This is a genomic window from Microbispora sitophila, from assembly GCF_014892245.1.
GTDB classification, from domain to species: Bacteria; Actinomycetota; Actinomycetes; order Streptosporangiales; family Streptosporangiaceae; genus Microbispora; species Microbispora siamensis.
The window spans coordinates 57,672-113,281 of record NZ_JADBGC010000028.1; the positions used below are offsets into that span (position 1 = coordinate 57,672).

General features: G+C 71.7%; 54 protein-coding genes, 1 tRNA gene and 3 pseudogenes (2 of these 58 cut by a window edge). 33 read left to right on the forward strand and 25 right to left on the reverse strand.

Features of this window, described 5'->3' with window-relative positions:
- The 4 genes and pseudogenes from IL992_RS37495 to IL992_RS37510 all read left to right on the forward strand — a co-directional run.
- Positions 1-131: the 3' portion of a hypothetical protein gene (locus IL992_RS37495; protein WP_183541381.1), read on the forward strand. 256 nt of this gene lie to the left of the window's left edge; 131 of the gene's 387 nt are visible here — the last part of the coding sequence; its start codon lies off the left edge, out of view; the stop codon is at positions 129-131.
- The gene (locus tag IL992_RS47025; RefSeq protein WP_226874524.1) at positions 128-514 is read left to right on the forward strand and encodes a transposase; all 387 of its coding nucleotides are present in this window, start codon (positions 128-130) and stop codon (positions 512-514) included. Before IL992_RS37495 ends, IL992_RS47025 begins: the two co-directional genes overlap by 4 nt.
- A 224-nt stretch (positions 515-738) precedes the next feature.
- The gene (locus IL992_RS37505; protein ID WP_193208057.1) at positions 739-1,305 is read left to right on the forward strand and encodes an RICIN domain-containing protein; all 567 of its coding nucleotides are present in this window, start codon (positions 739-741) and stop codon (positions 1,303-1,305) included.
- Between the two features lie 54 nt (positions 1,306-1,359).
- A pseudogene (locus IL992_RS37510) lies at positions 1,360-1,542 on the forward strand (dsRBD fold-containing protein); the annotation flags it as partial.
- A 1,448-nt stretch (positions 1,543-2,990) separates the two neighbouring features.
- Here IL992_RS37510 and IL992_RS47995 read toward each other — a convergent pair.
- The 3 genes and pseudogenes from IL992_RS47995 to IL992_RS37520 form a co-directional block, all read right to left on the reverse strand.
- Entirely contained in the window at positions 2,991-3,530 is a 540-nt protein-coding gene (locus tag IL992_RS47995) for a substrate-binding domain-containing protein (RefSeq protein WP_319019082.1), read from the reverse strand.
- A gap of 12 nt (positions 3,531-3,542) precedes the next feature.
- Positions 3,543-4,682: pseudogene (locus IL992_RS37515) on the reverse strand (IS256 family transposase); the annotation flags it as partial.
- Between the two features lie 551 nt (positions 4,683-5,233).
- A tRNA-Pro gene (locus tag IL992_RS37520) sits at positions 5,234-5,307 on the reverse strand.
- 92 nt (positions 5,308-5,399) lie between these two features.
- On the opposite strand from IL992_RS37520, the gene IL992_RS37525 reads away from it, so the two are divergent.
- Positions 5,400-5,834, forward strand: a complete 435-nt coding sequence (locus IL992_RS37525) for a hypothetical protein (RefSeq protein WP_193208060.1) — start codon at positions 5,400-5,402, stop codon at positions 5,832-5,834.
- A 12-nt stretch (positions 5,835-5,846) separates the two neighbouring features.
- On the opposite strand, the gene IL992_RS37530 is transcribed toward IL992_RS37525, so the two are convergent.
- Positions 5,847-6,182: a DUF6458 family protein gene (locus tag IL992_RS37530; protein WP_079319766.1), complete on the reverse strand. Its 336-nt coding sequence runs from the start codon at positions 6,180-6,182 to the stop codon at positions 5,847-5,849.
- Between the two features lie 118 nt (positions 6,183-6,300).
- Here IL992_RS37530 and IL992_RS37535 point away from each other — a divergent pair, with 118 nt between their 5' ends.
- The 6 genes and pseudogenes from IL992_RS37535 to IL992_RS37560 form a co-directional block, all read left to right on the forward strand.
- Positions 6,301-6,942, forward strand: coding sequence for a hypothetical protein (locus IL992_RS37535; protein ID WP_226874525.1), 642 nt, complete (start codon positions 6,301-6,303; stop codon positions 6,940-6,942).
- Entirely contained in the window at positions 6,939-7,784 is an 846-nt protein-coding gene (locus IL992_RS37540; protein ID WP_193208061.1) for a hypothetical protein, read from the forward strand. Before IL992_RS37535 ends, IL992_RS37540 begins: the two co-directional genes overlap by 4 nt.
- Before the next feature lie 7 nt (positions 7,785-7,791).
- Positions 7,792-7,986, forward strand: coding sequence for a hypothetical protein (locus IL992_RS37545; RefSeq protein WP_030509495.1), 195 nt, complete (start codon positions 7,792-7,794; stop codon positions 7,984-7,986).
- A 138-nt stretch (positions 7,987-8,124) separates the two neighbouring features.
- Positions 8,125-8,511 (forward strand): CBS domain-containing protein, encoded by a 387-nt coding sequence (locus IL992_RS37550; protein ID WP_193208063.1) that lies wholly within the window; start codon positions 8,125-8,127, stop codon positions 8,509-8,511.
- Positions 8,512-8,663: 152 nt separating this feature from the next.
- On the forward strand, positions 8,664-10,397 hold the full coding sequence (locus IL992_RS37555) for an ABC transporter ATP-binding protein (protein ID WP_193208064.1): 1,734 nt from the start codon (positions 8,664-8,666) through the stop codon (positions 10,395-10,397).
- 104 nt (positions 10,398-10,501) lie between these two features.
- A pseudogene (locus IL992_RS37560) lies at positions 10,502-12,121 on the forward strand (ABC transporter ATP-binding protein); the annotation flags it as partial.
- A 124-nt stretch (positions 12,122-12,245) separates the two neighbouring features.
- Here IL992_RS37560 and IL992_RS37565 read toward each other — a convergent pair.
- The 3 genes from IL992_RS37565 to IL992_RS37575 all read right to left on the reverse strand — a co-directional run bounded on the left by IL992_RS37565 (position 12,246) and on the right by IL992_RS37575 (position 15,068).
- A complete protein-coding gene (locus tag IL992_RS37565) occupies positions 12,246-13,736 on the reverse strand; it encodes an NAD(P)/FAD-dependent oxidoreductase (protein WP_226874526.1) in 1,491 nt (496 codons plus the stop codon).
- 15 nt (positions 13,737-13,751) lie between these two features.
- Positions 13,752-14,168 carry an ATP-binding protein gene (locus tag IL992_RS37570; protein WP_179155480.1) on the reverse strand — a complete coding sequence of 139 codons (417 nt, stop codon included), beginning with the start codon at positions 14,166-14,168 and terminating at the stop codon, positions 13,752-13,754.
- Between the two features lie 120 nt (positions 14,169-14,288).
- Entirely contained in the window at positions 14,289-15,068 is a 780-nt protein-coding gene (locus IL992_RS37575) for a SigB/SigF/SigG family RNA polymerase sigma factor (protein WP_193208067.1), read from the reverse strand.
- Between the two features lie 188 nt (positions 15,069-15,256).
- Here IL992_RS37575 and IL992_RS37580 point away from each other — a divergent pair, with 188 nt between their 5' ends.
- Positions 15,257-15,613, forward strand: a complete 357-nt coding sequence (locus IL992_RS37580; protein ID WP_239107979.1) for an STAS domain-containing protein — start codon at positions 15,257-15,259, stop codon at positions 15,611-15,613.
- Between the two features lie 49 nt (positions 15,614-15,662).
- Here IL992_RS37580 and IL992_RS37585 read toward each other — a convergent pair whose 3' ends face one another.
- Positions 15,663-16,373 (reverse strand): GAF and ANTAR domain-containing protein, encoded by a 711-nt coding sequence (locus IL992_RS37585; RefSeq protein WP_193208069.1) that lies wholly within the window; start codon positions 16,371-16,373, stop codon positions 15,663-15,665.
- A 97-nt stretch (positions 16,374-16,470) separates the two neighbouring features.
- On the opposite strand from IL992_RS37585, the gene IL992_RS37590 reads away from it, so the two are divergent.
- From IL992_RS37590 to IL992_RS37615, 6 genes are all read left to right on the forward strand, one after another.
- Positions 16,471-18,276, forward strand: a complete 1,806-nt coding sequence (locus IL992_RS37590; RefSeq protein WP_226874527.1) for a SpoIIE family protein phosphatase — start codon at positions 16,471-16,473, stop codon at positions 18,274-18,276.
- Positions 18,277-18,335: 59 nt separating this feature from the next.
- Positions 18,336-18,557, forward strand: coding sequence for a hypothetical protein (locus IL992_RS37595; RefSeq protein WP_193208070.1), 222 nt, complete (start codon positions 18,336-18,338; stop codon positions 18,555-18,557).
- A gap of 114 nt (positions 18,558-18,671) precedes the next feature.
- Positions 18,672-19,724, forward strand: a complete 1,053-nt coding sequence (locus tag IL992_RS37600) for a glycosyltransferase (protein ID WP_193208071.1) — start codon at positions 18,672-18,674, stop codon at positions 19,722-19,724.
- Positions 19,725-19,814: 90 nt separating this feature from the next.
- The gene (locus IL992_RS37605) at positions 19,815-21,023 is read left to right on the forward strand and encodes a hypothetical protein (RefSeq protein ID WP_193208072.1); all 1,209 of its coding nucleotides are present in this window, start codon (positions 19,815-19,817) and stop codon (positions 21,021-21,023) included.
- A gap of 44 nt (positions 21,024-21,067) precedes the next feature.
- Positions 21,068-22,129, forward strand: coding sequence for an RNA polymerase subunit sigma-70 (locus tag IL992_RS37610; protein ID WP_193208073.1), 1,062 nt, complete (start codon positions 21,068-21,070; stop codon positions 22,127-22,129).
- Between the two features lie 93 nt (positions 22,130-22,222).
- Positions 22,223-22,663, forward strand: coding sequence for a hypothetical protein (locus IL992_RS37615; RefSeq protein ID WP_193208074.1), 441 nt, complete (start codon positions 22,223-22,225; stop codon positions 22,661-22,663).
- A gap of 5 nt (positions 22,664-22,668) precedes the next feature.
- On the opposite strand, the gene IL992_RS37620 is transcribed toward IL992_RS37615, so the two are convergent.
- On the reverse strand, positions 22,669-23,724 hold the full coding sequence (locus IL992_RS37620; protein ID WP_226874528.1) for a PucR family transcriptional regulator: 1,056 nt from the start codon (positions 23,722-23,724) through the stop codon (positions 22,669-22,671).
- A gap of 83 nt (positions 23,725-23,807) precedes the next feature.
- Here IL992_RS37620 and IL992_RS37625 point away from each other — a divergent pair, with 83 nt between their 5' ends.
- Positions 23,808-24,719: a proline dehydrogenase family protein gene (locus IL992_RS37625; RefSeq protein ID WP_193208076.1), complete on the forward strand. Its 912-nt coding sequence runs from the start codon at positions 23,808-23,810 to the stop codon at positions 24,717-24,719.
- Complete coding sequence (gene pruA / locus IL992_RS37630) at positions 24,719-26,392, forward strand: L-glutamate gamma-semialdehyde dehydrogenase (protein WP_193208123.1); 1,674 nt, start codon at positions 24,719-24,721, stop codon at positions 26,390-26,392. The genes IL992_RS37625 and pruA overlap by 1 nt, the downstream gene beginning before the upstream one ends.
- 48 nt (positions 26,393-26,440) lie before the next feature.
- Here the strand turns inward: pruA and IL992_RS37635 are convergent, their stop codons facing one another.
- Positions 26,441-27,664, reverse strand: coding sequence for an MFS transporter (locus tag IL992_RS37635; protein ID WP_193208077.1), 1,224 nt, complete (start codon positions 27,662-27,664; stop codon positions 26,441-26,443).
- A gap of 95 nt (positions 27,665-27,759) precedes the next feature.
- Here IL992_RS37635 and IL992_RS37640 point away from each other — a divergent pair, with 95 nt between their 5' ends.
- Positions 27,760-28,212: a winged helix-turn-helix transcriptional regulator gene (locus IL992_RS37640; protein WP_319019081.1), complete on the forward strand. Its 453-nt coding sequence runs from the start codon at positions 27,760-27,762 to the stop codon at positions 28,210-28,212.
- 225 nt (positions 28,213-28,437) lie between these two features.
- On the opposite strand, the gene IL992_RS37645 is transcribed toward IL992_RS37640, so the two are convergent.
- Positions 28,438-29,478, reverse strand: a complete 1,041-nt coding sequence (locus IL992_RS37645; RefSeq protein WP_193208079.1) for an NAD(P)-dependent alcohol dehydrogenase — start codon at positions 29,476-29,478, stop codon at positions 28,438-28,440.
- A gap of 164 nt (positions 29,479-29,642) precedes the next feature.
- On the opposite strand from IL992_RS37645, the gene IL992_RS37650 reads away from it, so the two are divergent.
- On the forward strand, positions 29,643-30,566 hold the full coding sequence (locus tag IL992_RS37650; protein WP_193208080.1) for a helix-turn-helix transcriptional regulator: 924 nt from the start codon (positions 29,643-29,645) through the stop codon (positions 30,564-30,566).
- A 7-nt stretch (positions 30,567-30,573) separates the two neighbouring features.
- Here the strand turns inward: IL992_RS37650 and IL992_RS37655 are convergent, their stop codons facing one another.
- Complete coding sequence (locus tag IL992_RS37655) at positions 30,574-30,906, reverse strand: putative quinol monooxygenase (protein ID WP_193208081.1); 333 nt, start codon at positions 30,904-30,906, stop codon at positions 30,574-30,576.
- A gap of 11 nt (positions 30,907-30,917) precedes the next feature.
- The gene (locus IL992_RS37660) at positions 30,918-31,904 is read right to left on the reverse strand and encodes a serine hydrolase domain-containing protein (RefSeq protein WP_193208082.1); all 987 of its coding nucleotides are present in this window, start codon (positions 31,902-31,904) and stop codon (positions 30,918-30,920) included.
- Between the two features lie 121 nt (positions 31,905-32,025).
- On the opposite strand from IL992_RS37660, the gene IL992_RS37665 reads away from it, so the two are divergent.
- Complete coding sequence (locus tag IL992_RS37665) at positions 32,026-32,595, forward strand: copper chaperone PCu(A)C (RefSeq protein ID WP_193208083.1); 570 nt, start codon at positions 32,026-32,028, stop codon at positions 32,593-32,595.
- On the opposite strand, the gene IL992_RS37670 is transcribed toward IL992_RS37665, so the two are convergent.
- The 4 genes from IL992_RS37670 to IL992_RS37685 all read right to left on the reverse strand — a co-directional run bounded on the left by IL992_RS37670 (position 32,578) and on the right by IL992_RS37685 (position 37,838).
- A complete protein-coding gene (locus IL992_RS37670) occupies positions 32,578-33,639 on the reverse strand; it encodes a hypothetical protein (protein ID WP_193208084.1) in 1,062 nt (353 codons plus the stop codon). The two genes, IL992_RS37665 and IL992_RS37670, sit on opposite strands and share 18 nt — an antisense overlap.
- Before the next feature lie 34 nt (positions 33,640-33,673).
- Positions 33,674-35,734, reverse strand: a complete 2,061-nt coding sequence (locus tag IL992_RS37675) for a sensor histidine kinase (protein WP_193208085.1) — start codon at positions 35,732-35,734, stop codon at positions 33,674-33,676.
- 158 nt (positions 35,735-35,892) lie between these two features.
- Entirely contained in the window at positions 35,893-36,558 is a 666-nt protein-coding gene (locus tag IL992_RS37680) for an esterase/lipase family protein (protein WP_193208086.1), read from the reverse strand.
- 470 nt (positions 36,559-37,028) lie between these two features.
- Positions 37,029-37,838, reverse strand: coding sequence for an alpha/beta fold hydrolase (locus tag IL992_RS37685; RefSeq protein WP_226874529.1), 810 nt, complete (start codon positions 37,836-37,838; stop codon positions 37,029-37,031).
- Positions 37,839-37,973: 135 nt separating this feature from the next.
- Here IL992_RS37685 and IL992_RS37690 point away from each other — a divergent pair, with 135 nt between their 5' ends.
- From IL992_RS37690 to IL992_RS37705, 4 genes are all read left to right on the forward strand, one after another.
- Positions 37,974-38,390, forward strand: coding sequence for a CBS domain-containing protein (locus IL992_RS37690; protein WP_193208088.1), 417 nt, complete (start codon positions 37,974-37,976; stop codon positions 38,388-38,390).
- Positions 38,391-38,614: 224 nt separating this feature from the next.
- A complete protein-coding gene (locus IL992_RS37695; protein ID WP_193208089.1) occupies positions 38,615-39,025 on the forward strand; it encodes a hypothetical protein in 411 nt (136 codons plus the stop codon).
- 20 nt (positions 39,026-39,045) lie between these two features.
- Positions 39,046-39,519: a DUF6789 family protein gene (locus IL992_RS37700; RefSeq protein ID WP_193208090.1), complete on the forward strand. Its 474-nt coding sequence runs from the start codon at positions 39,046-39,048 to the stop codon at positions 39,517-39,519.
- Positions 39,516-40,331, forward strand: coding sequence for an SDR family NAD(P)-dependent oxidoreductase (locus tag IL992_RS37705; RefSeq protein WP_193208091.1), 816 nt, complete (start codon positions 39,516-39,518; stop codon positions 40,329-40,331). Before IL992_RS37700 ends, IL992_RS37705 begins: the two co-directional genes overlap by 4 nt.
- A 105-nt stretch (positions 40,332-40,436) precedes the next feature.
- Here IL992_RS37705 and IL992_RS37710 read toward each other — a convergent pair whose 3' ends face one another.
- On the reverse strand, positions 40,437-41,309 hold the full coding sequence (locus IL992_RS37710) for an LLM class F420-dependent oxidoreductase (protein ID WP_193208092.1): 873 nt from the start codon (positions 41,307-41,309) through the stop codon (positions 40,437-40,439).
- Between the two features lie 202 nt (positions 41,310-41,511).
- Complete coding sequence (locus IL992_RS37715) at positions 41,512-41,937, reverse strand: PPOX class F420-dependent oxidoreductase (protein ID WP_193208093.1); 426 nt, start codon at positions 41,935-41,937, stop codon at positions 41,512-41,514.
- Positions 41,938-42,418: 481 nt separating this feature from the next.
- Between IL992_RS37715 and IL992_RS37720 the strand changes: the two genes are divergently transcribed.
- Positions 42,419-44,650, forward strand: coding sequence for a M4 family metallopeptidase (locus IL992_RS37720; RefSeq protein ID WP_193208094.1), 2,232 nt, complete (start codon positions 42,419-42,421; stop codon positions 44,648-44,650).
- 64 nt (positions 44,651-44,714) lie between these two features.
- On the opposite strand, the gene IL992_RS37725 is transcribed toward IL992_RS37720, so the two are convergent.
- The 4 genes from IL992_RS37725 to IL992_RS37740 form a co-directional block, all read right to left on the reverse strand.
- Positions 44,715-47,639 (reverse strand): ATP-binding protein, encoded by a 2,925-nt coding sequence (locus tag IL992_RS37725; RefSeq protein WP_193208095.1) that lies wholly within the window; start codon positions 47,637-47,639, stop codon positions 44,715-44,717.
- Positions 47,640-47,757: 118 nt separating this feature from the next.
- Positions 47,758-48,510: a lysophospholipid acyltransferase family protein gene (locus tag IL992_RS37730; RefSeq protein ID WP_193208096.1), complete on the reverse strand. Its 753-nt coding sequence runs from the start codon at positions 48,508-48,510 to the stop codon at positions 47,758-47,760.
- 75 nt (positions 48,511-48,585) lie between these two features.
- On the reverse strand, positions 48,586-50,334 hold the full coding sequence (locus tag IL992_RS48705; RefSeq protein WP_193208097.1) for a thiamine pyrophosphate-binding protein: 1,749 nt from the start codon (positions 50,332-50,334) through the stop codon (positions 48,586-48,588).
- Positions 50,331-51,104 carry a cyclase family protein gene (locus IL992_RS37740; protein ID WP_193208098.1) on the reverse strand — a complete coding sequence of 258 codons (774 nt, stop codon included), beginning with the start codon at positions 51,102-51,104 and terminating at the stop codon, positions 50,331-50,333. Before IL992_RS37740 ends, IL992_RS48705 begins: the two co-directional genes overlap by 4 nt.
- Positions 51,105-51,388: 284 nt before the next feature.
- On the opposite strand from IL992_RS37740, the gene IL992_RS37745 reads away from it, so the two are divergent.
- Genes IL992_RS37745 through dhaL form a run of 3 tightly spaced genes read left to right on the forward strand, consistent with a single transcriptional unit; the run spans position 51,389 to position 53,803 of the window.
- Complete coding sequence (locus tag IL992_RS37745; RefSeq protein WP_193208099.1) at positions 51,389-52,159, forward strand: MIP/aquaporin family protein; 771 nt, start codon at positions 51,389-51,391, stop codon at positions 52,157-52,159.
- Positions 52,156-53,148 (forward strand): dihydroxyacetone kinase subunit DhaK, encoded by a 993-nt coding sequence (gene dhaK / locus IL992_RS37750; protein WP_193208100.1) that lies wholly within the window; start codon positions 52,156-52,158, stop codon positions 53,146-53,148. The genes IL992_RS37745 and dhaK overlap by 4 nt, the downstream gene beginning before the upstream one ends.
- 28 nt (positions 53,149-53,176) lie before the next feature.
- Complete coding sequence (gene dhaL / locus IL992_RS37755) at positions 53,177-53,803, forward strand: dihydroxyacetone kinase subunit DhaL (protein ID WP_193208101.1); 627 nt, start codon at positions 53,177-53,179, stop codon at positions 53,801-53,803.
- 38 nt (positions 53,804-53,841) lie between these two features.
- Here the strand turns inward: dhaL and IL992_RS37760 are convergent, their stop codons facing one another.
- On the reverse strand, positions 53,842-54,615 hold the full coding sequence (locus IL992_RS37760) for an IclR family transcriptional regulator (RefSeq protein WP_193208102.1): 774 nt from the start codon (positions 54,613-54,615) through the stop codon (positions 53,842-53,844).
- A 36-nt stretch (positions 54,616-54,651) separates the two neighbouring features.
- Between IL992_RS37760 and dhaM the strand changes: the two genes are divergently transcribed.
- Both dhaM and IL992_RS37770 read left to right on the forward strand, forming a co-directional pair.
- Positions 54,652-55,026: a dihydroxyacetone kinase phosphoryl donor subunit DhaM gene (gene dhaM, locus IL992_RS37765; RefSeq protein WP_193208103.1), complete on the forward strand. Its 375-nt coding sequence runs from the start codon at positions 54,652-54,654 to the stop codon at positions 55,024-55,026.
- Positions 55,010-55,312 (forward strand): HPr family phosphocarrier protein, encoded by a 303-nt coding sequence (locus IL992_RS37770; RefSeq protein ID WP_193208104.1) that lies wholly within the window; start codon positions 55,010-55,012, stop codon positions 55,310-55,312. Before dhaM ends, IL992_RS37770 begins: the two co-directional genes overlap by 17 nt.
- A 4-nt stretch (positions 55,313-55,316) precedes the next feature.
- Here the strand turns inward: IL992_RS37770 and IL992_RS37775 are convergent, their stop codons facing one another.
- Positions 55,317-55,610 carry the 3' end of an AfsR/SARP family transcriptional regulator gene (locus IL992_RS37775; protein WP_226874530.1) on the reverse strand. Its footprint extends 2,535 nt past the window's final position, so only the last 294 of its 2,829 coding nucleotides appear in the window; its start codon lies beyond the right edge, outside the window — the gene reads right to left on this strand; it ends in the stop codon at positions 55,317-55,319.

Consider the following 55,610-nt stretch of genomic DNA (forward strand, 5'->3'; position numbering starts at 1 on the left):
AGTGGGTGCCGCTGCACGACGGAGGGCCGTGCAACTCCGGGGGCGAACTGACCGTCACCGGCTGGCACATGGGCGTCAAGGTGACGGTGCGAGCGTGGCTGCCCGCCGCCCCGGAAGGCGGCCCCCGGTGACCGCGCCGGTGACCGCGCCCCGCGCGGGGGACGACTGGCTGCAGTCGGTGCGGCGGGAGCGCGCCCTGGCCGGTGTCGCCGCCGCCCGCCGCCCGGGAAGCCGGCGCTACGTGGGACGAGGTCGCGCAGCGGCTCGGCATCAAGCAGCCGAACGCGGTTCAGTACGCGAGGAGTGCACCGACCGCCTACTGATCTTCGACCGCGGCCATGCCGAGAAGATCCTCCACGACTACGCCCGCCACTTCAACGGGCATCGACCGCATCAGGGCCGGAACCAGCTCGCGCCTCTGGACGACCCGAACGTCGTACCCTTCCCGGCAACCCGGATCGAACGCCGACAAGCCGTCGCAGGCCTCCTGAACGAGTACCACCGTGCAAGTTGATCACTGAGCGAACCCCAGCTCACAGGCTGTGCAGCCATTCTGAAGCGGTACGGGCGTCACGGGCGCCCGCGGTGCCCGACGTGAGCAAGCGCCCGGTATGGCCGGCGCCGCCGAAAGATCTGATCAAGCGGCTCTTAAGCCGCCGTCAAGGTTCGTCAGTCCGGATGAAAGTGCCCTGCCGTACATAAGAGGTGCCTCACTACACGACTGTGAAAGGACACCCGATGCGCCGCGCAACACTCACCGCTCTGACCGGCGTCACGATTCTGGCGGCGGGGCTCGTTCCTCTCACGGCGACACCCGCCAATGCCATGCCCGCCGGATGGTTCCATCTCCGGGGCACCACGAAGGACAAGACCGCCCCCTTCGCCCTTCGCTCAATGGACGTGCAATGGGCCCCAGACGGCAAGATCAATGGATTCGTTCGGTTGAACGCGAGCGGGTTCGCCAAAGATTCGCAGCTCTGGAAGGTGAGGTTTCCCAGAACTGGCAAAATAGGCGAGGTCAAACTGGAGAACAAACTGACGGGACAATGCATCGCATTTGGCGCCGCGTCCTCGCCGGACGGCGGTAATGCAGTGGTTCTCGGGCCGTGCAGTGGCAACACCGTTTGGATGGCCGTCCCGATGGGTGTCAACAAGTACGTCTTCCGCTCCCGCGCCTACTACCCCGATCACCCGTTCTGCCTGAGTAAAAGCACGGTGGGCAGCCCGGAGTTCCTCAGAATCAAGATCTGCAGCGACAACCGCTTCACTCCTGAGATGGTCTGGGAAGCGTACAGCGGGGGGTAGAAACGACACGGCACGGAATACCGCTCGCAGCGGCCCGCCGTCGCATCGTCCGAGGCCGGGCGCCTGGCCGGTGCGGGACACGCACGCCGCAACCCCGCCGACCCCTCGGTCCCCGAAATCGGCGACGAACTCGCCACGGCCCGCGCGCTTGCCGACTTGACGGACAAGCTCCTGGTCATCACGTCCAAGGACATCGCCCAGGTCGCCCCGCCCGCTGAGCGGAACAGTCTGTGGTAGCCGGCAGCCGCGCCATTGTCCGGGAGCGCGGGTCCGGCCTGCCTGGATCACGGGCCCATGGTGCACTCCGCCAGTGATCACGTTGTGTACCTCCCTTAAGGGCCACGCCTCCGGCGTACACCTTCCGCTGCGGAGACTGACGCTCTTGTCGATCTTGCGACCACGCTGGGACTGTACCGAGCCGACCTGGACCGGCTGCACCGTCACTATCTCACCGCGATCGCCCGGGCCGCCCTGGCCGACGGCGTGGTGGCTGAGGCCGAGCGCCAGGAGCTCAACCTCGTCGCCACCCTGCTCCATCTGCCGCTCGAAGCCGTCGAGGACGCCCGGACTGATGCGGCCAGAACTCCCAGCGCCCGACGAGCCGGTTCGAACTGCCGCCGGGCGCTCTCGTCGTCTTCACCGGCGACGGAAAGGCCCGTAAGGCTCGCGCATACGGGATTCCTATCGTGACTCCTGACGCCTTACGCCCGGATGCTTGGGTGAGCACGAAAGCGAACGCCTTTACGTCGTAGATCAAAATGACCCCTGGTTGTGAGCTACCCGTTGAACATTCGCGTCCCGGACTGACGTCGGTGAGCCGGAACACGCGACAGCCTGCGGCAATGACGGGCAGCGGGGTGTCGGCAACTGACGGCTCGTCCGAGCAACCAACGAGCAACGAGAGACAGATAAGCCGTGATCACTCTTTCATGATCACGGCTCTGACCTGCTACAACAGTGTCGGGACGGCGGGATTTGAACCCACGACCCCTTGACCCCCAGGACGTTGGAGTAGGCGTTTTCGCAGCCCAACGGCGTTCAGGTAACTCCGGACGGCGTCTAGTGACGTGCGGATTGTTCGACTGCGCGCAAGACGTGTGGTCCCCACCTGGTCCCCGGGCGGGACTGTCCCGCCAGCAGTCTGCTTGACGTACGACGAAACGACCCTCGTCTCGGGCCGAGGTCAGCGAAGGGATGCGAAGAACGCGCGGATATCGTCGGCCACGAGGGCGGGGCGTTCCAGCGAGGCGAAGTGGCCGCCCTCGTCTGGTACGGCTCGAACCTGTGGACGCGATCCTCCACGCCGACCACCCGCTGGCGGACGCCCCCGCGATCCGTCCGGCACAGTTGCGCGACGGCGTGCTGTGGACCCCCGGCCCGATCCACCGGCTGGACTTCCTGCACCGCTTCGCCACGGCCTTCGGCATCCACCAGCACGCCGAAGGCACGAATCTCGGACTGGACCACTTCCTGGCAGACCTGGCAGCCGACACGCAGCACTTCAGCCTGCTGCCCGCGGACATACCCCTCCCGCCGCACCCGACGATCCGCTCGGTCCCGCTGATTCACCCCACACCGCTGTACGCCTGGTCACATTGCGCTGGTAGGCGAGTGGGGAACGACCGTGGGCAGCGCAGTCGGGGCTGGACTGCTTGGCGGGAGCGCCGAGCTGCCGGGGTACGGGATCAGGCCTTCTGGCGCTCGCCGCACGAGGTGCGGGCGACCAACGTAGGCGCGAAGACCAACTCGACCGGCCCGCTGGGGCGGTCGACGACGAGTTCGCCCGCCTTCAGGCCCATCTGGTAGGAGGGCTGGGCGATCACGGTGATCCCGAGCGCGGTGGCCCACGGAAAATCGTCCATCGTCACGAACGCGATGTCGCCGGGGATGGCGATGCCGCGAGCGGTGAGGGCCGCGTGGACCGCGACGGTGAGTCGGCCGGTGGTGCAGACGATCGCGTCCAATGGCTCGCCGCGATCACGGCCACGGACGAGCAGCGTGTCGACGGCACCGCTCACCTCGTCTTCGGTTTCCGCGACCATCACCGCGTCCTCGGGCAAGGGCAGCCCCAGGTCCGCGAGGGCCCGCCTCAGCCCCGCCGTGCGCTCGATCTGAGACGTGCGGCGTCCCGAGGACACGACGCCTATGGACGACCGCCCGCACCCGGCCAGATGGACGGCCATCAGCCGCCCGGCCTCGACGTTGTCCAAGCTGATCGAGTGCATGCCGGGCGGCGCGTCGCTGACCTGCCATTCGTCGTGGTGTTCGGCCAGCACGGCTCCGGCCAGGCGGCCCAGGGCGGTGGGGTTGGGGAAGACGCCCACGACGTCGGAGCGGCGTTTGATCTCCCGGTTCAGCCGTTCCAGTGGGTTGGTCGACCAGATCTTCTTCCAATGCTGGGCGGGGAAGTCGGCGAACCCGGTGATGTCGTCGGCTGCCTCGAGGAGCATCTGTTCCACGACCGGGAATTGACGGCCGAGCATGGTGGCGATGGTGGTCAGTTGGGCGCGGACGGTTTGCGCGGTGGGCTGGGCGAAGATGGTGCGAATCGCTGCGGCGACCATTTCCGCTGAGCCCTTGGGGACGCGGGACAAGACGTTGCGCATGAAGTGGACGCGACACCTCTGCCAGGATGCGCCGAGGAAGACCGCCCGCAGCGCGCCGACCAGGCCGGCGTGGGCGTCGGAGATGGCCAGTTGCACCCCGGTCAGTCCGCGGGCCTTCAGCGAGCGCAGGAACGCCGTCCAGAACGCGCCGTCTTCGCTGTCGCCGACGGCGAAGCCGAGGATCTCACGCCGGCCGTCGATGCTGACGCCGGTGGCGATGACGACAGCTTGGGAGACGACCCGGTGGTTCAGGCGGGCCTTGCAGTAGGTGGCGTCGAGGAACACGTAGGGGAAGGTGGTGTGGGACAGCGGCCGGTCGCGGAAGGCGGCCACCTCGCTGTCCAGGTCCGCGCAGATGCGCGAGACCTCGCTTTTGGAGATCCCGGTCTCGGCGCCGAGTGCTTTGACCAGATCATCGACGCTGCGGGTGGACACTCCGTGCAGGTAGGCCTCCATGACCACGGCGAACAGCGCCTGGTCGATGCGGCGGCGGTGTTCCAGCAGCGAGGGGAAGAACGACCCCGATCGCAGCTTGGGAATCTTCAGTTCCAGGTCACCGGCGGCGGTGGTCAGCAGCCGGTCGCGGTAGCCGTTGCGCTGAGCGGTCCGGGTCTCGGTGCGCTGGTGCGGGGCGGCGCCGATGACCGCGGTCGCCTCCGCCTCGATGAGCGCTTGCAGGACGGCTTGCAGCGCTTGGCGGATGACGTCGTCGGTGTCGGCGGCTTTCAAAGACTCCAGCAGGTTGAGCAGGGCAGACTGGTCCAGAGCCATCGTGTGGTGTCCTCCGCGAGAACCTTTGGTCGGGAACTCGCTGACCGTCACACGATGGCTCGCCCCATGTCCGGGGCTTGCATCAACAGCTTGGAGTTACACCACCCGAGGGGACGTCACCTGCGCGCGGCGACCGCGAAGATCGTCAGTATCGCCAGGGCGAGGCCGGTCAACTTCCTTGCCATCGGTCTGGTCGGGTCTGGATGATCCTCTCCGTTCTGAGGTCTCATGCAGTTGGACCCGGTCTGGCCCCGCCCGGTTGGCCACATTGCCATATCAGGCCCGTGAACCGCTGCGTCCCCGATCGCCCATCGCGACGCTCCGCGCCGCCGGCGAAAACGGGCAACCCTGGCGGCCGGGTGGGGCGGTTCATTTGAACACATCGGGCTGGAGCAGTCTCGTTGACCGTGGATCCCCTGGTCAGCTCCGGTATTGAGGGGTACCGGTCGGGAGCGGTCGGCACGTTCAGCTTCACGGTCAAACGACGGTCAGACATCAAAAAAGCCTGATCACTTGGAGAGTGATCAGGCCTCTGACCTGCTACAACAGTGTCGGGACGGCGGGATTTGAACCCACGACCCCTTGACCCCCAGTCAAGTGCGCTGCCAAACTGCGCTACGTCCCGTTGCCCTGGTCTCCCCGGGCACACCCAAACCTTAGCGCAGTTTCCGTCCTCGTGCGTACACGAACCGCGCCAGTGGCCCTAGGCTGGCGATCATGGGGAGGAAGGCGCGCATCGACCAGGAAGAACTCGTCCGGCTGGCCGCCGAAGGGTGGACCAACGCCCGTCTCGCCGAGCACTTCGGTGTCACGGAGTCAGGCATCCTGCAGGCGAAGCGATCAGCCGGCCTGTCCAAGCCGATGACGGACCACAGCCGTGCCCTGCCGTGGAAGCTCCGGCGCGAGCACAGCCAGAGCGGCCCCGCCACCAACCTGCGGAACCTCTCCGCCGTGGCCCAGGGCCGCCCGGTCCCCAAGGACAAGCTCAACACCGCCCTGCGGTGGGCGAGCCGGCTGGTCGGCAACGGGCTCGACATCGCCTACGACCCCGAGCGGGGCTTCCACGAGGTGCCCGCCGGGGACGACTCACACGTCGCCCGGATCCTCGCCGAGGCCCGCGAAGCCGCGGACGCGGCGGGCACCACTCCCTGACCGTACGGCTGCTCACACACCGTCGCGCGGCAGGGGCGTGGTCTCCTCGCGTACGTGCACGTGGCGCTCGCCCGGGTGGACGGCGGTGTGCGACTCGGTCTCCTGGACGTGGACGTGCGGCTCGGCCGCCGGGTCCACGGTGTACATCGTGTCCGGCTCGATGGTCTCCACCGTCTCCTCCGTCCGCGGACGGCGGGTGTAGCGACCGGTCAGCACCATGCCGACGACTCCCACGGCCATGAGAATCCAGCCGATCATCTGAAGGTCGATTCCAGGAACGTCCCATTTGACGGCGAACGCGAGAACCGCGCCGACCGCGATGAAGGCGAGACTGGCCCCGAAGCCCATGGCTACCTCCTCTGCTGGTCAACGGCCCTTTACCCGCAGAATCCGCGATTACGCAAGGCGTGAAGGTCGCATTCCCGGGCAGTGCGGATGAACAACGCATTCACCCCTGGAGGCAGATATGACCGCCGTAGCATGGGTGGCCGTCGTGATCGTCGCCGTGCTGGTGATCCTGGCAGTCGGCTACCTTGTGTCGGCACGCAACCGCCGGCGCCACCTGCAGGACCGTTTCGGGCCCGAGTACGAACGGACGGTGCGGGAGAGCGACAGCCGCAAGGAAGCCGAGCAGGAACTGCTCGCCCGCGAGGAGCGCCACGCCAAGCTGGACATCCGCTCGCTCGACCCGCAGACCCGGGAGCGGTACGCGAGGAAGTGGGCCGAGGTGCAGGAGCGGTTCGTCGACGCTCCCGGCTTCGCCGTGACGGAGGCCGACGCGCTGGTCACCGCGGTGATGGCAGAGCGCGGCTATCCCACGGACGAGTTCGAGCAGCGTCTGAGCGACCTGTCGGTGGCCCACGCCGCCACGCTCGACCACTACCGCAAGGCCCACGACATCAGCAGCCGCGCCGCCCGGCAGGACGCCACCACGGAAGAGCTCCGTCAGGCGATGGTCCACTACCGCGCGCTGTTCCAGGAGCTTCTCGGCGACGGCGCCGACGTTCCTCTCAACGACCACGTCAACGGCGCCGCGTACGCCACCGACGGGTACGACGGCGCTTCGATGAACGGCCATCACGCGGACGTACGGAAGGCGGGGCGATGACAATGCGGACGAACAGGTACGACGAGCGCGACAACGTCGCCGAGCAGCCGACTCCCGAGACCCCTGAGCCTCTCGAAGAGGAGGCTCGCAGAGAGAGGGCGCTCGCGGACACCGGGCGGGACGAGCACGAGGGTCCCGGCCCGGTCTACTCCCCCAGCGACGCGTACACCGCCGGCTACGCGGACGGCACGGCGCTCGACGCCGGCGACCGCGCGTACCGCGACGGCACGGCCCGGGAAACCGCCGGTGACGCGGAGACGGACGGAACAACCGGCGCGGACGGCGACGGCCCCCGCTTCCGTGAGCCGTACGGCCAGGCGGGCGACGACGTCCTCACGTCGCCCCGGACCGGCGGCAGGCACACGGCCGAGGGCGACCGCCTCGTCGCGGGCGGCCGTACGGACGGCCACACCGAGTCCCGCTCCCCGGCGGAGCGATCCGGCGACACCGCGACCGGCGCGTACGCCGCCTACGGCGACGACACGGACCGCACCCCTGAGACGGACGGCACCGAGTACGCCGGTGACGCCACTACCGGCGCCACCGTCGACGGCCCGGTGGCCTACCCCGTCACGGCCACCACCGCCGCCTCCGGCGCGGCGTCCGTCCTGGACGAGGCGCTGGAGAGCCGGTGGCGCGAGATCAAGACCGGCTTCGTCGACGATCCCCGCCGCTCCGTTGAGCAGGCGGACGCGCTGGTGGAGGAGGCACTGTCGGCCCTCACCAGCCGCCGGCAGGCGCTGCTCGACCAGTGGAAGGACAACGAGCGGGGCGACACCGAGGCGCTGCGCCTGGCCCTGCACGAGTACCACGCGTTACTTGCCCATCTGAACCGGAAGTGAGGTAACAATGCTCGCCATCGCCGCGGCGGTCGTCTTCGGGATCGCCTTCCTCCTCGACCTTCTCAACGCGAGCATCGGCATCGGCCTGACCGCGCTGCTCGCCCTCGGCCTGTGCCTGCTGTCCCTGCACCAGGCCGGCGTCGGCACCGCCGGAGTGAACTCCTGGCGCGGCGGCTGGCGCGGCGGACGCGTCCGTCGCTGACCCCCGCGCACCTGACGTCACCCCCGGAGAACCACCATTGAAAACGCGAAGCGGTCTCGCGGGAGCCTTCCTTCCGCGAGACCGCAGAACCGTATAACCGTGAGAAATACACCCCAGCGGCCCCCTCAGGAGACCGAGATGCCCCACAAGGTGGAAGAGGTCATGACGCGCGATCCGGTCACGCTGCCGGAGGAGGCCCCGGTGGTGAAGGCCGCCAAGCTGATGCGCGACCGCGGGATCGGCGACGTGCTGGTGGTCGGGGACGGCCGGCTGCGGGGGCTGGTGACCGACCGGGACATCGTCGTACGCGCGGTCGCGGAGGGCAGGGACCTCGCCACCACTCCCCTGGCGACGCTGTGCACCTCCGACGTGGTGACCGTCGGCCCGGACCAGGACGTGGCGGAGGCGGCGCGGCTGATGCGTGACAAGGACGTGCACCAGCTTCCGGTGGTCGTGGACGGCCGCCCGGTCGGCGTCGTCGCCCTGGCCGATTTCTCCCTCGGACTCGATCCCGCCCCCGCCTGACGGCCTCCGTACGGCCCTGTCCCCTGAGTGGGGAAGCAGACGCCGGCACCCTGTTCGCTCCTGCCGAAAACCACGCGTGAATGAGCTAGCTGCTCATATACCGTGTTCGGCATGATTCTGCCCTCCCCGCGACGCTCTCCTGGACCACGACCGTGCTGAGCCGGCTGCTCCGCACGTATCTGCGGCCCTACTCGCCCGCGCTCACGGCGGTGGTGCTGTTCCAGCTCGTCGGCACCATCGCCTCCCTGTACCTGCCGAGCCTGAACGCCGACATCATCGACCAGGGGGTGGCCACCGGCGACACCCGCTACATCCTGGGCACCGGCGGCTGGATGCTGACCGTGTCCCTCGTGCAGATCGCCTGCTCGATCGCGGCGGTCTATCACGGTGCCCGGGTGGCGGCGGGGTTCGGCCGGGATGTCCGATCGGCGGTCTTCCACCGGGTGAGCGGCTTCTCGCAACGGGAGGTCGCCGAGTTCGGGGCTCCGTCGCTGATCACCCGCAACACCAATGACGTGCAGCAGATCCAGATGCTCGTGGTGATGACCTGCACGATGCTGGTCGCCGCGCCCATCATGGGGGTCGGCGGCATCATCATGGCGCTGCGTCAGGACGTCGGGTTGTCGTGGCTCATGCTGGTCTGCGTCCCGGTGCTGCTGGTCTCGATCGGGCTGATCGTCTTCCGCATGGTCCCGCAGTTCCGCGCCATGCAGACCCGCATCGACGTGGTGAACCAGGTGCTCCGCGAGCAGCTTTCCGGCATCCGCGTGGTGCGGGCCTTCGTCCGGGAGCGCGAGGAGATCCGCCGGTTCGCCAAGGCGAACGACGAGCTGACCGGGACGGCGCTGCGCGTCGGGCGGCTGACCGCGCTCATCTTCCCCACCGTGATGCTGATCCTCAACGCCTCCAGCGTCGCCGTGCTGTGGTTCGGCGCCGCCCGGGTGGACAGCGGCGAGATGCAGGTGGGCGCCCTCACCGCGTTCCTCATGTACCTGATGCAGATCCTCATGTCGATGATGATGGCCACCTTCATCTCGATCATGATCCCGCGCGCCGCGGTCTGCGCGGAGCGCATCGCCGAGGTGCTGGACACCGAGTCGTCGGTGCGTCCGTCCGAGAGTCCCGTACGGCAGGTGGACCGCCGGGCCGAGCTGGAGCTGCGTGACGTCGAGTTCCGCTATCCGGGCGCGGAGTCGCCGGTGTTGTCCGGCATCTCCTTCCGCGTGGCCGCGGGACAGACCACCGCCGTCATCGGCAGCACCGGGTCGGGGAAGACGACCCTGGTCTCCCTGGTGCCCCGGCTGTTCGACGCGACGTCCGGCGCCGTGCTGATCGACGGTGTCGACGTACGCGACCTCGACCCCCAGATGCTCTGGACGCGCATCGGCCTCGTGCCGCAGAAGCCGTACCTGTTCACCGGCACCGTCGCGAGCAACCTGCGGTACGGCAACCCCGACGCCACCGACGAGGAGCTGTGGGAGGCGCTGGAGGTCGCCCAGGCCCGCGATTTCGTCGAGGCGATGCCCGAGGGCCTGCAGGCGCCGATCTCCCAGGGCGGCACGAACGTGTCCGGCGGGCAGCGCCAGCGCCTGTCCATCGCCCGCGCGCTGGTCGCCAAACCCGAGATCTATCTGTTCGACGACTCGTTCTCGGCGCTCGACCTGACCACCGACGCCAGGCTGCGCGCCGCGCTGCGCCCGTACACGGCCGACGCCGCCGTGGTGATCGTCGCCCAGCGGGTCTCCACCATCGCCGACGCCGACCAGATCGTCGTCCTGGACGACGGTGTCGTCGCCGGCATCGGCACCCATGACGAACTGCTCGATACCTGCCCGACGTACGTCGAGATCGTCGAGTCCCAACTGACCGCGGGGAGTGCGGTATGAGCGACCGGCCCACGGCACGGCCCACAGCACCGGTGCGACCGCGGCCCGCCGGAGGCGGCGGGTTCGGGCCCTTCGGCGGCGGGCAGATGCCGGCGGAGAAGTCGATGAACTTCGGCCCCTCCGTCCGGCGGCTGCTGCGCCGGTTGAGCCCCGAACGGCCGAAGCTCCTGGCCGTGATCGGCCTCGCCGTGATCAGCGTGGTGTTCTCCGTCATCGGGCCGAAGCTGCTCGGCCGCGCGACTGACGTGATCTTCAGCGGTGTGATCGGCGCCCAGTTACCCGCGGGAAGGACCAAGGAGCAGGCCGTGCAGGCGCTGCGTGCCTCGGGCCACGGCGACTTCGCCGACATGCTCTCGGGGATGGACGTCGTCCCCGGTCACGGCATCGACTTCGGCGCGCTGGCCACGGTCCTGGCCTGGGTGCTGGGGCTCTACGTCGCGGCGTCGCTGTTCATGTGGCTGCAGGGCCGGCTGCTCAACGACGTGACGCAGCGTACGGTCTTCCGCCTCCGGGCCGACGTCGAGGACAAACTGCACCGCCTCCCGCTGAAGTTCTTCGACGGCCAGCCGCGCGGCGAGCTGCTCAGCCGGGTCACCAACGACATCGACAACGTGTCCCAGACGCTGCAGCAGACGCTCAGCCAGCTGCTGAGCTCGCTGCTCACCGTGATCGGCGTGCTGGTCATGATGTTCGTGATCTCGCCGCTGCTCGCGGCGATCGCGCTGGTGACGATCCCGGTCACGATGATCGTCACCGGGCAGATCGCCAAGCGCTCGCAGAAGCAGTTCGTCGCCCAGTGGGCCCACACCGGCACGCTGAACGCCCACATCGAGGAGGCGTTCACCGGTCACGAGCTGGTGAAGGTCTTCGGGCGGGGCCCGGAGGTCGAGCAGGTGTTCCGGGAGCGGAACGAGGCCCTGTACAAGGCGAGCTTCGGCGCCCAGTTCATCTCCGGGATCATCATGCCGGCGATGATGTTCATCGGGAACCTCAACTACGTCGCCATCGCGGTCGTCGGCGCCGTACGGGTGGCCAGTGGGTCGATGAGCCTGGGCGACGTCCAGGCGTTCATCCAGTACTCCCGGCAGTTCACCCAGCCGCTGACCCAGGTCGCCTCGATGGCCAACCTGCTGCAGTCGGGGGTGGCCTCCGCCGAGCGGGTCTTCGAGCTGCTGGACGCCGCGGAGCAGGAGCCCGACCCCGCCGACCCGGTGCTGCCCGCGACCCGGCGGGGACGCGTCGAGTTCGAGCACGTGTCCTTCAGGTACGACCCCGAGCAGCCCCTCATCGAGGACCTGTCACTGGTGGCCGAACCCGGGCACACGATCGCGATCGTCGGCCCGACCGGCGCGGGGAAGACCACCCTGGTCAACCTGATCATGCGCTTCTACGAGCTGGACGCGGGCCGCATCACCCTCGATGGCGTCGACATCACGGCGATGCGCCGCGAGGACCTGCGCTCCCAGATCGGCATGGTGCTCCAGGACACCTGGCTGTTCGGCGGGACGATCCGCGACAACATCGCCTACGGCAACCCCCGCGCCACCGACGAGGAGATCCAGGCGGCGGCACGGGCGACGTACGTCGACCGGTTCGTCCGCACCCTACCCGACGGGTACGAGACCGTGATCGACGAGGAGGGCGGCAACATCAGCGCCGGCGAGAAGCAGCTGCTGACCATCGCCCGCGCGTTCCTCGCCAACCCGTCCCTGCTCATCCTGGACGAGGCGACCAGCTCGGTCGACACCCGCACCGAGGTCCTGGTGCAGCACGCGATGGCCGCGCTGCGCAGCGACAGGACCAGCTTCGTCATCGCCCACCGGCTGTCCACGATCCGCGACGCCGACCTCATCCTGGTGATGGAGGCGGGGAGCATCGTCGAGCACGGCACCCACGACGAGCTGCTCGCCGCCCGGGGCGCCTACCATCGGCTCTACTCCGCGCAGTTCGCCGGCGCCCTGGCCGGCGACGACACCCCGACAGAAGTGGGCTGAGAAGTGCCGCGTGGCCGCGGGGCACGCGGGGCTCCCCCACCCCGGGGCACGAGCCGGCGGACAGGGTGAACTCCTTGCGCGGCTCCTCGATGGCCCCCAGCGAGATGATCTCCCGGGGGAAGAACAGCCCGAGCGTCCAGTCCATGAGGATCCGGGTCTTCTTGTTGAAGGTCGGCATCCGCGTCAGGTGATAGGTGCGGTGCATCAACCAGGCGGGGAAGCCGCGAAGCTCCCGCCCGTAGATCTGCGCGACCCCCTTGTAGAGTCCCAGGCTCGCCACCGACCCCGCGTACTTGTGCCGGTACGGCCGCTGGGCCTCCCCGCGTAGCGCCGCAAGCAGGTTGTCGGCCAGCGTCTTGGCCTGCCGTACGGCGTGCTGGGCGTTGGGCGGGCAGAACTCGCCGGGACGGGTGAGGTCGGGGACGGCGGCGGAGTCGCCCGCGGCGAAGGCGAAGTCGGTGCCGTGCACGCGCAGGCAGGGATCGACCCTGATCCTGCCCTTCTTGTCCAGGGGCAGGTCGCCCGCGCCGACCAGCGGGTTCGGCTTGACGCCCGCCGTCCAGACGAGGGTGTCGGCGTCGAACTCCTCGCCGTCGCTCAGCACGATGCGGCTGCCTTCCGCCGACTTCAGCAGCGTCCCCATGCGGATCTCGATGCCCCGCTCGCGCAACTGCAGGGCCGTCCACTTGCCCATGTCCGGGCCCACCTCGGGCAGGATGCGGTCGGTGGCCTCGACCAGGATCCAGCGCATGTCCTCGCGGCGCAGCCCGGCGAAGTACTTGAGCGCGCCCGCCGCCATGTCCTCCAGCTCGGCCAGGGCCTCCACCCCGGCGTAGCCGCCGCCGACGAAGACGAAGGTGAGGGCCCTGCGTCGGACCTCCGGATCCGGCGTGGACGCGGCGATGTCGAGGCGCCCGAGCACGTGGTTGCGCAGGGCGATGGCCTCTTCGATGGTCTTGAAGCCGATGCCGTGCTCGGCCAGGCCGGGCACCGGCAGCAGCCGTGAGATCGAGCCCGGCGCGACGACCAGGTAGTCGTAGTCGATGGTGAGGTCGGGCCCCTCGTGCGGGGTGAACTCCGCCTTCCGGTCGGCCAGCCGCACCTGGGTGACCCGCCCGCTGAGAATCTGGCACTTGTTCAGCACCCGCCTGAGCGGGACGACGACGTGCCGCGCCTCGATGTTCCCGGCGGCCGCCTCCGGCAGGAAGGGCTGGTAGGTCATGTAGGAGTCGAGGTCCGCGACGGTCACGAGTGCCTCGCCGCGGCGGAGCCTGCGCTGCAGGCGGAGTGCTGTGTACATGCCGACGTATCCGCCGCCGACGATCAGAATCCGTGGGACAGCCATGGCTGTCCCCTACCCCTACTCGAGGAGGAAACGCATCGTCACCGTGGTTCCCCTGGGGCCGGTGGTGACGTGGAGGTCGTTGCTCAACATGCGCGCGACCCACAGCCCCATGCCGCTGGTCGCGTCCTCCGGAGGCGGGTCGTGGCCCGGCTCGCCCTCGAGACGCCACTCCCGGCCGTCGTCGTGCACGGAGACGACCAGGGCCGGCCCCTCGCGCCAGATGCCCAGCCGCGCCTTGGTCGACCCGTGGGTGACCGCGTTGGTGGCGACCTCGTTGAGCGCGACGAGGAAATCGCCGATCGCGTCCTCCCGCATGCCGCGACGCAGCGCCTCAGCGGCGGCGAACTCCCGCAGATCGGGCAGATCGGCTAAGGAGAAGGCACGCTCCCTTGCCGCTCTGGTGACGTGCGCGGGAACGCCGTCATCTTTCACCCGGTACACGCCTCCCGCCGGAAATCTGGCCGTCTCAGGATCTATGGGCTGTGGGCAGGACGAAGATACCCCGGGACACCGCCTTGGCACAGACGGTGTCCCGGGCATCGTCGCATCCTCTCATCCCGCGACGAGCTCCGCCCGGAGCTGGTCGAGGGTCTTGCGGAGGATCCGTGAGACGTGCATCTGCGATATGCCGAACTCCGCCGCGATCTCGGCCTGCGTCATGTTGCCGTAGAAACGCAGCAGGAGGATGTTCTTCTCCCGCTCGGGGAGAAGGTCGATGAGAGGCTTCAGCGCCTCGGTGTCCACCAGGGTGTCGAGCGCGTCGTCCTCTTCGGGGATCACGTCGCCGAGCGCGGCGGCGTCGTCGTCGGCGCCGATCGGCGCGTCGAGGGAGAGCGTGCTGTACGCCGCGGAGGCGTCCATGGTGAGGAGCATGTCCTCCTCCGACAGACCCATCTTCTTGGCGAGCTCGGCGACGGTGGGGAACCGGCCCAGCTCCTGGGTCATGTCGGCGACGTGCCGGTTGAGCTCGGCCCGGCGCTCCTGGTAGAGGCGGGGCACCCGGACGGCCCAGGTGCGGTCCCGGAAGTGCCGCTTGACCTCGCCCGTCATGGTGACCATGGCGTACCCGCGGAAGCTGTGGCCCAGGGTGGGGTCGAAGCCGTTGATGGCCTTCATGAGGCCGACGTACGCGGCCTGGAGGAGGTCTTCCATCGGCTCGCCACGGTTGAGGTACCGCCGGGCGATGTCCCTCGCCATCGGACGGTGCATTTCTACGATCTTCTCACGGAGGCGTTCCCGCCGCTCCTCGGACAGTCCATCCTCGGCCAGCTCGGCCAGGAGCTCTTCGGCGGTCGGATTGCTGGCGGTCTCTGCACGGACCTCGGCAGCCATCTGCGCAGTCCCCCTCGTATTTTTCTCGCGAGGGCGCCTACGCGCTGGGGTGACCACGCAGAAGGCACGCCTCGCTACAGTATCGAGACGAGGCCCTCTGCTGGACCTCTGCTTCAGTATATTGCCCCAAAATCAGGAGTATCACCACCCCTTCGGCACCAGTAATGTTGCCGCAGAGGAGGCGCGGAGTGTCTAACAACGGACTGCTGTCCCTGACGTCCAGCATGGCGGGGGACATCGTGGTGATCCATGTGAACGGTGTCCTCGACGCCACGACTCGTGAGCAGTTCTCGGACTACCTGGACGCCGCGGCGGACGACCACGGCCCCGACATGGTCCTTGACCTGGGTGGCGTGACGTTCATGGACTCCCGTGCGCTGGGCCTGATCGTGCACCACTGGCAGCGCTCGACCACCGCCGGCGGCAACTTCGCCCTGGTCTCCGTGCAATACCCGAACTCCAAGGTGATGTGGGTCACCGGCCTGTCGGAACGGCTGCCCCTGTTCGACACCCTCGACGAGGCCCTGGCCGCGTTCGCCGCCTGAGCCCATCCCCCGCCCTCGCGTCCCGCCTCCGCTCGCGCGTACGGCCCGCTCAGGCCGGGGCGGCTCCCCCGTGCTTCTGCTGGTGCTCGGTCACCAGGAGCTTGGCCAGGTCGGCCACCTTGACCTGGTGATGCTGCGACACCCGCCTGAGCTCCTCGAACGCCTCCTCGGCCGAGCAGCCGCTCTTCGACATGATGATGCCCTTGGCCTGGTCGATCACCGACCGGCCCGCCAGGGCCTCCTGCATCTGCGCCGCGCCGGTCAGGACGTCGTCGAACTCCCAGATGTTGGCCAGCGCCACGGTGACCTGCTCGCGCAGCAGGGCCATGAGCGGGCCGCCGGAGCTGAACACGCCGGGGCGCACACCGTACAGGCCGATGATCACGACGGCGCCTTCCACGGCGATCGGCACGACGAGAACCGAGCGCACCCCGTGCCGCACGGCGGTGGCGGCGTAGCGGGACCAGCGGGACTCGCGCATCACGTCGGGGATCGTCACCGGGCGCCCGGTGGACAGCGCCTCCCTCGACGGGCCCTCGCGCAGGTCGCGTTCGCGGTCGATCAGCACGGTGAGCTCGCTGTGGGAGGCGGCCAGCAGCACCCGTTCCTCCATCCACAGTTCGGCGGTGCCGCCGGCGCAGCCGGGGACGCCGCGCGCGACCGCCTCCGTGATGCCACGCAGAACGCTCTCGGCCGACGTGCCCTCCGTCACACGGCCCAGCGCCGCGAGGTCACGCGCGAGGATGGATGTCGTCTCCATGGTAGAAAGACCATTCCCATAGGTTCCGGGTTAATACAGGCTGGATCGATTAGACCCGGGGTTTGGCGTAGCGTCTACGTCGAGAGAGGGGGGCAGCTTGCCCGACACCGCCGAGCTTGAGCGCGCGTTGAGCGGGCTCGCCGACCGCATCGCCACCCTACGGGACGATCCCGATCCGGGTGCGATGCTACGGGAGCTGGACGCCGCCGAGGAACTTGTCCGCAAGGCGCTGAGCGAGCTGGCGCGCAGCCGCAGGCGCAGGGACGGCGGCAGTCAGCGTGAGCAGAAGCTGCTGCGCCAGGTGTTCCGCGCGCTGCCGATCCCCGTGATCATCATGGACACGGGCGGCACGGTGCGCCGTATCAACAACGAGACCACCCGCCTGCTCGGCAGCCCCGCCGGCTATCTCCTCGGCCGCGCCTTCCCCCTGCTCGTCGACGTGACCGCCCGCGCCGCGTTCCGGCAGCGCTTCGCCGCCGTTCTCCACGGCGACGACAGCGCCTCGTTCCAGACCCGGCTGGCCCACCAGGGCCGCGCCCACACCGTACGGCTGGTGCTGAGCCGCCTGCGCATGCCGGGCGAGCCGCAGGAGATGATCGCCGGGGTCGTGCTGCCCACCGAGGTCCAGCTGCCCGAGCCGGTCGTGCAGACGGGAGCGCCCGACGACACGGCGGTCCTGGCGGCGGCGAGGCGGCACGAGCTGCTGTCGCGGCTGACCGGGCTGCTGCTGGACGAGGAGAGCCTGCGCGAGCCCGTCGCCCTGCTGCGGGCGGCCCGCCTGCTGGCCGCGGAGACGGCCGACTGGGTGATCGCGGACGTCGCCAGGGACGGCGGCCTGGTTCGGTCGGTCGTCATCGGGCCGAGCGACCAGCCCGTCGGGCGGCTGCAGCGGACGGTCGAGGAGGCCCCGCCCACGCTGGCGCCGGTCGTGGAGCAGGTGATGACGACACAGAGCGGCGTGGTCCACGAGATGCTGACCGACGACTCCCTGCTCGGCGGCGACGTGCTCCAGGCGATGCGCGCCGGCTCGCTGCTGAGCGTGCCGATCCGCGCCGACGACGAGGCGCGCGGCGTGCTCACGCTGGTGCGGCTGCGCGACCGGCCGCCGTTCGGCCTGGCCGACCTGGGCCTGATGGAGGAGATCGGCCTGCACCTCGGTCTCGCGATGCGGGCCCAGCAGGGGTTCCAGCGCCGGGCGCAGGCCGCCGACACGCTGCAGACCGGCGTGCTCCCCCGCACGCTCCCCGAAATCCCCGGTTTCGAGATCGCCGCCGTCTACCACCCCGGCTCCGGCATGCGTGCCATCGGCGGCGAGTTCTACGACGTGTTCCCCGTCAAGAACGGGTGGGGCTTCGTGATCGGCAGCGCGGCGGGACGGGGCGAGGAGGCGGCCGCCGTCACCGCCATGGTCCGCAACGGCCTGCGCGTGCTGAGCGTGTGGGAGGACGACCCGGGGCAGGCCCTGCGCAAGGTCAGCGACGCCCTCGTCGCACAGAACACGGGCCTGTTCGTGATGGCCGCCGCGGGCTTCGTCCGCGGCCGCAAGGTGCGGCTCGCCTCCGCGGGTCACCATCCCGCCGCGCTGATCCAGCCGGGCGGCGATGTCCGGTTCTCCGAGGGCGGCGGCGTCCCCCTGGGCTTCGAGGAAGGCTCGGTCCCCGCGACGGAGGAGCTCACTCTGTCGGCCGGCGAGACGCTCGTGCTGTACAGCGACGGCCTGGTGGGCTCGCAGAGCCCCGCCGGGGACAACTACGGCGAGCAGCGGCTCACCGAGGCCCTGGCCCGCTGCGCCGGGCAGCCCCCGGGCGCGGTCGTCAAGGCCATCGAGGAGGACCACCGGGCCTTCTGCGGCAGTCACGCGGTCGACGAGATCACCGTCCTCACGCTGCGCCGCTCCCGCTGACGGGATTTGCCGCCGCCACATCTCCTCGGCGCTACCTGGGCCTGCCGCTGACCACCCGGATGTGGGAGACGTTCGGGGCGCTGGTGTGCGACCTGTGGGCCGGCCGGGAGACGGAGTGTGATCCGCTCGCCGGTTTCACTCCCACCGGCCCGGACGAGCGGCCCGGGGACGGCCTGTGGGCGGCCCGCCAGATCTGCGACGATGTGGACATCCGGCAAGAGGAGGGCGGCTGCCGGATCAGGCTGCAGGCGGCCACCTCGCGGCTGCAGGAGTCGGCATGATTTTTCCCGATTAGGCGTTTAGCGCGAATCAGAGTAAGGTAAACACCATCTACATCGATCGTGCCTAGGACGCAGGCACACCCTTTCAGACGCCTTCCTGTCTTGAGGTGTGCCATGGATATCGCGATCGTCTCCGCGCACGAACTGACTCCCGACACTCCCGCCATCGCCCGCGAGCTGGGCCGGGGCCACCGGGTGACCGTCTACACCCGCTCGATGGTCCAGGGGGACGGTGTCGAGCACGTGCCCGCCGGGCCCGATGTGGAGCTGTCGGAAAGCGACCTCCTCCCCTACATCTCGGACTTCAGCGACGGCCTGCGGCGCAGGTGGCGGGAGCACCGTCCGGACATCATCCACGCCTACTCGTGGTCCAGCGGCCTGGCCGCCATCGCCGGGTCCGAGGGCCTGGGCGTGCCGGTCACCCAGACCTTCCACAGCCACTACGACGACAACCGGAGCGCCGCGCCGGTGCGGCGGCTCGAGTGCGCGATCGGCCGCCGGGCCAGGGCGGTCATCGCCGCCTGCGCCGACGAGGAGTCCGAACTGATCCGGATGGGCGTGCCGCGCCGCAACATCTCGGTCGTCCCGCACGGCGTGGACATCGAGCGCTTCCGCCGCCAGGGCCCCGCGTTCCCGAGGGGCGAGCGGCCCCGCCTCCTGCACGTGGGGCACGTGGGCGCCGACTGGGCCGTGCACGCCCTGCGGGCCGTGCCGGAGGCCGAGCTCGTGATCGCCGGGGGCGACGACCAGAGCGTCGAGCGGCTGCGCGCCCTCGCCGGGGAGCACGGCGTGGCGGACCGCGTGGAGATGCTCGGCATGGTTCCGCACACCGCGATGCCCAAGCTCATGCGCAGCGCCGACCTGGTGCTGTCGCTGCCGCCGAACGTTCCCACGGGCACGGCGGCGCTGGAGGCCATGGCCTGCGGCATCCCGGTCATCGCCTCGGCCGCCGGGGCGCACCTCGACTCGGTGGTGGACGGCGTGACCGGATTCCTGACCCGGCCCGACCGCCCGCTGGAGATCGCCCACCGGATCCGCCGCCTGCTCGGCGACACCACCCTGCGCACGGCCATCGGCTACGCGGCCGCCGACCGCGCCCGTTCCCGCTATTCGGTCGAGCGAATCAGCATGGAACTGCTCCGCGTATACGAGAAGACCTGCGCGTAAAGGCAAGCGATATTACCGGATTTAGGCCGTTAACTGAGTGAAATGATGTGATTAACTCGGCTCATGTCACGTCATGGGCCTGGTTTAGCGGTGGCGGCGGCGATGCTCATCGCCGCCGCCACGGCCTGTTCAAACGGGGACTCCGCGAAGGTGTTCAACGCCGGGGGCGAGTCCACCGCACAGGGGTCGGCGTCCTCCCCCGGTTCGTCCGGCGCGGTGCCGGGCAACGCGAACGCGGCGGGGCTGAGCGCGACGCAGACCGCCACCGCGGCCGCCGGCGGGAACGCCGGCCAGAAGGGCGACGAGGCCGCGGAGAAGACCGGCGACACCACGGTCGCGGAGAAGATCGGCGACATCCCCGCGGGCCCGTCGCCGCGCCCCTCCCCCACCCTCTCTCCCCTTCCGTCTCCCGGCCTCTCGTCCGGCCCGCCGGCGACGCCCGCGCCCACAGCCGAGACCGAGCCGCCGATGCGGCTCGCGCGGCCCGTGCGCACCGCGGACCGGCCGGTCGTGGTGGACGTCATCGAACCGGAGGACGTGCCCCGGGCGGACCGCACGCCCGCCCGGGCGATCCCCGGAGGCGCGAACGGGGCCGCGCGGGAGTCCTCCCCGCCGTCGCGTACGCCGCCGCCCCGCTCGTCCGGCGCCTCCGCGGGCGGCTGGGGCGAGCCGGCCCTGGCCGAGGACTTCGGCGGGCAGGCGCTGCGCGTCACCGGAGGGAGCACCGGCGTGGACCTGTCCGGGTCGTCCGTCCAGCGGTACGGCCGCTGGGAGATCCGCCTGCGGGCCGAGGAGGGCGCGCTTCCCGTCGCGCTGCTGCGGTCCGCCCGGTCGGCCGCCGCCCAGTACGGAGACTCGCGGCGCGACGGCTCCCGATATGACAATTCCCAATACGACGAATTCCGGTACGACGAATCGCAGTACGACGACTCGTGGCGCGACGACTCGGAATACGCCGGCCCACAGGACGACGTCCCGCAATCCGCGCGATCCGCGGAGGCGGAAGACGCGTCGATCGGCGTGGCGGGAATCGCGGGCGGGCGGCGCGCGGAGCTCTCCGTCCGGCGGGACCGGGAACTGGCCAGAGCCGAAATGGCGGCCGACTTCACCCAGTGGCACACCATCACCGTCGACTGGCTGCCCGGCCGGGTGACCTTCTGGCTGGACGGCAGGCAGGTGTGGAACTACACCGGCCCGTACGTCCCCCGGTCCCCGTTGGGCCTGGTGCTGCGCAACGACGCCTCCGGCGGCACGGTGTACGTCGAGCGGGTGCGGATCTACCGGGCTCCGGAGCAGTAGGCTCCCGGATGATCTCGGATACGTGACGGAGACGCGGGGCGGGTGTGAGCGAAGGGTACGGCACGGCCGGGGAACCACCGGCCGATGCCACGGCGGAAGCCGTCCGGGCGGGCGACGAGGCCGTGTTCGGCGAGCTCGCCGCGCGTCACCGGCACGAGCTGCGGGTGCACTGCTATCGGATGCTCGGGTCGTTCACCGATGCCGAGGACATGGTGCAGGAGACGCTGCTGCGGGCCTGGCGGGCGCGGCAGAGCTTCGAGGGACGCTCGACGTTCCGGGCATGGCTGTACCGGATCGCCACGAACGCCTGCCTGGACGCTCTGTCCGGCCCTGCCCGCGCCCACGAGGTGGTGGCGGCGGACTCCTCGGAGAGCCCGGGACGTCCGGCTACGGCCGACGTCGCCTGGCTCCAGCCCTATCCGGACGAACTGCTTGATCTGGCGGCGCCGGACGAGGGCGCGCCGGACGCGGTGGCCATCGCCAGGGAGACCGTCGAGCTGGCGTTCCTGGCGGCGATCCAGCACCTTCCGCCGCGGCAGCGGGCCGTGCTGATCCTGCGCGACGTCGTCGGCTGGCCGGTGGCCGAGACCGCCGAGGCGCTGGAGATGAGCGTCGCCTCGGTGAAGAGCGCGTTGCAGCGCGCCCGCGCGACGCTGCGCGGGCGGCTGCCCCGGCGGCGGGCGGACTGGGCCGCGGCCACCCGGCCCAGCCGCGACGAGCTCGACCTGCTGGAGCGCTACGTCGCCGCCTCCAGGAACGCCGACCTGACGGCGCTGGCGGCGCTGCTGCGCGAGGACGTCCTGCAGGCCATGCCGCCCGCGGCCCTGGTGTACGACGGGCGGGCGGCCGTGCTCGACATGTGGCGTCCGGTCCTGGAGGGCGAGAAGCGCTGGGGCGAGTGGCACTGCGTCCCGCTCACGGTCAATCGGCAGCCCGCGGTGGCGAACTACGTGCGGCGGCCCGGTGAGACCTCCTACACCGCGGTCAACATCGACGTGTTGTGCGCCGAGGACGGCCTCATCACGGAGATCACCACTTTCGGCCCCGAGCTGCTGCCGCTGTTCGGCCTGCCGCTCTCCATCCAGCCCGCCGTTATCGAATCGTGATGTCTGCCGCCCGTGCGGACCGATTCCCTTTCCCGGCCCGCGCCGTCGTACGAGCGGTATCTCCAAGGACCACCGACGAAGAAGGGGAACACCATGGCGGACATCGTCGAGACGACGCAGCCGGACGAGCAGCTCAGGGCGCTGGACCGGCTGGTCGGCTCATGGCGCGTGACCGGTGGCTCGGAGGGCACGGTCACCTACCGCTGGATGGAGGGGGGCTTCTTCCTCATCCAGGACATCCGGCTGGAGCAGGACGGCCAGCCGATCGTCGGCTTCGAGGTCATCGGCCGCGAAAGGCCCTACGGGGCGGACACACCGAGCGAGGACATCAAGTCGCGCTACTACGCCGGCGGGGGCGACACCCTGGACTACGTCTATGAACTCGACGGCGACACGCTGACCATCTGGTTCGGCGCGAAGGGGTCTCCGGCGTACTTCCGGGGCACCTTCAACGCCGCAGGCGACGTCATGGCCGGCCGCTGGAACTACCCCGGCGGCGGGGGCTACGACTCCGTCATGACCAGGATCGGATAGTCCCGTCACGGGTGGGTGGGGAGAAGGGCCGCCGCCTTCAGCGCCAGGTGGAGCAGCAGGCGGTCCTCCCCGTCGGCGAGGTCGAGCCCGGTGAGCTGCCCGGCCTTGCCCAGGCGGTAGTACAGCGTCTGCCGGTGCACGCCCAGCGCCGCCGCCGTCTCCTGGACCTGCCCCGCGTGGTCGAGGTAGGCCTCCACGCTCGCCGCGATCCGGGGCGTGAGCGCGGCCGACTCGGCGGCGAGGTCGGCGAGGTCGCGCGGGGTCAGCCGGGCCAGCAGCCGGTAGACGCCGAGGGCGCTCCAGTCGGCGACCGGGGCGTGCCGCTCGACGTGCTCGGCCACCCGCAGCGCCAGCAGCGCCTCCCGCCAGCTCTGCCACGCCTCCCCCGGGTCGTCGCGCGGGCCCCCGACGCCTGCGGCCATGCCGTACAGGCCGTGCAGGAGGCGCGCGACGTGCGTGGCCTGCGCGGCGGGCGCCAGCACCGCGAGGAGCGGCGCGTCCACGGCCGTGTCGGTCACGTCCGGGTCGGCCAGCACGCCGCGCGGCAGCGTGCGCGGCGGTCCGGGGACCTCCTCGGGCGTCCGCACGGCCACCGCCGTCACCGGGCCCTCGACGTCCACCCCGGCGGTGGCGCGGACCGCGGGGTCGGCCGAGAAGAACTGGCGCAGCGGGGCGTGCCGGCCGCGGGCCTGCGTGGCCAGCAGCGCGGCCGCCCGGCCGACCAGCGGCGCGACGGCGGCCAGCCGCTCGTCGGTGAGCGCCCCGGATTCCAGCGCCCACAGGTAGCCGTAGGTCACCCCGCCGTGCCGCAGCGGGACGCACACGCGGCCGAGCAGGCCGGGCAGCCCGGGGATGCGCACCGGGCCCGTCGCGGTGGCGATGCCGTACGCCTCGAAGTGGGCGCGCACCTCGTCGGACGCGTGCCTGCGCAGGATCGACTCCTGCCGCACGCGGTCGATGTCCCCGCTCTGCGCGCCGTACGCCAGCAGGTTGAACGAGCGATCCTCCAGCGTCACGGAGGCGTCGAGCAGCCGGGAGATCTCATCGACGATGTCTTGCATGCTGACATTCTTGTGCATTTGTCGAAAAATGCTGTGGCGGATGTCCGTGGAACTTCCGTGACGTGCGGATTTAGCCTGAGGCCATGCTCGGTTCCCTGCTTCTCGCGGGCTCACGCAGCCCGCTCGCCCGCCGGGCCGTGTCGGGACTCCCGCTCACGCGCAAGGTCGTCGACCGCTTCGTGGCCGGGGAGTCCACCGCGGACGTCGTCGCCGCGACGCGCCGCCTGACCGGCTCTGGGCTGTCCGTCACGATCGATCATCTGGGCGAGGAGGTCCGGGACCCCGGGACCGCCGTCGCCGCCGCCAAGGCGTACGTCTCGCTGCTGGAGGAGCTGCGGCCGCTCGGCCTCGGCGCCCGGGCCGAGGTGTCGGTCAAGCTGTCGGCGGTCGGCCAGGCCCTCGACCCGGGCATGGCCCTGGAGAACGCGCGGCAGATCTGCGCGGCGGCGCGGGAGTGCGGCTCCACCGTCACCCTGGACATGGAGGATCACACCACCGTCGACGCGACGCTCGGCGTGCTGCGCGCGCTGCGGGAGGACTTCCCGGAGACGGGCGTGGCGATCCAGGCCTATCTGTTCCGCAGCGAAGCCGACTGCCGCGACCTCGCGGGGTCGCGGGTGCGGCTGGTCAAGGGCGCCTACGCCGAGCCCGCCTCGGTGGCCTGGCAGAGCAAGGCCGAGGTCGACCGCGCGTACGTGCGATGCCTGCGGGCGCTCATGAACGGCACGGGCTATCCCATGGTGGCCACGCACGACGACCGGCTGATCGCGATCGCCGAGTCGCTCGCGGTGAGCGCCGGGCGCGGCCCGGACGACTACGAGTTCCAGATGCTCTACGGCATCCGGGCCGACAGGCAGGCGGCGCTGGCCGCGGCCGGGTCGCGGGTGCGGGTCTACGTCCCCTACGGCGACGACTGGTACGGCTACTTCATGCGCCGCCTCGCCGAGCGCCCGGCCAACGTCGCCTTCTTCCTTCGCGCTTTGAGGGGTAAATGATGGATGCGATCACCGACGTCCCGGTGCCGGCGAACGAGCCGGTGCACGCGTACGGACCGGGCAGCGCCGAGCGCGCGGCCCTGGAGACCCGGATCAAGGAGCTGTCGGGGGTGTCCCTCGACCTGACGATGACGATCGGCGGCGAGCGGCGCATGGCCGGCGGCGCCCCGATCGACGTCGTGCAGCCGCACAACCACGCCGCCGTACTGGGCCGTACGGCCGACGCCACCCCGGCCGACGTCCGGGCGGCGGTCGACGCGGCGCTGGAGGCCGCGCCGCGCTGGCGGGCCCTGCCGTTCGAGGAGCGCGCCGCGGTGTTCCTCCGGGCCGCGGAACTGCTCAGCGGCCCGTGGCGGGCCACGCTCAACGCGTCCACCATCCTCGGCCAGTCGAAGTCGGCGCAGCAGGCCGAGATCGACGCCGCGTGCGAGCTGATCGATTTCTTCCGGTTCAACGTCGCCTACGCCCGGCGGCTCCTCGCCGAGCAGCCGCAGTCGTCGCCCGGCGTGTGGAACCGCATGGAGTATCGCCCGCTGGAGGGCTTCGTCCTGGCGATCACGCCGTTCAACTTCACCTCCATCGCGGCCAACCTGCCGGCGTCGGCGGCGCTGATGGGCAACGTCGTGGTGTGGAAGCCGTCGCCGACGCAGCAGTTCTCGGCGCACTTCACCATGCGGCTGCTGGAGGCGGCCGGGCTGCCGCCCGGCGTGATCAACATGGTCACCGGCAACGGCGCGGCCGTGTCCGAGGTCGCGCTGCCGCATCCGGAGCTGGCCGGGATCCACTTCACCGGCTCGACGGCCACGTTCCAGCACCTGTGGCGCGCCGTCGGGGAGAACATCGCGGGCTACCGGGGCTACCCGCGGCTCGTCGGCGAGACCGGCGGCAAGGACTTCATCCTGGCCCACCCGTCCGCCGAGGCAGGTGTGCTGTCGACCGCGCTGCTGCGGGGCGCGTTCGAGTACCAGGGCCAGAAGTGCTCGGCGGCCTCCCGGGCGTACGTGCCGCGCTCGCTGTGGACCCGGATGCGCGACGACTTCGTCTCGGCGGCCGAGGCGCTCACCGTGGGCGACGTGTCGGGCGACCTGTCGACGTTCATGGGCGCGGTGATCGACGCGCGGGCCTTCGCCAAGCACAGGGAGGCGATCGACCGGGCGCGGTCGGCGGACTCGATCGAGGTGCTCACCGGCTCCTACGACGACTCGGCCGGCTACTTCGTGCGGCCGACCGTGCTGGAGTGCGCCGACCCTGCCGACGAGATCTTTGTAAAGGAGTACTTCGGGCCGATCCTCGCCGTCCACGTCTACGACGACGCCGCGTACGACACCGTGCTGGACCAGATGGAGAGCGTCACGCCGTACGCGCTGACGGGGTCGGTCATCGCGCGGGACCGGTACGCGATCGACGACGCCACCGAGCGGCTGCGCTTCGCGGCGGGCAACTTCTACGTCAACGACAAGCCCACCGGCGCGGTCGTCGGGCAGCAGCCGTTCGGCGGGGCCCGTGCCTCGGGCACCAACGACAAGGCAGGCTCGATCTTCAACCTGATCCGCTGGGTCAACGCCCGCACGATCAAGGAGACCTTCGTGCCCCCGGTCGTGAGCGGGCCGTACAAGGGCGACGTGCCGCAGGGCGGCTGGCAGCAGCCCGACCTCGGCGACCTCGGCTACTGACGGATCGGCGATGCCCTCGGAACCCCGGCGCGGGTTCCGAGGGCATCGTCACGGTGTGCGGCGAGACGAGCGCGCGGACAGTGCCCAGACGGCGAGGGCCGCCAGGCTGAAGGCCGCGCCGAGCAGGCAGACGGCGCCCCAGCCCGCGATGGCGTACACGGCGGTGGAGGCGAGCGCCCCCGCGGCGCTGCCGGCCGAGTAGAAGATCATGTAACCGCCGATGACCCTGCTGCCCGCGTCGGGGCGGCGGGCGTAGATCATGCTCTGGCTGGTCACATGGACGGCCTGCACCGCCAAGTCGAGCAGGACCGCGCCGAGCGCGAGCGCCCACAGGGACCGCTGGGTGAGGGCCAGGGGGATCCAGGAGATCGCGAGCAGGAGCAGGGCTCCCCCGGTGGTCCGCTCGCCGAGGCCGCGATCGTGCAGGCGCCCGGCCGGCGCAGCGACCGCGGCGCCGGCGGCACCGACGAGGCCGAAGACCCCGATGGCGGTGTGCGTCAGGGACAGCGGCGGAGCGCTGAGCGGCAGGGCCACGCAACTCCACAGCGTGCTGAAGGACGCGAAGACGAGCAGGGCGAGCACACCCCGGGTACGCAGGAGGGGCTCCCGGACGAACAGGGTGACGGTGGAACGCAGGAGGTCGCGGTAGCGCGGGCGGCGCGGCGTCACCGGCCGGCGGGGCAGCGTACGCCGCAGGGCGAGGGTGAGCAGCAGCATCGCCGCGGCCGAGGCGAGGTAGACGGCGCGCCAGCCCGCCAGGTCGGCCAGCAGCCCGGAGACGGTGCGGGCGAGCAGGATTCCGAGCACGATGCCGCTGGTCACCTGCCCCACGACCCGGCCCCGGCGGTCCGGCGCGCTCAGCGCGGCGGCGTACGCGACCAGGGACTGGGTGACGACGGCCAGGAAGCCGACCGCGGCGGCGGTGGCGAACAGCACGGGCGCGTGTGGGGCGGTGCCCAGGGCCGCCAGCGCCGCGGCCAGCAGCAGCGACTGCCGGGTCACCAGCGTTCGCCGGTCGAGCACGTCGCCGAGAGGCACCAGGAGGAACAGGCCCAGCCCGTAGCCGAGCTGGGTCGCCGTGACCATCGCGCCGGCCGCCGCCTGCCCGATCCCGAAGTCCTGGGCGAGGGTGGCCAGCAGCGGCTGCGCGAAGTAGACGTTCGCCACGGCAGTGCCGGCGGCCAGGGCGAACAGCGCGGTGGTTCCGCGCCGTACGGGGCCCGCGTCCCCCGTGTGCGTCTCGTGTCCGTCAATGGTCTGGCACGTGGCCATGAGCCCTCCTGGTTTCAACTTGCTACCAGGGCGAGCCTAGGGACTTTTGGTAGCATGTTGCAACCAGCAGGGGTGCGAGAAAGAGGACGAGCGTGGTGAGACGGACTCGTTTCGACGACAGCGACTGCCCCGTGGCGCGTTCGGTGGACGCCATCGGGGACTGGTGGTCGCTGCTGATCGTGCGCGACGCCTTCGACGGGCATCGCCGCTTCGGGGAGTTCCAGCGGAATCTCGGCGTCGCGAAGAACATCCTCGCCGCACGGCTGCGCGCCCTCGTCGCCGGCGGCGTCTTCGAGGTCGTGCCGGCCTCCGACGGAAGCGCCTACCAGGAGTACGTCCTGACCCCCAAGGGCCGGGGGCTCTTCCCGGTGATCGTCGCCCTCCGGCAGTGGGGTGAGGACCACTTCTTCGACGAGGACGAACCGCATTCCGAACTGGTGGACCGGCTGTCCGCCCGGCCGCTGGCCCCCCTGCGGATCCAGGCCGCCGACGGGCGTCCCCTCGCCCCCGAGGACACCGTCGTCGTCAAGGTCCCCCACGCTCACTGACGCGTCGACGCCTGCCGGCCTCGGCCCCATCGCCCGACGCCATGACACTCCAGCGGCTGAGGCGGGCGCGGCGGGCGCGACTCCTCCGGACAGCCGGTCGCTGGAGCCGTTCCACTTCGCCGCCCGTGCTCAACGAGAGAGGTGACCACCGAGACGATGGGGATCACCGGCGAGAGTGGCCCGCCCGTCCGCTCGCCCGCTGTGAAGCTGCGGGGAGGGTGCGCGTCAGCCGAGGGTGGCGGTGTCGATGACGAACCGGTAGCGGACGTCGGCGGCCAGGACACGCCGGTAGGCCTCGTTGATCTGATCCGCCGAGATCAGCTCGACGTCGGGGCCGATGCGGTGCTCAGCGCAGAAGTTCAGCATCTCCTGCGTCTCGGCGATGCCGCCGATCATCGACCCGGCGTAGGAGCGTCGGGCACCGATGAGGGAGAACACGTTGAGGCTCAACGGCTCGGCGGGGGCGCCGACGTTGACCAGGGTGCCGTCGACGGCGAGCAGGCCGAGGTAGGCGTCGAGGTCGATCACGGCGCTGACCGTGTTCACGATCAGGTCGAACCGGCCGGAGAGCTGCTCGAACGTGTCGGGGTCGCCGGTGGCGTGGTAGTGGTCGGCCCCGAGCCGCAGGCCGTCCTCCTGCTTCTTCAAGGACTGCGAGAGCACGGTGACCTCGGCACCCATGGCGTGGGCGATCTTGACGGCCATGTGCCCGAGCCCGCCGAGGCCGACGACGGCGACCTTCTTGCCCGGACCGGCCTGCCAGCGGCGCAGCGGCGAGTAGGTGGTGATACCGGCGCACAGCAGCGGCGCCGCGGCCGCCGGGTCGATGCCCTCGGGCACCGACAGGACGAAGTCGGCGTCGACGACGACGTGCGTGCTGTAGCCGCCCTGGGTGACGGTGCCGTCCCGGTCCACGCCGCCATAGGTGGGCACCATCCCGTCCAGGCAGTACTGCTCGTCGCCGTTGCGGCAGCTGGCGCACTCACCGCAGGCGTTGACCATGCAGCCCACTCCGACGCGGTCACCCACCTGGTGCCGGGTGACGGCGGCACCGGCCTCGGTGACGATGCCGACGATCTCGTGGCCGGGGACCAACGGATAGGGCTGGGGCCCCCAGTCGCCGTTGACGGTGTGGATGTCGGAGTGGCAGATGCCCGCGTACTCGACCTCGATGAGCACGTCGTTGGGACCGACGTCACGCCGTTCGATCATCGTGGGGGCCAGCGGCTCGGCGGCGGCCGGCGCGGCGTAGGCATGAACACGCATAGTGATTGCTCCTTCGGTAAGGGCCCGATCCTCAAGTGCTCGCCGGGCAGGGCGAGGTGGCCGTTACCCATCGAAAGCGCTGATCAGAGGAGGAGGAAGGCACCGGTGAAAGGTGTACTGGCAGGGCACCCCTGCGATGAGGAAGGTTACCTAGCCTGAAAGACGTGGACAGCCGCACCGAGATCCGTGAGTTCCTGACCTCTCGCCGGGCCAGGATCAGCCCGCAGCAGGCCGGGCTGCCCTCCTACGGCACCCGCCGGGTCCCCGGCCTGCGCCGCGCCGAGGTCGCCCAGCTGGCCGGGATCAGCGTGGAGTACTACTCCCGCCTGGAACGCGGCGACCTGTCCGGAGTTTCCGACAGCGTCCTGGACGCACTGGCCCGCGCCCTGCGGCTCGACGACGAGGAACGCACCCACCTGGAGGACCTCGCCCGCGCCGCCGGACCCGCCCGGCGTCGCCGGCGCCGCCCCACTCCGCAGCAGGTACGGCCCACCGTCCAGCGGCTGCTGGATGCCATGACCGACGCCCCCGCGTTCGTGATGAACGGCCGCGGCGACGTCCTTGCCACCAATGCCCTCGGCCGAGCCCTGTACGCCCCCATGATCGACGCGGCCCGCGGCGCCACCCCCAATCACTCCCGGTTCATCTTCCTCGACCCCCGCTCCCACCAGTTCTGGGGCGACTGGGAACGCGCCGCCAACGACACCGTCGCCCTCCTGCACGCCCAAGTCGGCCGCGACCCCTACGACAAGGATCTCGCCGACCTCATCGGCGAGCTGTCCACCCGCAGCGACGACTTCCGCGCCCGCTGGGCCCGCCACGACGTCCGCCAGCACCACATCGGCACCAAGCCCTTCCATCACCCCGTCGTCGGCGACCTCCACCTCACCTACGAATCCCTCGACCTGACCGCCGACAACCTGACCCTGGTCGCCTACGGCACCGAGCCCGGCAGCGAGTCCGAGGACAAACTCCGCCTTCTCGCCAGCTGGGCCGGCACACTCGACGCCGCCCCCGGCCACGACGACCGCAGCCGGCTCCGGCCCGACCCACCGGCGTCGCGGTCGCGGCCTCTGGATGCCTTCTGAGTTCGTTTCAGTCCTCGGCGGGGACGGCCATCTCGCCGAGGAGGGACCAGTCGTCCTGCGGGACCGTGACGTTGACGATCCTCGGGGTCTCGGCGAGGTGGGGCGGCAACGTCCGCCGGGCCGCCTGGAAGTGCTCCGATCCCACGTGCGCCGCTCCGGCCTCGTCGTCCCGGAACGCCTCGACGAGGACGTACTCGGCCGGGTCGTCAAGGCTGCGCGACCAGTCGAACCACAGGCAGCCCGGCTCGGCGCGGGTCGCCTCGGTGAACTCTCGGGTGATCTCCGGCCACTGGTCGGCGTACCGCGGCAGCACCCGGAACTTGGCGGTGATGAAAATCATCTGGCGTCTCCTCAGGTGATGGAGGGCAGGACGACGTCCTCCAGGACCGCCCTGGGCGCCGTGTCCTGGCCCGGCCCGTTGTAGTCGCCGCCGGTGACGGCCACGACGAGGCCGAGATCGGGCAACAGGAACAGCCGCTGGCCGCCGTTGCCCATGGCCGACGCCCGGCCGTCCGGGCCCGCGTACCACATGTACCCGTAGGAGACGCCCTCCCAGGCGGGCACCCGCGGGCGCAGCATCTCCTCTATCCAGCCGGGGGCGACCTCCCGGTCGAGCACCGCCTGCCCGATCCGGGCGAGGCCGCGCGGCGTCAGGCGCAGGCCGGAGGCCGCCAGAGCGCTCCCGTCGGAGCCGGTCGACCACTCGAAGGCCCCGGCGCCGAGCGGCTCGAACAGCGCGGTGCGGGCGAACTCCTGAAGGCGCAGGCCGGTGCCCTTCTCCACGATCGCGCCGACGAGGGCCGCGGCGCCGCCGCTGTAGCGCCACCGCTCGCCCGGCTCCTCCACGAAGGGGCGCTCCAGCACGTAGCGGCACCGGTCGGGCGCCATCTCCATCGCGATCTCGCTGTTCGCCGGGCTGGTGTAGGGCGCGCTCTCATCCCACTCCTGGCCCGTGGTCATGGTCAGCGCGTGCCCGATCGTCAGCCCGGCCCGGCGGGGGTCGGCCGCCAGGTCGGCGTACTCGGGAAAGACCGTCAGGATCGGCTCGCCGGGGTCCGGCACCAGGCCGGACTCCAACGCCATGCCGTACAGCAGCGCCACCAGGCTCTTGGTGACCGAGCGCACGTCGTGCAGCGTGTCCGGCCCGAAGTCCACGTGGCCGAGCGGCGTGTTCAGCACGTAGTCCTCGCCCCCGCCGTACCACTCGAGGACGACGCGGCCGTGCCGGGCCACCACGACGCCGTGCAGGGCCGGGGCCCCGCCCCGCCGTACGAGGGCGTCCAGCCGGTGGGACAGGTCCGGCGCGAACCCGGCCTTCTCCGGGGAGATCAGCCGCATGCGTTTCCTCCGCGTTCTCGGGGATTCCTCGTCCCGAGGCTCGCATAATTTTCCGGCGGTAAACAACCGGCAGAGGGGGTACCCAGCCTCGAAAGACGCCTCCGAGCGAGCCGAGGTCGACATGCGCAGGATCCTGGCGGCTCTATGCATCGCGGCCGCGGCCGTCACCGCCGCCTGCGGCGACATCAAGCAGGACTACTACACCCAGACGATGCCGCAGAACGAGGGGGCGAACGTCAACCTGCCCGGTCTGCTGCTCCGCAACGCCTTCATCATCGGCTCGCAGCAGCCCGCCGCGCCGGGGACCGACATGCCGCTGTACATGATGCTGCTCAACGAGAGCGGCCGCACCGACCGCCTGGTGTCGGTGGACACCGGAGGCCTGTTCCGGGAGGCCCGCCTGCCGGCCGGCGGCCTGGAGATCCCCGGCGGCAGGTACGTCGGCGGGACGGCCCTCCCCCAGGTGCTGCTCGCCGGCCTCACCCGCCCGCTGGGCAGCGGTGGCACGATCCCCGTGACGTTCCGGTTCCAGAACGCGGGAACGGTCCGGGTCGACGTCCCGGTCCTACCGCCCGGAACGTGGAGGAGCACCTACTCCCCCTGGCCGGGCGCGTCGCCCAGCGCGACGCCCAGCCCGTCGCCCAGTTCCTCGCCGGCCGTCTCACCGAGCCCGTCACCGGCCGGGAGCTGACCCGTCCCGGATCTCGGGGTTCGCGGCGATGATCTCCTCGGCGACCGCGCGCAGGCGGGGCAGGTACGCGGACACCTCGCTCGCCCGGAGCCGCAGATCGTCCGGCGACCCTGCGCCGAGGTCGGCCGCCAGGTCCGCGAACCCGCCGAGGTGGCCGGTCTCCCCCGGCGCGTCCGCGGCGAGGATCTTCAGGCACCGCGCGTACGTCGCGGCGATCCAGAAGACGGCCTCGCGGTGCAGTCCCCGCGCGACGAGGTCGCGGCTGCCGTCGACGGCCACCGGCCGGGCCGCCTCGGTGACGTCGGCGGAGAAGGGGAACGGCGTGCGGGCCACGGCCGCCGCCGCGTCGAAGGCGCTCGTCATCGTGGCGAGGTGGGCGGTGACCCGCCCGGCGGTCAGGTGCGCGCAGCCGAGCAGGCCGAGCAGCTCCTCGTAAACGTCCATCCGGCCGTACGCCCGGAGGAGTTCGCGGACGGCCGGGTAGCGCAGCCGTACGGTCGGGTTGCGCAGCCCGGCGGCGAGGAGCACGTGCGTCGTGATGCCGGCTGGGAACAGCCAGGCGGTGACCTGGTCGTGGAACGGTTTGCCGGAATCGAGTGCCGTGAGCCCGCCGGTGATGCGGCGCTCGGCGTCCTCGCATCGCAGGCGGACCCAGCGCCGTTCGGCGAAGCCCGCCGCGACGGCGGCCTGGAGCCGGGCCAGCCGCCCGGTGGGGTCGGCGATCACCGTGTCGGTGCGGAAGGCGCCGGCCAGGTGACAGGAGGCCAGCACGTCGTGCGCCGAGGCGAGCCCGTCCCAGGACACGTACGTGACCTCGACGAGCACGCCCTCCCAGGGGACCTTGCCGAGCTTGGGCGGCGCGACGGGGTCGGTGACCACGACCGCCACGTCGACGTCCGACGTGGGCGGCAGCACCGCGTCGGGATCGGCCCAGGCCGCCGACCCGGTCAGGAAGGCTCCGGCGAAGTTCGCGGCGGGGGCGGCCTCGCGGGCGACCCATCGGGCCGCGGCGGCCCGCGCGTCCCGGACCCGTGTCCCTCGCATGATCCACAGTGAACCACACGGACGAACGATCCCCTCAGGGCGCCCGGAAGGCCGTGTGCGTGCCGGTGGGAGCCCGTTCCGGAGCCGCGCCGGTCGCGGGGACGGGGAGCACGACCTCCACCGTGGTGCCCGCCCCCGGCTCGCCGCCGACGAGGCAGATCCCGCCCAGCTCCGCCGTGCGCTCACGCATGGAGGTCAGGCCGACGCCCGAGCGGCGCTCCGGCGGCAGGCCCACGCCGTCGTCGGCGATCAGCAGGCGCAGCGCCGCGGGCTCGCGGCGCAGCTCGACCCGGACGTGGGTGGCACGCGCGTGGCGCCGGACGTTGGTCAGCGCCTCCTGCACGATCCGGTAGACGGCCACCTCGACGGCGGCGGGCAGGTCGGCCAGGTCGCCCTCGGTGCTCACCACCGTGGCGGGGCCTTCGGGGTCGTCCGGCCCGGCCAGCGCCTGTACGGCGGCGGCCAGGCCCAGGTCGTCCAGGGCGGGCGGGCGCAGGCCGTACACGAGCTGCCGAAGGTCGCCCGTGACCGTGTCCATCCCGGAACGCAACGCGCGCAGCAGCCCGTCCGCCGCCTTCGGGGAGGTCTTCAGGCTGACGCGGGCCATGTTGACGGTCATGGCCATCTCGCTGAGCGTCTGGCCCAGGCCGTCGTGCAGGTCACGGCGCAGCCGCCGCCGTTCCTCCTCCCGGGCGGCCAGGATGCGCTCCCGCGAGCGCTGCAGGTCGGCCGCCATCCGCACCGCGTGGGCCACGTCGGCCGCGTACGGGACCAGCGTGTCCAGCACCCGTTCGTCGTGCGCGGCGGGGAAGCGTCGTGGGGCGGGCGGGCCGACCAGCAGCCGCCCCACCCGCTCGCCGTGCCAGACCAACGGCACCTCACGCGGGGAGTCGCCGACCTGCCCGCTGACCGTGCTCACCACCTGGTGCCCCGGCTCGCCGCCGGTCACCTCCACCGCGATCCCCTGCACCGCCAGGCCCTCGCGCAGCACGCCGATCACCGGCGCCAGCGCCTGCGCCGGATCACCCCGGCGCACCTCCCGGACCAGCCGCTCGGCGAGCACGCGCGGGTCGCCCACCGGGCCGTAGAGCAGGCGGTCGACGGCACGTTGCAGCATCCGGCGCAACGGCTGGAAGAACGCGCCCGTCAGCAGGGCGGAGGCGAGCCCGGCGACCTGGTCGTACCCGGACACCACCAGGCTCGACAACGCGGCCACCCCGAAGTAGACCCCGCCGACCACGGCCAGCAGCCCCGCGGCGACGAAGGTCCGGCTGATGACGGTGTCGATGCCGTACAGCCGGTAGCGCATCACCGAGAACACCATCAGGACGGGGATGAGCGCCGCCCAGACGACCGACAGCCAGTACAGCTCGGGCACGAAGATGCCCGCGATCATGAACACGATGTATCCGGCGAACGCGAACAGCGGCCAGCCGATCTGCCGCCTGCCCACCGGGTCGGCCCTGCGGAAGCGCAGCAGCAGCGACAGCGCCGCCAGCGCCACCGTCAGCATGATCAGAGTCCAGATCACCGCCCCCGCCGCCGGGATGTACGGTGCCAGGGCGGGGATCGGCAGCGGACTGGGGATGACGGCGGGTAGCGGGTAGCCCTCGAGCGGCGGATCGGGACGCACGAACTGGCGGGCCATCTCGGCCGCCAGGGACGCCGCGGCGAGCACCACCACCAACCGCCAGCGTGGCGAGCGAAGCCTGCCGTCCGGGGAGTACAACGGGAGCAGGATCTCCAGCAGGAACCCGTTCACCGCCCAGCCGACCTGCGACCCCAACCGCAGGAGCCCCGCCAGCGCGATCTCCCCATGCGCCGCGGACGCCAGCGTCGTCGCCTGCAAGAAGTCGCAGACGGCGCCGCCGAGCCCGCCCACGCTCATGAGCCACGCCAGCCTGAGCCGGGGCCGGTACGCGAGGAGGAACGCGCCGACCGCCGGGAAGGTCACCCCAGCCGCCGACTGCGTCGTGACCGTCTCCGGCAGTCGCCACTCCGCCGGAAGTCCCGCGGAGATCAGCATCGCCGCGACCACGAGCGCCGCAGACACCACGGCCATGACGACGGCGGCCGCCCGGGCTGCCCACGCCATCCCGCCCCCCGCTTTCCGGCTCCGTTCCCGCCTGCCCCCAGGGTGCCTGCGGAGCGGCGCAGAAGCCGCGATTTCCCCGCCATCGTGGCGGTGCCGTTACCAACCGGAAAACGCGCGGCCGGGCGGCCGACGGGCCGCCCGGCCGGGAACGGAGGCGATCAGCTGGTGAACAGATCACGGATGCCGGACATCGCCTGGACGTTGCTCAGGATCGACAGGTGGTCGACGCAGGCGAGGGTGTGGTTGTCCGCCCCCGACAGCCGGGTGCTGGTGTAGGGGATGATGATGCCGTCACAGGGCGACACCCAGGTGCCGTACTTCGCCGACCCCGGCGTCTCGTCGCCGCTCAGCGAGGTGATGTACGCCGAGCCGGGCAGCATCTCGATGCACGAGACGTAGATGGTGCAGGCACTGGCGTAGGTCGTGCCGTGGTTGGCGCCGGCCAGCGAGGCGACGTGGTCGACGTTGGCCGCTCCGCCGAGCTTCTGCAGGTAGTACCGCGTCACCAGGCCGCCCATCGAGTGGTTGACGATGTCGACCTTGGACGCGCCGGTGCTGGCCTTGATCTGGTTGACGAAGGCGGCCAGGCCCTGGGCGCTGATGATGTTCGACCCGGCCCAGTTGTAGTTGTAGCCGTACAGCCGGCCGGCGGACCAGCCGTTGGCGACCAGGTACGCCTGCAGGGTGGCGAAGTTGGTGCTGTTGCCCGTGTAGCCGTGGACGAAGACGACGGGGTTGTGCGTGGCCGCCTGCGCGGGGGCGGCGGGGGCGAAGAAGCCGAGCAGGGCCAGGATGCCGATGAGGGGGCCGACGATCCTACGCATGAGATCTCCTTGCCGTGGGGGATGACAGGAGTCTCGCGATCAGGACCGGTCACGGCATCGGGGAAATCACCAGTCGCCGTCCCCCGTTCCACCCGAGCACGTTGCCCGGCCGTCCGATCTCGCCGACCGCGTCCCCGCCGGCCCGCAGCGATGGCGGGTGACCGGCCAGGGAGAGGGTGAGCCGGAAATGGCGGCCGGGTGCCGTCGGCGCGGCGCAGATCGACCGCGATCTCGCGGACCACCGACTGCATCGCGAGCAGCGGGGCGAAGTGGGTCTCGTAGAAGATGCGGTCGCCGACGGCCAGCAGGTTCTGGATCCGCATGCCTCCGGTGAGCTCACCGGGGTCGTGGCCGGTGAGCTCCAGCAGTGTCCGGTTGACCCGGGTGATCGTCCCGTCGGGCAGCGTGGACAGGTGCCCTCAGGGCGCGTGTTCGTAGAGCTCCTCGAAGTCGTCCTCGATACCGCTCGCCTAAAGGAACGCCTTGATCGCGGCGATGGTCTCCTCGGGCGCGCTCAGGTTGGGGCAGTGCCCGGTCGCGCGCATCAGCACGAGCTCGCCGGCGGGAATGTTCTCGTGGACGAACTTGCCCACCTCCACGGGAGCGATCACGTCCTCGGAGCACTGCAGGATCAGGCTGCGCACCGGCACCCGCGACAGGTCGGCCCGGTTGTCCGACATGAACGTCACCGTGGCGAACCGCTTGGCGATGTCCGGGTCCGTACGGCAGAAGCTGTTGGTCAGCTCGGCCCAAGCTCGGGGCGCTCCGGGCTGCCCATGATCACCGGGGCCATGGCGCTGGACCAGCCGAGATAGTTGCTGTCGAGCGACTCCAGCAGTTCCTCGATGTCGGCCGCGCTGAAGCCGCCGACGTAGCCCTCGTCGTCGATGTAGCGGGGCGAGGGCCCGACCATCACCAGCGCCCCGAAGCGCGCCGGCTCTGACGGCCGCCGGCGCGCCGATCATCGCGCTCACCGAGTGGCCGACGAAGACCGCGTCGGTCAGGTCGAGCTCGGCGCAGATGTCCAGGACGTCCTGCGCGTACCCCTGAAGGGAGGAGTAACGCTCGGGGAGTAGGCGGACAGGTCGGAGTCGCCGGAGCCCACGTAGTCGAACAGGACGACCCGGTGGTCGTCCTCGAACGCGGGGGCGACGAGCCGCCACATGTTCTGGTCGCACCCGAAGCCGTGGGCGAAGACCATCGGGCGGCCGTCCGGCCGGCCGGTGATTCGCACGTTGTTCCGCACCGTCACGCTCACGACGCGCAAGCGTACAAACCATTTCCCGTCACGGTGAGTTCGGGGCCGGATGCCCGGCGGCCGTGTACGTCGCGCGGTCGGGGGTAGGCGCGGGAGTCCCCGACCTTCCGCGGCCGGTCCCCGGCCGCGCGGGGAAACACGAAAGAAAGGAGAAGGCATGACGACCGCTCGCGAGATCATGACCTCCCGGGCCGAGTGCGTGAACGCGGACGAGACCGTCCTGGACGCCGCGCGGAAGATGGCGCGCCTCGGCGTGGGCTCGCTGCCGATCTGCGGCACCGACGACCGGCTCAAGGGCGTGCTGACCGACCGCGACATCGTCGTGAAGGTGCTGGCCCAGGGCAAGGACCCCAAGTCGTGCCAGGCCGGTGAGCTCGCCCAGGGCGAGGCCGTCACGATCGGCGCCGACGACGACGCGGCCGAGATCCTGAGCACGATGGCCACGCACAAGGTCCGCCGCCTGCCCGTCATCGACGGCCACAAGCTGGTGGGCATTGTCGCGCTGGCCGACGTAGCCCGCGCCCTGCCCGACCGTCCGGTGGGCGACCTGGTGGACGCCATCAGCACGGACTGACGTCCGTGCGCGCCGTACGGCAGGCGGTCGCCTGAGCCCCGGCCCTCCCCCGGCCGGGGCTTCGCGTAAGGCCCTGTTTGATCCCGACCGATGGGGTATGGCGGCATTTGCGCGCTCTGTCCTGGTGGGACGTCGCCGGAGCCGGAGCCGCGGCGACCGGGGCCCACGGAGACGGGCCCCACCGGCCAGACCCGTCGACGACCGAGGTGCCGGGAGGGGTAGCGATGACCGACGACACCACCGCGGGCAAGCCCGAACGCTTCGCGTTCGACTTCGACCCCCGATTCGCCCCCCTGTTGTCCGTCCTGGGCATCCGCCCGGACACTGCCGGGGTCCTGGTCGGCCCCGGCACGCTGCGGGTCCGCTTCGGGCCCTGGGTGATCGAGACCCCGCTGGCCAACGTCTCCGGCGTGGAGACGACCGGCCCCTACTCCCCGTTCCGGGCGATCGGGGTCCACGTCTCTCTCGCCGACCGCGGCCTCACGTTCGCCACCAACGCCCGCAGAGGGCTGTGCGTACGGTTCCACGAGCCGATCAGGGGCGGCGAGCCGTTCGGACTGCTGCGCCACCCCGGCCTGACCATGACGGTCGCCGATCCCGCGGGACTCGCCGAGAAGCTGTCCCGGCGCCTGTAGAAGCCTCTGGAGGGAGATCCTTGATCCGCCAACTCGTACGCGGCGCGGCCGCCGGAGCGCTGTCCACCCTCACGATGAGCGCGGTGATGCTCGCCGGGCAGAAGACCGGCCTGATGCCGGGCCAGCCGCCCAAGCACATCGTGAGGGCGGCCCTGCCGGGCCACCGGCATCGGCCCAAACCCGGAGAGAGCGTCCTCGGCGCCGCCGCGCACCTGGGATTCGGCGCCACCTGCGGCGCGGCGTTCGCACTGCTCACCCGCGGGCGCGAGGCCGGCGTTCCCCTCGGGGTGGGCTACGCCCTGCTGATCTGGCTCGGCGCCTACGAGGGCTGGGTGCCCGCACTGAACATCCTGCCGCCCGCCTCGCGCGACCCCGCGCGCGGCCGCCCGGTCGTCATGGCCGCGGCGCACGTGGCGTACGGCACCACGCTGGCGCTGGCGATCCGCGCCATGCGCGGGGCGGACGGACGGCACGACGAGAAGGAGGACGGATGACGACGACGGAACGGCCGCTGGCCCTCACGACCGGCGCCTCCAGCGGCATCGGGTACGAGCTCGCCCGGCAGTTCGCCCAGCACGGCTTCGACGTGGTGGTCACGGCGGAGGACGCGGAACTCGACACCTCCGCCGAGTCGCTGAAGGAGTACGGCGGGCAGGTCACGCCGGTGCGTGCCGACCTCACCCAGTACGACGAGGTCGAGCGGCTGTGGACCGCGACCGTCGCGGCCGGACGGCCCCTCGACGCCGTGGCGATCAACGCGGGTGTCGGGGTGGGCGGCGCCTTCGCCCGTGAGACCTCGCTGGAGGCCGAGCTGAAGCTCATCGAGCTCAACGTCACCTCCGCCGTGCACCTGGCCAAGCGTGCCGTCGCCGCCATGACCACCCGCGGCACGGGGAAGATCCTGTTCACGTCGTCGGTCGCCGCGCTCACGCCCGGGCCGTTCGAGGCCGTGTACGCCGCGAGCAAGGCGTTCCTCCACTCGTTCGCCGAGGCCCTGCGGGGCGAGCTGAAGGACTCCGGGGTCACCGTCACCTCGCTCCTGCCGGGCCCGACGGACACCGAGTTCTTCGAGCGGGCCGGCATGGAGGACACGCGGGTGGGCTCGGGCAAGAAGGACGACCCGGCCGAGGTCGCCCGGCAGGGCTTCGACGCGCTCATGAAGGGCGACGACAAGGTCGTCGCCGGGTCCTTCATGAACAAGGTCCAGGGCGTGGCCGGCCGGGTCACCCCGGACACGGCCAAGGCCGCCATGCACCGCCGCATGGCCGAACCCGGCAAGGGCGGCACGTCCGAGAAGGACGAGTAGGCGCAACAGGGTGCGCGGCGGGGGCGCCCCGCCGCGCACAGTGCCCGCCGCGCGACAGTGCCCGCCCCGCACGGTGCCCGCCGCGCGACGGCGCGATCAGCCGCGTCACAGGGAGGCGACCGCCGGGATGACCTGTTCGCCGACGATCCGCAGCGGGTCCAGCCGGTGCGCGCCCCTGACCTGGCCGAGCGCCTCGGTGAAGCCGAGTTCGGCGAACCTTCCCAGGTCGTCGACGACGCGCTGGACGTTCTCCCCCTTCTCCCCCACGTCGTACACGTAGTAGACGGTCTTGACGATCTCGTCGTAGTCGCGGCCCTCCGCCTCGCAGTGGGCCCGCAGCACGTCGAGCTTTCTCTGCAGATCGGGCGTGGGGAACAGGTTGCACGCCTGGGCGTACCGTGCGACCAGGCGGAGCGTCTTCTTCTCGCCCCCGCCGCCGATCAGGATCGGCGGATGCGGCCGGCTCAGCGCGGCGGGCGAGTTGAGCGGCCGCTCCAGCCGGTAGTGCCTGCCCTCGTACGGCTTCTCGTCGCCGGCCCACATGCGCAGGCAGATCTGGATCGTCTCCTCCAGCCGTTCGAACCGCTCGGCGAGCGGCGGGAACGGCAGCCCGAGCCCGCGCGACTCCTCCTCGTTCCAGGCTGCGCCGATGCCGAGCCAGGCACGCCCTCCCGACAGCACGTCGAGTGTGGTGACGATCTTCGCCAGCAGGCCGGGCTCGCGGTAGACGGTCCCGGTGACCAGCGTCAGCAGCTTGGCCCTGGACGTGTGGGCGGCCAGGTAGCCCAGCGTCGTGTACGCCTCCAGCATGTCGTTCTCGGGCGGCCCGACGACGCCGATCTGGAAGAAGTGGTCCATCACCGCCACGGTGGCGAACCCGGCGTCGTCGGCCGTCCTCGCTATCGCCGCCAGGTCCGCTCCCAGAGCGGCGGGCCCGCCGGGATAGGTGAAATCAGGAATCTGCAGTCCGACCTTCATCACACACCTCCGGTTACCTGCTTACCGTGAAGCCGGCCCTGTAGCGCCGACGCGTCAGTGCCGGATACCTGGACCCGCCCGACGGCCCGCCCGCGGAGATCCTCGCCCGGTGGTCCGGAGCACATGAGCGGCAACCCCCGTCTGCGACGAGGACGGCCAGGCCTGGATCTGGACCAGGCGGTGACCCCGGCCTGCAGGCGGCTCAGGAGGCGACGTCCCTGAAGGCGACGACCTTGCCGACGCGCAGCCGGACGAGGAACTCGCCGGGGACGCCGTTGCGCGCGCCGTACGCCTCGGCCCGGTCCTCCCCCATGTAGCGGCCGCCGAGCACGGTCGCCCAGTGCCGGACCTCGTCGAGGTCGGACGACAGCGTCGCCTCACCCTCGATCATCACGTACGAGTACGGCGGGGCCTGGTCGTCGACGCACAGGGTCGCCCGGGGATCGCGGCGCAGCGCCTTGGCCTTCACCCCGCTCTCGTGGGTGGTGAACACCACGTCGTCGCCGTCGAGGGCGAACCAGATCGGCGTCACATGCGGCCGCCCGTCCGCCCTGGTTATGGCGAGTTTGCCGGTCTTGGTGCCGCTCATCGCGAAGTCCCGCCACTCCGCCTCGGTCATCCTTTCCATGGCTTCGAACCTAGAGCCTTTCTCACCCCGTTCGCCGGTAGCGGCACTCGGTGTCACGTGTCCGTCAGGGCGTCCGCTGCAGAAGGCTTTCGCTACTGCCACTCGTCGCGCCCCACGCGGCGGCTGCTTCTTACGCTCTACGCACAAAGGCCGTCGCTTTTCCGTAGATGTACGGATATCGCTACGGATGTTCGTGTCCGGACCGTGGTTCTAACGTCGCGCACGGGCCGGTTTCCCCCGGCCGGGTCGGCGAAGACGAGGAGCCTCGTGACGTAGAACTCCCCCTCTTTTCTCCCAGCCGTCTCCCGCCATGGGAGAGACGCGTCCGCTCGTGCCCGCCACAGCGGAGAGCACCGTCCATTTCTCTCATCACCCCCCGAATCCCACAGTGTCCGCCGTCCGGGCTCGTCTCGGCGGCGCGACCGCCGGCGCCGGCCCACAAGGCGGACGCCACGTGGGAGGCAGAGAAAGGAAGACGCCCATGAGGCGCACTGCACTGCTCGCGGCTGCCGCCGCACTGGCCCTGACCGGCGTGGTGGCACCCGCCACCGCCGCCGCCGCCAAGCCCCCGCCCGGCAGCGAGAGCGCGGTCAGGTCCCTCGCCGACGACCCCGCGCAGCGGGCCGCGGCCGCCGCCGACCAGGCCGTCGCGAGCGGCCTGGACGACCTGCGCGTGTCCCCCAACGAGACCTACCGGCGCACCGCCGTCACGCCGGGCGGCGGCATGTACTACGTCACCTACGAACGGTCGTACAAGGGCCTGCCCATGGTGGGCGGCGACGCGGTCGTGGTCACCGACTCCAATGGGCGCGTGCGCGACACCGAGGCGGCGTCCGGCGCCCTCCCCCTGGGCGTGCCGACCTCGCCCACGGTCAGCGCCGAGACCGCCACCGACACGGCGAAGACCGTGCTGTCCCGGGTCGACGACACCGCGGCCCCGCGCCTGGTGGTCCTGGCCTGGGGTCACAAGCCCCGCCTCGCGTGGGAGGCCGTCGTCTCCGGCATCGCCGACGGCAAGCCGAGCATCCGGCACGTGTTCGTCGACGCGACCACCGGTGAGATCGCCGACTCCTACGATCAGGTGAAGGCGGGCACCGGCAACGGCTACTACTACGGCACGGTCACCATCGACACGAGCGGCTCCGGCACCTCGTACTCGATGACCGACTCCACTCGCAGCGGCATCAAGTGCGGCGGGCAGAACGGCTCGGCCTACACCGGCACCGACGACTCCTGGGGCAACGGCGGCGGGACCAACCTGGAGACCGCCTGCGTCGACGCGCTGTACAGCGTGCAGCGCGAGTGGGACATGCTGCGCGACTGGCTCGGCCGCAACGGCATCAACGGCAGCGGCGGCGGCTTCCCCGCCCGCGTGGGCCTGGCCGACGTCAACGCGTACTGGAACGGCAGCTACACCAACTTCGGCCACTCGCAGGACAACGCCCGCCAGGCCACGCCGATCGACGTCGTGGCGCACGAGTTCGGTCACGCCATCTTCCAGACGACCCCCGGCGCCGCCGGCTCCGGCAACGAGAACGGCGGCATCAACGAGGGCACCGGCGACATCTTCGGCGCGCTCACCGAGGCGTACGCCAACAACCCGAACGACCCGCCGGACTACCAGGTGGGCGAGGAGGTCAACCTCGTCGGCGACGGGCCGATCCGCTACATGTACAACCCGTCCCTCGCCGGGGACCCCAACTGCTATTCCTCCTCGATCCCGAGCACCGAGGTGCACGCCGCGGCCGGCCCGCTGAACCACTGGTTCTACCTGCTCGCCGAGGGCTCGTCGCCGGGCGGCGGCAAGCCGAGCAGCCCGATCTGCTCGGGCGGCCCCTCCTCCGTCACCGGCATCGGCATCCAGAAGGCCGGCAAGATCTACATGGGCGCGCTGCAGCGCAAGACCTCGACCTGGAAGTACGTCAACGTCAGGACCGCGTCGCTGGCGGCGGCGGTGGAACTGTACGGCGCGAGCAGCCCCGAGTGCGCGGCCACCAAGGCGGCGTGGAGCGCGGCCGGAGTGCCGGCGCAGTCGAACGAGGCGAGCTGCTCCTCCTCCTCGGGCAACGACTTCTCGCTGTCGCTCAACCCCACGGCGGGCACGGTGACGCCGGGCCAGTCGGTCACCTCAACCGTCGGGACTTCGACCACCTCGGGTAGCGCGCAGACGGTCACGCTCAGCGCCTCCGGGCTTCCCTCCGGGGCCACCGCGAGCTTCAGCCCGTCCTCGGTGACCTCGGGCGGCTCCGCCACCCTGACGATCGCCACCAGCGCGTCGACACCGTCGGGGACGTACACGGTCACCGTCACCGGCAGCGGCTCGTCCGGCACCCACACCGCGTCGTACACGCTGACGGCGTCGGGCACCTCCGGCGGGCGCACGTTCACCAACGGCACCGACTACACGATCAACGACCTGACCACGATCACCAGCCCGATCACCTCGACCGCCACGGGCACCGCGGTCTCCCCGGTCAAGCTCAGCATCACGATCTCGCACACCTGCGCCGAGGACCTGCGGATCAGGCTCCAGGGCCCGAACGGCACCTGGTACACGGTCAAGTCCAGCGGCGGCCTGAGCTGCACGTCGTTCGGCACCCGGACCTACTCCGTCCCGGTCACGCAGACCGCGGCGGGCACCTGGACCCTTGAGGTCCGCGACCAGTACACCTACGACACCGGCTACCTCGACTCGTGGAGCATCACGGTCTGAGCGACGACGGCGGAGATCCCCGGGACCAGATCCGGTCCCGGGGATCTCCCGTGTCCACGGCCGGTCAGGCGGGCGGCGCGATCTGGGTCCGCGACCGTACGCCGAGCTTGCGCAGCACGGTGGCCACGTGGGTCTCGACCGTGCGCGTGGACAGGAAGAGCACGTCGGCGATCTCGCGGTTGGTCCGGCCGAGCGCGACGAGGCGGGCCACCTCCCGCTCCCGCTGCGACAGCGCGCCGGCGCCCCGCCGCCCGCCGCGCGGGAGCGGGACGTCCACGCCGATGTCGCGCAGCACCCGCCTGCACCGGGCGGCGTCGTGGGTGGCGCCGAGCCGGCCGTACCACTCCGCGGCCTCCCGGAAGCCCGCCGCCGCGGCGCCGTCCCCGAGCGCGAGCCGGGCCCGCGCCTCGCCCTCGGCCGCCCGCGCCGCCGCGTAGGGCTGGGGCAGGGCGGCGTACGCCTCGCGGGCCCGGGCGAAGAGAGCGGCGGCGTCGGCGTGCCGCGGTTCGGCGACGGCGAGCGCGCCGCGGGCGGCGTCGAGCGCGGCATGCGCGGCGGGCGCCACCCGGCCAGCGATCCCGGCGGCGTACTCGTCCACCAGCTCCGCCGCCGTCTCCAAGCGCCCGGCCCTGGCGAACGCGGCGACGGCCGACGGGACGAGGCTCGCGCCCCATACCCACACGCCCTTGCGGCGCAGCCGGGCGACCGCACGCTCGGCCTCCGCGACGGCCTCGTCCATCTCTCCCCGGGCGAGGTGCAGGTCGACGAGCCCCCCGGCGGCGGCCGTCACGACCGGGACGTTGCGGGCCTCCGGCGCGTCCAGCCCGGCGCGGTGGAGCTGCCTGACCGCCTCCTCCCACTCGCCCGTCGCCAGGGCGAGCAGCCCGAGCACCAGCCACAGGTCCACCGCGATCAGCGGCGTCTCCGTGGCCGACTCCCCCAGGGACGCCGCCCGGTCGCGCAGCCCGTCCCACCGCCCGGTGAGCCACTCCCTGCGGATCGCGGAGGCGTCGAGGAGGAAGGCGGGATACTGCGCGCCGGTCTCCAGGGCGAGCCGCCGCCCTTCCCGGGCGAACCGCTCGGCCGCCGCGTAGAGCCCCACAGTGGTCGCCGAGTCGTGGAGGTTGCAGTACGCCCTGGCGACCTCCCGCCGGACCCCCGTGCGCGGGTCGTCGGCCGGAAGCCGGGCGGCGACGTCGAACGCCCCGGGAGAGCCGGTCGTCATCTCGAAGGAGGCCCGGTTGGCCAGCACCGCGGCCGACAGCTCCGGGTTGTCGGCGGTGGCCACGAGCGCCTCGGCGCGGGCCATCCACTCCGCGTGCTCCGCCAGCGACTCGGCGCCCCACTCGGGCATCGCCATGCTGGCCCAGCCGCGCGCGGCGAGCGTCGGCCGGTCGTCCAGCTCGGCGAGTGCGGCCATGATCTCCGGCCGCCCCGCGGCGGCGTCGCCCGCCTGGTTGGACAGGACGACGCCGAGGTTGAGCCGCACCTCGCCGCGCACGTCCCGGGACAGGAAGTCGCCCCGCAGCACCTGGCGCAGCAGCCGCACCACCCGCTGGTGCGACAGGCCCGTCGCCGCGAAGCGGCTCAGCATCAGCACCAGCGGGCCCCGGTCCCGCACCGGAAGGTCGGGGTCGTCGAGCATGCCCTCGACCACCTCGACGGCCAGGGCGGTGTCCCCCAGCGCGGCGGCCTGCTGGGCGGCGGCGGTCCCGTGGCGCACCCAGGCGTCGGTGTCCCCGGCCTGCCGGGCGTGGAAGGCCAGTTGCACCAGCGGCGGCGCGTCCGTCGCGGCCAGTGCGGCCATCGCCCGAACGTGCGCCGACCGGCGTTCGGGGCCCGGGATGGCGTCGTAGACGGCCTGCTGGGCCAGCGCGTGGCGGAAGCCGTACCGGCCGCCGGGGTGCTCGTACAGGACTCCGGCGCGCAGCGCCTCGGCCAGTCCGGCAGAGCCCGATCCGACAGCGCCCAGTCCGCCGGGGCCCAATCCGATGGAGCCCAATCCGACGGGGCCCTGCCCGGCCGTGTTCGGCGCGGCCGGGTCGCCGCCGACCGCGGTGATCAGCTGCTCTGCCGCGGGGAGCCGCAGCACGGCCGCCGCCCGGACCGCTCTCGCCGCCGCCGGGGACAGACCGGACATCCGCTCGGCCATCGCCTCGCGCAGCAACAGCGGCGCGCCGGCGCGGTCGACGGCACGGTCGAGCGCGTCCGGGTCGTCCCTACCGGGCGGCGAGGCGGGCAGGGATCGGACCAGCTCCTCCACCACGAACGGGATGCCCGCCGTGCGCTCGTGCAGCCGCGTGACGAACCCGGGAGACAGGTCGGAGCGCTCCAGCAGCGCACCGGCCAGGCTGGCCACGCCGGACGCGTCCAGCGGCGCCAGCCGTACGACCACGCTGGCCGTGTCCGGCTGGTGCCGGTAGGCCCGGCCGAGCGGCGGACCGGCGACGCCGTCCCGGCGGCACGTCGCGACCACCGCGAGCCCCTGCGGCGGCTGCCCGGCCAGGAAGCGCAGCAGGTCGAGCGTGCCGTCGTCGGCCCAGTGCAGGTCCTCGACGACGAGCACGGCCGGTCCGACGGCCGCCAGCAGGGCGCGTATCGCGCGGAACACCCGGTGGCGCTCGGCCCGCGGGTCGTCCAGGGGCTGCGGCGACGGCGGCAGCGCGCCGGCCAGTTCGGGCAGGTGGCCGCGGAGCGCGCCGGTGACCGGGTTGAGCCGGTGCGCCACCGGGAGCCGTCCCCTGATGTCCCGCAGCGCCTCGAAGACCGGCCCGTACGGGAAGGGTTCGCGGATCTGGTGGCAGTAGCCGAGGAGCACGGCCCGGTCGCCGGTCGGCAGGCGGTCGAGCGCGGCGCGGACGAGCCGGGTCTTGCCGATGCCCGCCTCGCCCTCCACCAGCACGACCGCCGGCGGGCGGGTCACCGCGTCGATGAGAGTCCGCAGCTCAGTGGCGCGTCCGACCAGCGGGGGCGGGGGCACGATGCTCATCCACGGCTCCAAGGTACGGGTTGCGGGTCCCCCGGGCTCAGTTATCCCCGTCCCTTGACCGCCGGTCAACCCTTCGGCGTAACGGCCGTGTTGCGGAACCGGACAGACGTCTGCGGCCCTACTCGCGGCGTGGCCGGGGGGCGGCGTCGAGCGCGGCGGCCTCCTCCGGGGTGGGCGCGGTGCCGCCGAGGTGGGCGGGCTGCCACCACACGCCCCGACGCTGGTCGGGGTAGGTCCGCTGGGCCTCGTCGAGCAGGTCGGTCATCCGCCGCCGCAGGTCGCCGGTGAGCGCGGCGATGTCGTCGCCCGCTGCAGTGGAAGCCTCGCCGGGCCGCATCGGCTCGCCGACCAGGATCGTGATCGGGACATGCCGCTGGAGCAGTCTGCGGGGCCGGCCCTTGGTCCACAGCCGCTGCCCGCCCCACAGGGCGACCGGGATCACGGGCACCCCGGCCTCGGCCGCCATCCGGATCGGGCCGCTCTTGATCTCCTTGACCGTGAACGACCTGCTGATCGTCGCCTCGGCGAAGTTGCCGATGATCTCGCCGTCCTTGAGGGCCCGTACGGCGGCGTCGTAGGCTCCCGCTCCGGCCGACCGGTCCACCGGGATGTGGTGCATGCCGCGCATCAGCGGGCCCGACACGGGGTGGTCGAAGACCTCCTTCTTCGCCATGAACCGGACCAGCCGCCCGGCGGGGTAGGCGGCGAAGCCGGCGAAGATGAAGTCGAGGTAGCTGACGTGGTTGCTCACCAGGACCGCGCCGCCGCTGCGGGGTATCCGCTCCGTGCCCTCCATGTGGAACCTCAGGTCGAGCAGTTTGAAGGCGGTCAGCGCGGTCCGCAGGACCGGCGGGTACACGATCTCAGCCATGCCTGAAACCGTAACCTACTCGTCCGTAACCTTTACCGGGCCGAAGGTCCTCTTCTCGGCGTCCACCGCTCCGGGTCAGTGACCCCGGAAGGCCTCCTCCAGCCACCACGACGGGCGGTCGGCGGTGACCTTCGCGTGGACGAGCAGGGGTTTGTCGCGCGGCCCCTTCAGCCACTCGGCGACCCCCGACAGGTCCTCCTCCCGCCGTACGGTCACCGCCTCGAAGCCGAAGCCCCGGGCGATCCGCGCGATGTCGGCGGGCGGGAAGGTGACCGTGCCGAGCGGGAAACCGTGCGGGCCGAAGTGATGGACCTCCGCGCCGTATCCGTCGTCGTCGTAGACCACGACCACCATCGGCAGGCCGAGTCGTACGACCGTCTCCAGTTCGGCGACGCCCATCAGGGCCCCGCCGTCGCCGAGGGCGGCGACCGCGAGCCGGTCGGGCCGCGCGACGGCCGCGCCGATCGCGGTGGCCAGGCCGAGCCCGATCGACTGGTACGCCTGGGTGAAGCAGAACGCGCCGCCGTCCGGGACCGTGAGGAACATCGACGGATATCCCATGAAGTTCCCCGAGTCGACGGCCACCAGCCGCTCCTGCGGGAGCAGGTCGTCGAGCCCGATGGTCAGCGTGCGGGGGTCGATGCGCCCGTCGGCGCTCAGGTCCTCGTACGGCACGTCGCGCCAGCGCCCCTCGCGGGCGATGCGCTCGGCGACCTCCGGAGCGCGGTAGCCGCGCGTCCCCGTCTCGCCCTCCGCCCCGGGTTCGCCGAGCAGGGCGGCGACCGCCCGCGCGGTCTCACGTACGTCGCCGACCACGCCGAAGTCGATCTCGCGGTGCACGCCGAGCGCGTCGGGGTCGAGGTCCACCTGGACGACCGTGGTCTCCGGCCCGATCAGCGCGCCGTGCCGGGTGGTCCACATGGTGAACGAGCAGCCCCAGCCGACGACGAGGTCGGCGCCGCGGATCAGCTCGGCCGCGAGCGGAGTGGCGAAACCGCCGCTCACGTCGAGGTCCCAGGGGCTGCCGTGGAAGTGGCCCTTGGCGACCGCCGAGGTGGCGAACAGCGCCCCCACCCGCTCGCCGAGCGCCTCCAGTTCCCGCCGCGCGCCGCGGGCTCCCCGGCCGGCCACGAAGACCGGCCGCTCCGCCTCCGCCAGCATCCGCGCGAACCGCGTCAGCTCGTCGGACGGCTCCGCCGCGAGCCCCTCCGGCTCCTCGTCGTTCCCGGACTCGACGGGGAACGTCAGCCCCCACGCCGCCGGCACGCGGCTCGCCACGTCGCGGTGCGCGCCGCCCCGGCCGGCCAGCAGTTCGCGTACGGCCTCCGCGGCCTCGTCGGGCAGCGTCTCGGCCTGCACGTCCAGGGGCAGGTTGAGCACCACCGTCCGGCGCCCGAGGAGGGCGGCGAGGAAGGCCATCACGGTGTCGTCCACGACCGTGGCGGCCGAGCCGACCCTGGCGCAGTGCGCGCCCACGGCCTCGGCGAGCGCGGTCTGGTCGATCCGGAAGTTGGAGGTGGGCGAGGTTACCTCCGGGGCGAGCACCAGCAGCGGGGTGCGGCTCTTGGCCGCCTCGGTGACGCCGGTCAGCGCGTTGGTCAGGCCGGGTCCCTGGTGGACGGTGAGCGCGGCGACCGTGCCGCTCATCCGGGCGTAGGCGTCGGCCATCGTGGCGGCCCCGCCCTCGTGCCGCGCCGCGACGTACCGCACGCCGTGCTCGACGAGGGCGTTGGTGACGTGGAAGTTGCCGCTGCCGACGACGCCGAAGGCCGCCCGTACGCCGAGGGCGGCGAGGGCCGCGCCGACGGCCTCCGCGACGTTCACCGCTCCACCAGCGCGAGCACGCGGACCGGGCTGCCGGAACCGCCGACGATCGGCAGCGGGCCGGCGACCACCACCGCGCCGGTCGGCGGCAGCCGGTCGAGGTTGCGCAACTGGGTCAGGCCGTACTTGCCCGCGCCGAGCAGGTAGGAGTGGCACGGGAAGGCGGGGTCGAAGGAGTGGGCCGCCCCGGCGTCGGTGCCGACGGTCTCCACCCCGATGCCCGTGATCGGCGTCTCCTCCGCCAGGTAGCGGGCGCAGTCGATCGACATGCCCGGCGTGTGCGGCCCCGTCTCGTCGGCGTTGAGGAACTCCGCCTGGTCGTGGGCGCGCACGTCCCAGCCGGTGCGATACAGCAGCCAGCCGCCGTCGGGCAGCGGCCCGTGCTCGGCCTCCCACGCCTTGACGTGGTCGACCTCCAGCAGAAAGTCGGGGTCGGCGGCCGACTGCGCGCTGAAGTCGAGCACCACGGCGGGTGCGATCAGCTTGGCGGGGGCCACCTGCGAGACGTCCTCGCCGTCGCGGCCGGTGACCCAGTGGACGGGCGCGTCGAAGTGTGTGCCGGTGTGCTCGCCGGTGGTGAAGTTGTTCCAGTACCAGGCCGGGCCGCGGTCGTCATACCGGCTGATCTCCTGCATCGAGAACGGCACCGTCTGCCCGAACGGTTCGGGCAGCAACAGGATCGGTGTCTTGTCACTCAGCGGCGCGGTGAGGTCGAGCACCTCGATCCCCCCGCCCCGGATGCCGTCCACCAGATCCCGCAACACCGACATCAACGCCTCCCCATGATTCAGGCCCCTGCGATACTCCTACACCCTCCCCCCGGAACGCCATATGCCGTCTCCATATAGGCCCGGCGTATGGGTCGTCGCGATGTCGCCGCCCGGTAAGGCCGCGCGGGAGGCGGACCGGCGGCGCCCCGCCCCCACACGCTTCCGGGGCAGGCCCGGGCCCTCCGCGTACGCGCCGAGGCCCTTGACGTGGGTGGCCTCCAGATTTAACTTCTATGAAACCGCGTTCGACATTATCGAACGACGTTCACACTCTGGACGGTCTCATGAACGACTCACCCCCCTCCACGTTCCAGAAGCTCCTGTCGGAACTGCTCGGCACCGCCTTCCTCGTGTACGTCGGCGCCGGCTCCGCCGCGGCCACCGGCGTCATCGCCGCCGGTTCCCACGCCCCCTTCTCCATGGCCCAGCTCGGCATGATCAGCTTCGCGTTCATGCTGGTCATCGTGGGCACGGTGTACGCGATCGGACATATCTCCGGTGCCCACATCAACCCGGCGGTCACCGTCGCCCTCGCCGCGACCGGCCGCTTCCCCTGGCGCGAGGTGCCCGGCTACGTCGCGGCGCAGGTCGCCGGGGCCCTCGCGGGCGCGCTCGGGATCTTCGCGACGCTCGGCGCGGACGCCGCCAGGGCCGCCGGTGGCGGTGTGACCGCGTACGCCCCCGAGGTCGGCTTCGCCCGCGGCACGCTGATCGAGGCGATCGGCACGTTCGTCCTGGTCTTCGTCGTCTTCGGGGTGCTCGACCGGCGGGCCGTGCCCGGGTGGGCGCCGATGGCGATCGGCTCGATCGTCTTCGCGATCATCGTCATCGTGGGCCCGGTGACCGGGGCCGCGATCAACCCGGCCCGCTACGCGGGCCCGTTCCTCGTCAACGCGGCCTGGGGCGGCGCGGTGAACTGGGATCAGCTGCCTGCCTACTTCGTCGGGGAGTTCGCGGGCGGGCTGATCGGGGCGCTCGCCTACACGGCGCTTGCGGCCTCGCGAGGAAGGACGAAGCTGGAGAGCACGACCACGGCAGTAGGGACCCCATCATGAAGAAGCTCATCAACAGTGTCGACTCCGTCGTCACCGACGCGCTGCGCGGCATCGCCGCGGCGCACCCCTCGCTCCGCGTCGACATCGAGAACAAGGTCGTCTTCCGCGCCGACGCCCCCCGGCCGGGCAAGGTCGGCCTGGTCTCCGGCGGCGGTTCGGGTCACGAACCGCTGCACGGCGGGTTCGTGGGCTACGGCATGCTCGACGCGGCCTGTCCCGGCGAGGTCTTCACCTCCCCCGTCCCCGACCAGCTCATCGAGGCGACCAAGGGCGTGGACGGCGGCGCGGGCGTGCTGCACATCGTGAAGAACTACACGGGCGACGTGCTGAACTTCGAGATGGCCGCCGAGCTCAGCGGCGACGAGGGCGTCGAGGTGGCGACCGTGCTCGTCAACGACGACGTGGCGGTGCAGGACTCCCTGTTCACGGCGGGCCGCCGGGGCACCGGCGCCACGCTGTTCGTCGAGAAGATCGCCGGCGCGCTGGCCGAGACCGGCGCGCCCCTGGCCGAGGTGGCGCGGGTCGCCCGGGAGGTCAACGAGCGCAGCCGCTCGTTCGGGGTGGCCCTGACGCCCTGCACGGTCCCGGCCGCGGGCAAGCCCACCTTCGAGCTGAGCGACACGGAGATCGAGCTCGGCATCGGCATCCACGGCGAGCCCGGCCGGACCCGGGCTCCGATGCGCGAGGCCCGCGAGATCGTCCGTACCGCCATGGACGCGATCGAGACAGACCTGCCGCTGTCCGGCGAGACGCTCGTCATGGTCAACGGCATGGGCGGGACGCCGCTCATCGAGCTCTACATCGTCTTCGCCGAGGTGGAGGCGTACCTGCGGGAGAAGGGCGCGACGGCCGTGCGCAGCCTGGTCGGCAACTACGTGACCAGCCTCGACATGCAAGGCTTCTCGGTGACGACGTGCTCGCTGACCGGCGAGCTCACCCGGCTCTGGGACGCGCCGGTGGAGACACCGGCGCTGCGCTGGGGCCGCTGACCGCCATCCGAACCTCTGGAGTCCCCTCGTGAACACCCAGTTCTTCGCCGCCTGGATCGAGGAGATCGCCGCCGCCGTGCGGGCGCAGCGCGACCACCTCACCCAACTGGACGCCGCGATCGGCGACGCCGACCACGGCGCCAACCTCGACCGCGGCTTCACCGCCGCACAGGAGGCGCTCGCCGGCGCGTCCCCGCGGACCCCGGGCGCGCTGCTCGTCCTCGTCGGCTCCACCCTCATCCGCAAGGTCGGCGGCGCCTCCGGCCCCCTGTACGGCACCGCCTTCCGCGAGATGGGCAAGGCGTTCGGCGAGGCCGCCGAGATCTCGCCGGCCGAGCTGAGCACGGGTCTGAACGCGGCCCTGTCCGGCGTCCAGCGCCTCGGCGCCGCGGCGGAGGGCGACAAGACCATGGTCGACGCCCTCGCCCCGGCCGCGAAGGCGCTGGCCCAGGCCGTACGGGACGGGCTGAAGCCGGAGGAGGCGCTGGAGGCGGCGGCCGCCGCGGCCGATCAGGGCGCCAGGGCGACGGTCCCGTTGCAGGCGCGCAAGGGGCGGGCCAGCTACCTCGGGCCGCGCAGCGTCGGGCACGAGGATCCCGGCGCCGCCTCGACGGCTCTGCTGTTCGGCGCGCTGAAGGCCGCCGCCTCCCGATGAGCGGGAGCCGCGGCCGGGCCGCACCGGGCCGGGACCGTTCAGGCGGCCGGGCCTCCGGGCACGGCGGAGCGGGGCGCGCCGAGGTCGCGCGAGACCGCCCGCGCGGTCTCGCGCACGGCCAGCGCGATCTCCTCCCGCCGTGCCGGGTCCAGCACCCGCTCGACCGGCCCGACCACGGCGACGGCGCCGGCCACCGAGCCGTCCCGGGAGAAGACGGGCGCGGCGACGCCCGCGTCCCCCAGCGCCGCCTCCTGGTCCTCGACCGCGTACCCCCGGCGGCGCACCTGCGCGAGCGCCCGCTCCAGGTCGTCGCGGCCGGTCCTGGTGAGCCCGGTCAGCGGGGCGAGGTCGTCCGACAGCAGTTCCTCCCCGCGCGGGTCGTGGGCGGCGATGGCGTGGCCGAGCGCGCAGGCGTGCCACGGGATCGCCGCGCCCACCTCCAGGATCTGCACGACGTCGTCGGGCCGGAACACGTGGTGGAGCACGATCACCCGGCTCCCCGACAGTGTGCCGACCCAGACGGCCTCGTTGACGCGCTGGGCCAGGGAGTCGGCCCACAGCAGGCTCCTGGCCCGCAGTTCCGATCCCTCCAGATAGGCGTTGCCGAGTTGCAGCACGGCGGGCCCGAGCGCGTACTTGCCGGTGTCGGGGTCCTGCACGACCAGCTCGCACGCGGCGAGCGTGCGCAGCAGCCCGTGCACGGTCGGCTTGGCGAGGCCGACCCGCTCGGCGATCTCGGTGACCCCGAGCCGGGGGGTGCCTGACCCGAGGGCCTTCAGGATGAGCGCGGCGCGCTCCACCGACTGGATCACTTTTCGATTATGCCGAACGATCTTCAGGAATAACGAATGGTTGGCATCGTACTCATTTCACACAGCAGCGGCCTGGCCGCGGAGGTGGCCGCTCTGGCCCGGCAGATCGGCGGCGCGCAGGTGCCGCTGGCGGCGGCGGGAGGCACCGAGGACGGCGGCCTCGGCACCAGTCCCGACCGGGTGACCGCCGCCATCGAGGAGGTGGACCGGGGGGACGGCGTCGTGCTGATCCCCGACCTCGGCAGCTCGGTGCTCACCGCCAGGCTGCTGCAGGCCCCGGGTGACGTCGTGATCGCCGACGTGCCGTTCGTGGAGGGCGCCATCTCCGCGGTCGTCGCGGCGGGCGGCGGGGCCTCGCTGGACGGTGTGCTGGCGGCGGCCGAGGAGGCGTGGCATGTCCGTAAGCTCTGAGCCCACGGCAAGCTCTGAACCCGCGGCCTCTGAGGCCGGCGCCGGCGAGCGCACGATCGTCCTGACCGAGGACCTGCACGCCCGCCCCGCGAGCGCGCTCGCCCAGACCGCGGCCGCCTTCACCTCGGCCGTCACCCTCTCGTACGGCTCCCGCTCGGTCGACGTGCGCAGCGTGCTGTCGCTGATGGGCCTGGGCGCCACGAGCGGGCAGGCCGTGACCCTGCGCGCCACCGGCGACGACGCCGCCGAGGCGCTGACCGCGCTCGGCGCGGTGCTCGGCGGCTGACGGCCTACCGCCGCGCCGCGCCCGCCGGCGGCGCGGCGGACGCTCCGGCGCTCTCGAGGAAGTCGCGGACCTTCTCGGCCTCCGGAACGCCGAGCTCGCCGTAGAGACCGAGAGCCAGTCGCCCGTGCTCACCCGCCTGCTCGGCGTGCCCGAGCGCGAGGTGGGCGCGTGCCAGCCCGTCGTGGGCGCGCGCCTGCTCCGGCCGGTTGCGCGTCAGGTCGGCGAGCGCGAGCGCGGCCGTGTGCTCCTCGATCGCCCGAGCCGGGTCGTCCGCCGCCTCGGCCAGCCCGTTGAGCGC

Excerpts from the sequence above, each read along its gene's own strand:
- IL992_RS37505 (WP_193208057.1), top strand. The coding sequence starts at position 739 with ATGCGCCGCGCAACACTCACCGCTCTGACCGGCGTCACGATTCTGGCG.
- IL992_RS47995 (WP_319019082.1), bottom strand. The coding sequence starts at position 3,530 with ATGCACTCGATCAGCTTGGACAACGTCGAGGCCGGGCGGCTGATGGCC.
- IL992_RS37525 (WP_193208060.1), top strand. The coding sequence starts at position 5,400 with ATGGGGAGGAAGGCGCGCATCGACCAGGAAGAACTCGTCCGGCTGGCC.
- IL992_RS37530 (WP_079319766.1), bottom strand. The coding sequence starts at position 6,182 with ATGGGCTTCGGGGCCAGTCTCGCCTTCATCGCGGTCGGCGCGGTTCTC.
- IL992_RS37535 (WP_226874525.1), top strand. The coding sequence starts at position 6,301 with ATGACCGCCGTAGCATGGGTGGCCGTCGTGATCGTCGCCGTGCTGGTG.
- IL992_RS37540 (WP_193208061.1), top strand. The coding sequence starts at position 6,939 with ATGACAATGCGGACGAACAGGTACGACGAGCGCGACAACGTCGCCGAG.
- IL992_RS37545 (WP_030509495.1), top strand. The coding sequence starts at position 7,792 with ATGCTCGCCATCGCCGCGGCGGTCGTCTTCGGGATCGCCTTCCTCCTC.
- IL992_RS37550 (WP_193208063.1), top strand. The coding sequence starts at position 8,125 with ATGCCCCACAAGGTGGAAGAGGTCATGACGCGCGATCCGGTCACGCTG.
- IL992_RS37565 (WP_226874526.1), bottom strand. The coding sequence starts at position 13,736 with ATGGCTGTCCCACGGATTCTGATCGTCGGCGGCGGATACGTCGGCATG.
- IL992_RS37575 (WP_193208067.1), bottom strand. The coding sequence starts at position 15,068 with ATGGCTGCCGAGGTCCGTGCAGAGACCGCCAGCAATCCGACCGCCGAA.
- IL992_RS37585 (WP_193208069.1), bottom strand. The coding sequence starts at position 16,373 with ATGGAGACGACATCCATCCTCGCGCGTGACCTCGCGGCGCTGGGCCGT.
- IL992_RS37595 (WP_193208070.1), top strand. The coding sequence starts at position 18,336 with ATGTGGGAGACGTTCGGGGCGCTGGTGTGCGACCTGTGGGCCGGCCGG.
- IL992_RS37600 (WP_193208071.1), top strand. The coding sequence starts at position 18,672 with ATGGATATCGCGATCGTCTCCGCGCACGAACTGACTCCCGACACTCCC.
- IL992_RS37615 (WP_193208074.1), top strand. The coding sequence starts at position 22,223 with ATGGCGGACATCGTCGAGACGACGCAGCCGGACGAGCAGCTCAGGGCG.
- IL992_RS37620 (WP_226874528.1), bottom strand. The coding sequence starts at position 23,724 with ATGCAAGACATCGTCGATGAGATCTCCCGGCTGCTCGACGCCTCCGTG.
- IL992_RS37625 (WP_193208076.1), top strand. The coding sequence starts at position 23,808 with ATGCTCGGTTCCCTGCTTCTCGCGGGCTCACGCAGCCCGCTCGCCCGC.
- pruA (WP_193208123.1), top strand. The coding sequence starts at position 24,719 with ATGGATGCGATCACCGACGTCCCGGTGCCGGCGAACGAGCCGGTGCAC.
- IL992_RS37635 (WP_193208077.1), bottom strand. The coding sequence starts at position 27,664 with ATGGCCACGTGCCAGACCATTGACGGACACGAGACGCACACGGGGGAC.
- IL992_RS37645 (WP_193208079.1), bottom strand. The coding sequence starts at position 29,478 with ATGCGTGTTCATGCCTACGCCGCGCCGGCCGCCGCCGAGCCGCTGGCC.
- IL992_RS37655 (WP_193208081.1), bottom strand. The coding sequence starts at position 30,906 with ATGATTTTCATCACCGCCAAGTTCCGGGTGCTGCCGCGGTACGCCGAC.
- IL992_RS37660 (WP_193208082.1), bottom strand. The coding sequence starts at position 31,904 with ATGCGGCTGATCTCCCCGGAGAAGGCCGGGTTCGCGCCGGACCTGTCC.
- IL992_RS37665 (WP_193208083.1), top strand. The coding sequence starts at position 32,026 with ATGCGCAGGATCCTGGCGGCTCTATGCATCGCGGCCGCGGCCGTCACC.
- IL992_RS37670 (WP_193208084.1), bottom strand. The coding sequence starts at position 33,639 with ATGCGAGGGACACGGGTCCGGGACGCGCGGGCCGCCGCGGCCCGATGG.
- IL992_RS37675 (WP_193208085.1), bottom strand. The coding sequence starts at position 35,734 with ATGGCGTGGGCAGCCCGGGCGGCCGCCGTCGTCATGGCCGTGGTGTCT.
- IL992_RS37680 (WP_193208086.1), bottom strand. The coding sequence starts at position 36,558 with ATGCGTAGGATCGTCGGCCCCCTCATCGGCATCCTGGCCCTGCTCGGC.
- IL992_RS37685 (WP_226874529.1), bottom strand. The coding sequence starts at position 37,838 with ATGGTTTGTACGCTTGCGCGTCGTGAGCGTGACGGTGCGGAACAACGT.
- IL992_RS37690 (WP_193208088.1), top strand. The coding sequence starts at position 37,974 with ATGACGACCGCTCGCGAGATCATGACCTCCCGGGCCGAGTGCGTGAAC.
- IL992_RS37695 (WP_193208089.1), top strand. The coding sequence starts at position 38,615 with ATGACCGACGACACCACCGCGGGCAAGCCCGAACGCTTCGCGTTCGAC.
- IL992_RS37705 (WP_193208091.1), top strand. The coding sequence starts at position 39,516 with ATGACGACGACGGAACGGCCGCTGGCCCTCACGACCGGCGCCTCCAGC.
- IL992_RS37710 (WP_193208092.1), bottom strand. The coding sequence starts at position 41,309 with ATGAAGGTCGGACTGCAGATTCCTGATTTCACCTATCCCGGCGGGCCC.
- IL992_RS37715 (WP_193208093.1), bottom strand. The coding sequence starts at position 41,937 with ATGGAAAGGATGACCGAGGCGGAGTGGCGGGACTTCGCGATGAGCGGC.
- IL992_RS37720 (WP_193208094.1), top strand. The coding sequence starts at position 42,419 with ATGAGGCGCACTGCACTGCTCGCGGCTGCCGCCGCACTGGCCCTGACC.
- IL992_RS37725 (WP_193208095.1), bottom strand. The coding sequence starts at position 47,639 with ATGAGCATCGTGCCCCCGCCCCCGCTGGTCGGACGCGCCACTGAGCTG.
- IL992_RS37730 (WP_193208096.1), bottom strand. The coding sequence starts at position 48,510 with ATGGCTGAGATCGTGTACCCGCCGGTCCTGCGGACCGCGCTGACCGCC.
- IL992_RS37740 (WP_193208098.1), bottom strand. The coding sequence starts at position 51,104 with ATGTCGGTGTTGCGGGATCTGGTGGACGGCATCCGGGGCGGGGGGATC.
- IL992_RS37745 (WP_193208099.1), top strand. The coding sequence starts at position 51,389 with ATGAACGACTCACCCCCCTCCACGTTCCAGAAGCTCCTGTCGGAACTG.
- dhaK (WP_193208100.1), top strand. The coding sequence starts at position 52,156 with ATGAAGAAGCTCATCAACAGTGTCGACTCCGTCGTCACCGACGCGCTG.
- dhaM (WP_193208103.1), top strand. The coding sequence starts at position 54,652 with ATGGTTGGCATCGTACTCATTTCACACAGCAGCGGCCTGGCCGCGGAG.
- IL992_RS37770 (WP_193208104.1), top strand. The coding sequence starts at position 55,010 with ATGTCCGTAAGCTCTGAGCCCACGGCAAGCTCTGAACCCGCGGCCTCT.